Source organism: Streptomyces sp. NPDC006655 (assembly GCF_040703965.1).
Classification (GTDB): domain Bacteria; phylum Actinomycetota; class Actinomycetes; order Streptomycetales; family Streptomycetaceae; genus Streptomyces.
In genome coordinates this window covers 1-46,984 of the sequence record NZ_JBEYJU010000071.1, presented here as the reverse complement: position 1 = coordinate 46,984, position 46,984 = coordinate 1, and the positions used below count along the sequence as shown (strand labels likewise).

General features: G+C 68.5%; 39 protein-coding genes and 5 pseudogenes. 29 read left to right on the top strand and 15 right to left on the bottom strand.

Going from position 1 to position 46,984, the window contains the following annotated elements; genetic code table 11:
* A pseudogene (locus tag AB0958_RS31810) lies at positions 1 to 222 on the top strand (hypothetical protein); the annotation flags it as partial.
* Positions 223 to 544: 322 nt separating this feature from the next.
* Here AB0958_RS31810 and AB0958_RS31805 read toward each other — a convergent pair.
* The 3 genes from AB0958_RS31805 to AB0958_RS31795 form a co-directional block, all read right to left on the bottom strand.
* Positions 545 to 757, bottom strand: coding sequence for a transposase family protein (locus AB0958_RS31805; RefSeq protein ID WP_366893933.1), 213 nt, complete (start codon positions 755 to 757; stop codon positions 545 to 547).
* Positions 758 to 955: 198 nt separating this feature from the next.
* The gene (locus AB0958_RS31800; RefSeq protein ID WP_366893932.1) at positions 956 to 2,437 is read right to left on the bottom strand and encodes an NAD(P)/FAD-dependent oxidoreductase; all 1,482 of its coding nucleotides are present in this window, start codon (positions 2,435 to 2,437) and stop codon (positions 956 to 958) included.
* On the bottom strand, positions 2,434 to 3,384 hold the full coding sequence (locus tag AB0958_RS31795; RefSeq protein ID WP_366893931.1) for a patatin-like phospholipase family protein: 951 nt from the start codon (positions 3,382 to 3,384) through the stop codon (positions 2,434 to 2,436). The genes AB0958_RS31800 and AB0958_RS31795 overlap by 4 nt, the downstream gene beginning before the upstream one ends.
* 58 nt (positions 3,385 to 3,442) lie before the next feature.
* Between AB0958_RS31795 and AB0958_RS31790 the strand changes: the two genes are divergently transcribed.
* From AB0958_RS31790 to AB0958_RS31775, 4 genes and pseudogenes are all read left to right on the top strand, one after another.
* Positions 3,443 to 4,036 (top strand): TetR/AcrR family transcriptional regulator, encoded by a 594-nt coding sequence (locus AB0958_RS31790; RefSeq protein WP_366893930.1) that lies wholly within the window; start codon positions 3,443 to 3,445, stop codon positions 4,034 to 4,036.
* 328 nt (positions 4,037 to 4,364) lie between these two features.
* Positions 4,365 to 4,609: pseudogene (locus AB0958_RS31785) on the top strand (two-component sensor histidine kinase); the annotation flags it as partial.
* A gap of 762 nt (positions 4,610 to 5,371) precedes the next feature.
* The gene (locus AB0958_RS31780) at positions 5,372 to 5,983 is read left to right on the top strand and encodes an alpha/beta hydrolase fold domain-containing protein (protein ID WP_366893929.1); all 612 of its coding nucleotides are present in this window, start codon (positions 5,372 to 5,374) and stop codon (positions 5,981 to 5,983) included.
* Positions 5,984 to 6,039: 56 nt separating this feature from the next.
* Positions 6,040 to 6,270: a hypothetical protein gene (locus AB0958_RS31775; protein WP_366893928.1), complete on the top strand. Its 231-nt coding sequence runs from the start codon at positions 6,040 to 6,042 to the stop codon at positions 6,268 to 6,270.
* A 279-nt stretch (positions 6,271 to 6,549) separates the two neighbouring features.
* Here the strand turns inward: AB0958_RS31775 and AB0958_RS31770 are convergent, their stop codons facing one another.
* Both AB0958_RS31770 and AB0958_RS31765 read right to left on the bottom strand, forming a co-directional pair.
* Positions 6,550 to 7,185 (bottom strand): alpha/beta hydrolase fold domain-containing protein, encoded by a 636-nt coding sequence (locus AB0958_RS31770; protein WP_366893927.1) that lies wholly within the window; start codon positions 7,183 to 7,185, stop codon positions 6,550 to 6,552.
* Between the two features lie 16 nt (positions 7,186 to 7,201).
* Positions 7,202 to 9,475 (bottom strand): MMPL family transporter, encoded by a 2,274-nt coding sequence (locus tag AB0958_RS31765; protein WP_366893926.1) that lies wholly within the window; start codon positions 9,473 to 9,475, stop codon positions 7,202 to 7,204.
* A gap of 192 nt (positions 9,476 to 9,667) precedes the next feature.
* On the opposite strand from AB0958_RS31765, the gene AB0958_RS31760 reads away from it, so the two are divergent.
* The 8 genes from AB0958_RS31760 to AB0958_RS31725 all read left to right on the top strand — a co-directional run bounded on the left by AB0958_RS31760 (position 9,668) and on the right by AB0958_RS31725 (position 17,684).
* Positions 9,668 to 10,396: a response regulator transcription factor gene (locus AB0958_RS31760; protein ID WP_366893925.1), complete on the top strand. Its 729-nt coding sequence runs from the start codon at positions 9,668 to 9,670 to the stop codon at positions 10,394 to 10,396.
* A complete protein-coding gene (locus tag AB0958_RS31755; RefSeq protein WP_366893924.1) occupies positions 10,390 to 11,433 on the top strand; it encodes an ATP-binding protein in 1,044 nt (347 codons plus the stop codon). The genes AB0958_RS31760 and AB0958_RS31755 overlap by 7 nt, the downstream gene beginning before the upstream one ends.
* A 721-nt stretch (positions 11,434 to 12,154) precedes the next feature.
* Positions 12,155 to 12,547, top strand: coding sequence for a VOC family protein (locus AB0958_RS31750; protein ID WP_272121154.1), 393 nt, complete (start codon positions 12,155 to 12,157; stop codon positions 12,545 to 12,547).
* A 90-nt stretch (positions 12,548 to 12,637) separates the two neighbouring features.
* Positions 12,638 to 13,384, top strand: a complete 747-nt coding sequence (locus tag AB0958_RS31745; RefSeq protein ID WP_366893923.1) for an SDR family oxidoreductase — start codon at positions 12,638 to 12,640, stop codon at positions 13,382 to 13,384.
* Between the two features lie 77 nt (positions 13,385 to 13,461).
* A complete protein-coding gene (locus tag AB0958_RS31740) occupies positions 13,462 to 14,163 on the top strand; it encodes a GntR family transcriptional regulator (RefSeq protein WP_366893922.1) in 702 nt (233 codons plus the stop codon).
* Positions 14,164 to 14,257: 94 nt separating this feature from the next.
* Entirely contained in the window at positions 14,258 to 15,412 is a 1,155-nt protein-coding gene (locus AB0958_RS31735; protein WP_366893921.1) for an acyl-CoA dehydrogenase family protein, read from the top strand.
* Positions 15,409 to 16,473 carry an acyl-CoA dehydrogenase family protein gene (locus tag AB0958_RS31730; protein WP_366893920.1) on the top strand — a complete coding sequence of 355 codons (1,065 nt, stop codon included), beginning with the start codon at positions 15,409 to 15,411 and terminating at the stop codon, positions 16,471 to 16,473. Before AB0958_RS31735 ends, AB0958_RS31730 begins: the two co-directional genes overlap by 4 nt.
* Positions 16,470 to 17,684, top strand: coding sequence for a CaiB/BaiF CoA-transferase family protein (locus AB0958_RS31725; RefSeq protein WP_366893919.1), 1,215 nt, complete (start codon positions 16,470 to 16,472; stop codon positions 17,682 to 17,684). Before AB0958_RS31730 ends, AB0958_RS31725 begins: the two co-directional genes overlap by 4 nt.
* A gap of 43 nt (positions 17,685 to 17,727) precedes the next feature.
* Here AB0958_RS31725 and AB0958_RS31720 read toward each other — a convergent pair whose 3' ends face one another.
* Complete coding sequence (locus tag AB0958_RS31720) at positions 17,728 to 18,354, bottom strand: TetR/AcrR family transcriptional regulator (protein WP_366893918.1); 627 nt, start codon at positions 18,352 to 18,354, stop codon at positions 17,728 to 17,730.
* 230 nt (positions 18,355 to 18,584) lie between these two features.
* Here AB0958_RS31720 and AB0958_RS31715 point away from each other — a divergent pair, with 230 nt between their 5' ends.
* Together AB0958_RS31715 and AB0958_RS31710 are read left to right on the top strand one after the other, a co-directional pair.
* The gene (locus tag AB0958_RS31715; RefSeq protein WP_366893917.1) at positions 18,585 to 19,370 is read left to right on the top strand and encodes a helix-turn-helix domain-containing protein; all 786 of its coding nucleotides are present in this window, start codon (positions 18,585 to 18,587) and stop codon (positions 19,368 to 19,370) included.
* An 88-nt stretch (positions 19,371 to 19,458) separates the two neighbouring features.
* Positions 19,459 to 21,429, top strand: coding sequence for an NAD(P)/FAD-dependent oxidoreductase (locus AB0958_RS31710; protein WP_366893916.1), 1,971 nt, complete (start codon positions 19,459 to 19,461; stop codon positions 21,427 to 21,429).
* A 44-nt stretch (positions 21,430 to 21,473) separates the two neighbouring features.
* Here the strand turns inward: AB0958_RS31710 and AB0958_RS31705 are convergent, their stop codons facing one another.
* Positions 21,474 to 22,280 (bottom strand): enoyl-CoA hydratase/isomerase family protein, encoded by an 807-nt coding sequence (locus AB0958_RS31705; RefSeq protein WP_366893915.1) that lies wholly within the window; start codon positions 22,278 to 22,280, stop codon positions 21,474 to 21,476.
* 202 nt (positions 22,281 to 22,482) lie between these two features.
* Here AB0958_RS31705 and AB0958_RS31700 point away from each other — a divergent pair, with 202 nt between their 5' ends.
* From AB0958_RS31700 to AB0958_RS31650, 11 genes and pseudogenes are all read left to right on the top strand, one after another.
* Positions 22,483 to 22,899: a nuclear transport factor 2 family protein gene (locus AB0958_RS31700; RefSeq protein WP_366893914.1), complete on the top strand. Its 417-nt coding sequence runs from the start codon at positions 22,483 to 22,485 to the stop codon at positions 22,897 to 22,899.
* A 139-nt stretch (positions 22,900 to 23,038) separates the two neighbouring features.
* Entirely contained in the window at positions 23,039 to 24,196 is a 1,158-nt protein-coding gene (locus AB0958_RS31695) for a serine hydrolase domain-containing protein (protein ID WP_366893913.1), read from the top strand.
* Positions 24,193 to 25,056: an SDR family NAD(P)-dependent oxidoreductase gene (locus AB0958_RS31690; RefSeq protein WP_366893912.1), complete on the top strand. Its 864-nt coding sequence runs from the start codon at positions 24,193 to 24,195 to the stop codon at positions 25,054 to 25,056. The genes AB0958_RS31695 and AB0958_RS31690 overlap by 4 nt, the downstream gene beginning before the upstream one ends.
* 25 nt (positions 25,057 to 25,081) lie before the next feature.
* Complete coding sequence (locus AB0958_RS31685; protein WP_366893911.1) at positions 25,082 to 26,032, top strand: alpha/beta hydrolase; 951 nt, start codon at positions 25,082 to 25,084, stop codon at positions 26,030 to 26,032.
* 65 nt (positions 26,033 to 26,097) lie between these two features.
* Entirely contained in the window at positions 26,098 to 27,024 is a 927-nt protein-coding gene (locus tag AB0958_RS31680; protein WP_272121181.1) for an SMP-30/gluconolactonase/LRE family protein, read from the top strand.
* Positions 27,025 to 27,088: 64 nt separating this feature from the next.
* Positions 27,089 to 27,994: an SDR family NAD(P)-dependent oxidoreductase gene (locus AB0958_RS31675; protein WP_366893910.1), complete on the top strand. Its 906-nt coding sequence runs from the start codon at positions 27,089 to 27,091 to the stop codon at positions 27,992 to 27,994.
* A gap of 31 nt (positions 27,995 to 28,025) precedes the next feature.
* Positions 28,026 to 29,252: a cytochrome P450 gene (locus AB0958_RS31670; protein WP_366893909.1), complete on the top strand. Its 1,227-nt coding sequence runs from the start codon at positions 28,026 to 28,028 to the stop codon at positions 29,250 to 29,252.
* 14 nt (positions 29,253 to 29,266) lie between these two features.
* On the top strand, positions 29,267 to 29,587 hold the full coding sequence (locus AB0958_RS31665) for a 2Fe-2S iron-sulfur cluster-binding protein (protein WP_366893908.1): 321 nt from the start codon (positions 29,267 to 29,269) through the stop codon (positions 29,585 to 29,587).
* Positions 29,584 to 30,858 (top strand): FAD-dependent oxidoreductase, encoded by a 1,275-nt coding sequence (locus AB0958_RS31660; protein WP_366893907.1) that lies wholly within the window; start codon positions 29,584 to 29,586, stop codon positions 30,856 to 30,858. Before AB0958_RS31665 ends, AB0958_RS31660 begins: the two co-directional genes overlap by 4 nt.
* A gap of 612 nt (positions 30,859 to 31,470) precedes the next feature.
* Positions 31,471 to 32,085: pseudogene (locus AB0958_RS31655) on the top strand (IS30 family transposase); the annotation flags it as partial.
* Positions 32,086 to 32,089: 4 nt separating this feature from the next.
* A pseudogene (locus AB0958_RS31650) lies at positions 32,090 to 32,402 on the top strand (integrase core domain-containing protein); the annotation flags it as partial.
* Between the two features lie 497 nt (positions 32,403 to 32,899).
* On the opposite strand, the gene AB0958_RS31645 reads toward AB0958_RS31650, so the two are convergent.
* A complete protein-coding gene (locus tag AB0958_RS31645) occupies positions 32,900 to 34,522 on the bottom strand; it encodes a serine/threonine-protein kinase (RefSeq protein WP_366893906.1) in 1,623 nt (540 codons plus the stop codon).
* A gap of 378 nt (positions 34,523 to 34,900) precedes the next feature.
* On the opposite strand from AB0958_RS31645, the gene AB0958_RS31640 reads away from it, so the two are divergent.
* Both AB0958_RS31640 and AB0958_RS31635 read left to right on the top strand, forming a co-directional pair.
* Complete coding sequence (locus AB0958_RS31640) at positions 34,901 to 36,925, top strand: ATP-dependent endonuclease (protein WP_366893905.1); 2,025 nt, start codon at positions 34,901 to 34,903, stop codon at positions 36,923 to 36,925.
* A complete protein-coding gene (locus AB0958_RS31635) occupies positions 36,922 to 38,553 on the top strand; it encodes an ATP-dependent helicase (protein WP_366893904.1) in 1,632 nt (543 codons plus the stop codon). The genes AB0958_RS31640 and AB0958_RS31635 overlap by 4 nt, the downstream gene beginning before the upstream one ends.
* A 237-nt stretch (positions 38,554 to 38,790) precedes the next feature.
* On the opposite strand, the gene AB0958_RS31630 is transcribed toward AB0958_RS31635, so the two are convergent.
* From AB0958_RS31630 to AB0958_RS31600, 7 genes and pseudogenes are all read right to left on the bottom strand, one after another.
* Positions 38,791 to 38,982 carry a hypothetical protein gene (locus AB0958_RS31630; RefSeq protein ID WP_366893903.1) on the bottom strand — a complete coding sequence of 64 codons (192 nt, stop codon included), beginning with the start codon at positions 38,980 to 38,982 and terminating at the stop codon, positions 38,791 to 38,793.
* Positions 38,979 to 39,776 carry a hypothetical protein gene (locus AB0958_RS31625; RefSeq protein WP_366893902.1) on the bottom strand — a complete coding sequence of 266 codons (798 nt, stop codon included), beginning with the start codon at positions 39,774 to 39,776 and terminating at the stop codon, positions 38,979 to 38,981. The genes AB0958_RS31630 and AB0958_RS31625 overlap by 4 nt, the downstream gene beginning before the upstream one ends.
* Positions 39,773 to 41,845 (bottom strand): hypothetical protein, encoded by a 2,073-nt coding sequence (locus AB0958_RS31620; RefSeq protein ID WP_366893901.1) that lies wholly within the window; start codon positions 41,843 to 41,845, stop codon positions 39,773 to 39,775. The genes AB0958_RS31625 and AB0958_RS31620 overlap by 4 nt, the downstream gene beginning before the upstream one ends.
* Positions 41,845 to 42,630, bottom strand: coding sequence for a hypothetical protein (locus tag AB0958_RS31615; RefSeq protein ID WP_366893900.1), 786 nt, complete (start codon positions 42,628 to 42,630; stop codon positions 41,845 to 41,847). Before AB0958_RS31615 ends, AB0958_RS31620 begins: the two co-directional genes overlap by 1 nt.
* A 110-nt stretch (positions 42,631 to 42,740) precedes the next feature.
* Positions 42,741 to 43,472: a Crp/Fnr family transcriptional regulator gene (locus AB0958_RS31610; protein WP_366893899.1), complete on the bottom strand. Its 732-nt coding sequence runs from the start codon at positions 43,470 to 43,472 to the stop codon at positions 42,741 to 42,743.
* On the bottom strand, positions 43,469 to 43,963 hold the full coding sequence (locus AB0958_RS31605) for a Pycsar system effector family protein (protein ID WP_366893898.1): 495 nt from the start codon (positions 43,961 to 43,963) through the stop codon (positions 43,469 to 43,471). Before AB0958_RS31605 ends, AB0958_RS31610 begins: the two co-directional genes overlap by 4 nt.
* Before the next feature lie 365 nt (positions 43,964 to 44,328).
* A pseudogene (locus AB0958_RS31600) lies at positions 44,329 to 44,503 on the bottom strand (pirin family protein); the annotation flags it as partial.
* Positions 44,504 to 44,686: 183 nt separating this feature from the next.
* Between AB0958_RS31600 and AB0958_RS31595 the strand changes: the two are divergent.
* Positions 44,687 to 46,777 carry a cellulosome protein gene (locus AB0958_RS31595; RefSeq protein ID WP_366893897.1) on the top strand — a complete coding sequence of 697 codons (2,091 nt, stop codon included), beginning with the start codon at positions 44,687 to 44,689 and terminating at the stop codon, positions 46,775 to 46,777.
* The last annotated feature ends 207 nt before the right edge of the window (positions 46,778 to 46,984 follow it).

The window sequence follows — 46,984 nt, the reverse complement described above, 5'->3', positions numbered from 1 at the left end:
ATCGCCCCCACGCGCGTCGGGGACGCCGTCGTCCGCGGCATCGAGAACCGCTCGGCCCGTGTCATGGTCCCCCGCAGGTGGGTACCGTTTTCGGCCCTGCGCGGCGTCCTTAACCCCGTCACCGATCTCATCCCCGCACGCCACCCCGAACTGCGCCGACTCGAGGAATCCGCCGGCCCCACAGGCAAGCCCCCGCAGACCGACTCAGGCTCACCGAGGTAGGGCTGTCATGACCCGTTACGACCCGGCCGGGCGCACCGTCGTCCTCACTGGCTCCACCGGCGGCCTGGGCGCCGCCCTCGCCCGGGCCCTGCGCGGGCGCGGAGCCAACCTCGCGCTGCTCGACCTCAGCCTCGCGGCCGCCACGGCCCAAGCCCAGGACCTGGGAGACGAAACGGTCGAACGTGGCTGGCACGCCGACGTACGCGACCTCACCGGCCTATGGAATAGGGCGGCAAGCCGGGCGCCTGTGCGGCCCGCAAGTGCCAGGCAATCGCCTGCACCAGGGTCACCAGCACCACAGTGCCACGACCGCAGCGGACGGTCAGGCCCCGCCCTGTCCGACCAAGGTACGACGCGCGCAATCAGTGACGTCGCAGAACAACCGCCGCACTGACAAATCGACCACCACCGGATGCCCGCCCACGGAAGCGTCCGCCAGGTGTCTGCGATATTGACTGTGGACCCAGTACGACCAGACACCGCACGAGGGACACGGAAGCGCACCTTCCAGGGTGCGGGCCTTGACCCGCACCATGTCGTCCTCGACCCACACGTATTCCACTTGCACCTTCTCCCGGTGTCGGTGCACGGCCAACGGGACAGGTCGCCGTAAAGGCCGCCGAACATGACGTGGGCACCCTGGGGGCGTACGCCCTCGCGGTGGCGAGTCCGATGCCGCGTGCGCCGCCGGTGGCCCGTGATGTCGGCGCCACGCTTGTCGATGGCGGGAACCTTATGCGCTGATTTCCTGCTGGTCGCTGGAGTGGATGACAGTGAAGTCTCGGGTGTCGAAGTGTGCCACCTGTGTGCGGAGCCGGCCGGTGGACCAGGGCCAGCTGAAGCTGTTGCGGCCGTTGGCGTCGAGGTAGTAGCTCCGGCATCCGCCGGTGTTGTAGACGGTGCCTGCGAGGGCCGCCTGCAGTTCGGTGTTATAGGCGCTCTGCACGTCGCGGCGCACCTCGAGCGACGCCCACCCCTCGGCGCGTGCTGAGCGGATCGCGGCGAAGGCGAGATCGAGCTGGGCTTCGAGGATGGTGAACGCGGAGCTGTGTCCGGTGCCCAGGCCGGGACCGAGGAGCAGAAACGCGTTGGGGAACCCGGTGGTGACGGTGCCGAGGTACGCCTCGGGGGAGCCCTGCCAGTGGTCGGCGAGGGAACGTCCGGCGCCGTCGTGGATGAGGTTCGACAGGGGCATGTCGAGGATGTGAAAGCCCGTACCGAGGATGATCGCGTCGACTTCGGCGCTGCTGCCGTCGGCGCCGAGCACGGTGGTGCCGTGGACCGTGCGGACGGCGCAGGCGTGCACGTCCACATTCGGGCGGGTCAGGGCCGGGTAGTAGTGGTTGGAGAACAGGATGCGCTTGCAGCCGATGGTGTAGTCGGGGGTCAGCTTGCGGCGCAGTTCACGGCCCCGCACGGTGGCGCGCAGGTGTGCGCGTGCCACGGCCTGTACGCCGCGCAGCAGCGAGGGCCTGCGGAATCCGTGGCCCAGCATCTCCATGGCCCGGTACTCCACCGCGGCCACCGCGGCCCGGGCGCCGGGCACGTGCCGCATCACCCACCGTTCGGCCTTCGGTATGCGGTGGTCCGGCTTGGGCAGCACCCACTGGGCAGTGCGCTGGAACAGGTGGAGCCGGTCGACCTGCGGGGCGATGGCCGGGACGAACTGCACGGCCGACGCTCCGGTGCCGAGGACCGCGACCCGCTTGCCGCGCAGGTCGTAGTCGTGGTTCCAGCGCGCGGAGTGGAACACCTCGCCGGGAAACTCCGCAAGGCCCGGGATGTCGGGGATGAGAGGCTCGTTCCACGGCCCGGCACCCGCGATCAGGAACCGGGCGGTGAACTCGCCTACATCGGTGCTGATCCGCCACCGTGCCACGTCGGGCTGCCAGCGCGCCTCGGTCATGCGCACGCCGAACCGGGTGTGCTCGGGAAGCCGGTGCCGGTCGGCGACCGCTTTGACGTACGCGAGGATCTCCGGCTGATGCGCGTACACCCTCGTCCATTCCGGGTTCGGCGCGAACGAGTAGCTGTAGAGCCGTGAGGGCACATCGCACTGGCAGCCCGGATAGGTGTTGGCCCGCCACGTGCCGCCGAAGTCGTCGGCGGCCTCGATGATCAGGAAGTCGTGGATACCGGCCTCGCGCAACCGGACCCCCGCGCCGACACCGGAGATGCCGGCGCCGATGACGATGACCTCGAAGTGGGTGCTCATGCCGTGGTGCTCCTGTCCAGGGCTCGCTTGACACGGTCGGGTGCGGTACGCAGCGAGACGTCCAGGGTGGCCGGGCGGCGGGCGACGTCCATGAAGTTGAAGCCCATAACGGCCAGTTCCTCGGCGCCGGGCTCGATCCGGACGACGAGGGTCCCCGCTGCCCGAAGCAGGAGTTCCTCTGCGTCGAGGGTCCGGGTCATCCAACGCCTGGCGACGCGCTCGAGGCGGCTCAGCCCGGCGGCGGGCGCGCCCCCGGACGTCGCCATCGGGGCGACGATCACCACCTCGTCCAGGCCGAGCGGGGCAACGAGGTCGGCCGACGTCGGCGACACCACCCCGCCGTCGAGGTAGGCGTGCCTGTCGATCCGTACGGGAGGGAACCACCCTGGGATCGCCCACGACGCGGCCAGCGCGCTGCCGATGTCGGCGACCGGGGCATCGGGCGAACCGAACGCCACCCGTCGGCCGGAGCGTGTCTCGGTCGCCACCAGCCACGTACGTGACGAGGCGAGCCACGTGTGGCCGTCCGCCAGCGCGGCGCCGAAGTCCCGCAGCCACCCCGCATCCCCACGGCCACGTGGCAGGAGGCCGAGCAGCCCCGAACCCAGCGGGACACGACCCCGGGCTGCCGCCGCCGTGAGCCCGGCTCCCGGCAGTCCCGGCCACGGAACCGGTGGCAGGGCGCCCGGGTGCACGCCGACGTGCCGCAGGAGCAGCGGGTCCGCGTCGGACCGGCCCTGCAGCGCAGCGAGCAGGTCGCAGACCGACCGGCCGGACCCGAGCACGGACACGACCTCTGCCCCCGCCGACGTCCCCACCAGCACCTCTGCCGTGCGGACATCCCAGCCGAGCTGCTCCTCGACCGCGGCCAGCGCCGCAACCGTCCATGCGAAGCCGAGGGTGCCGCCGCACCCGACGATCAGCCCGCGTCGTCGACAACCCGCCATGGATTCTCCCGGTATTGGAATTCCAAGGGAATCCGAAAGCTAGCGGTATCCTCCGGGAGTGGCAAGACTGACCCGGGCCGAGAGCCAGGCCCGCACCCGCGAACACGTCCTGGACACCGCGTACACGCTCTTCCTGGGCGAGGGCTTCACAGCGACGTCAATGGAGCGTGTCGCCGAGGCGGCGGGCTACTCGAAGGGGGCGGTGTACTCCAACTTCGCCACCAAGAACGAGCTGTGCATGGCCGTGCTCGACCGCATCGCCGCGGAACAGGTGACAGAGCTGGCCGCCGCGATGGGCGACGCGCCCCGCTTCGAGGACCGGATCGCGGGATTCGCCCGCTGGGCCGACGAGACCATCGGCGACAGCTCGTGGACCTCACTGGAAGTCGAGTTCGCCACCGCCAACCGCCGTGACAAGCAGGTGTGCGAGCAGCTCGCCCAGCGCCGGCGCACCGTCACGGACGCGCTCGCAGAGCTGATCCGGGCGCAAGCGGACGAACTCGGCATCACACTTGCCCTGCCCGCCGACACCGCCGCCCTGACCCTGCTCAGCCTCGGCATCGGGCTCGGCGTCCAGCGCGCCTTCGACCCGACCGTCCCGGTGCAGCCCATCGTCGACCTGCTGCGCACCGTCATGAGCGGGCGCCCCTGAAGGCGGCCATGCTGCTGCGCCGACGGTGCGCGCACCCGGACAGGAAGGGGCAAATCGGAGGCGAACGGCATGAAAGCGGCGCGAGGAAGCGATGGCGCGCTGCACCATTCACGCAGCCGTCACCAACCCGGGCCCCTGCGACGGCCCTGGGGTGCGCCGCACTTCTTAAGTGCTAAAAAGTCTCTTCGATGCCGCGCGGGCCCCGTCCACGCCGCACCGACGGGAGGCAGCGCAGACATCGGCTCGCTGCGTCGGTCCGATGTCCGCACCGCCGGTCCGGATTACCCGCCACTGAACTTCGCAGTCCCCCAGCCAGGTACTTGATGGGACCAACGTCCGCAAGCACGCCCCCGGCGCCACGGCCCGCGTCGAGCTGTGGCGGGACGGCGACGACGTCGGAGTGACCGTCACCAACACTTCGCCCACGCATCCCTCCCTCTCCCTCCCGGGTTCGCAGCAGGGCTTGCTCGGTCTGCGGGAACGGGCCGACATCCTGCACGGCACCTTGGAGGCGCGACCGACTGCGAAGGGCGCTACCGAGTCCGGCTGCGGATTCCCCTCAGCACGGACTGACCGACCCCTCCGCCTCGCCCGCAGGCGGACGTGAGGGTGCTTGAGTCCTCGATCGGCTGATCAGCGTCGATCTCGCCCCCTGCTCGCCGATGCCCGTGGTCTGCGTCAGCAGCCCGACGGAGACCAGCCAGGGCCGAGATGCGACTCAGCGACATCAGCCACGCCCTCCTCACCGGCCTCTACGACCAGTCACCGCGTCACGCCAGCAGGGTGCTGACCAAGGCGACGGCCGCCCCGAAGGGCGCGACGGTAGATCCGATGCCGACGGCTCTCCCACTCGTGCGGCCCGCGGCTCGGGAGGCGAGCAGGCCCCAGCCCAACAGCAGGACGGTGTTGGTTGCGAAGGCGAGTACTCGATGCCTTGGGAACGCACCAGCCAAAGCCCGCCCCACCCAGCAGCAATCTGGTCGGCTGCGCCGCCAGCAGCGTCCAATTGGCGAGTACGGCAGGTCCGCGGGAGGTGCTCGCCGCTCTGAAGCAGAGGTACGAGGGCGATCCGAAGCCGCTGTGACCCGTTGCCGCACGGGTCTCGGTCAGCGTCGGGCCGGACGCGGAACGCCTCGTCGACCGCTACGCGGATCCTGGCCCCGCCATCTGGCAGGGTGGGTGGGAACAGTTCCCGCCAGCTGCGGGTTCCTCCGCAGGAGCCCGCCCCCGAGAGTGGTGGCCATACGTTCCCGGTGCGTTCCCAAAGGAGAGAACGGTGGCCGATCAGACGACGGCAGGCTTTCTCGGCACTGCCACCACATCCACGGTGGCGGGATGATCTCCGGGAACCACACGTCGGGAGTGGATGTCGTTCATCCGTTCGTCGCCGAGGGCAGCGCGGTCGTGGTGCCGGTGGACTACCGCCCGGCTCCGGAGCACCCCGATCCCGCCCCCATCGAGGACTGCTGCACGGGGCTGGTGTGGACAGCGAAGAACGCGGCCGAGCTCGGCATCGGTCCGGAGCGTCTTCTCGTGGTGGGAAGCAGCGCCGGGGGCGGCCTGGCGGCAGGAACCGCACTGATGGCACGCGACCGGGCGTTTCCCACGCTCAGCCACCAGGTGCTGATCTGCCCCATGCTCGACGACCGCTTCGGCTGGACCGCCCTGCTGGGCGAGCGGCGTGGCGGACCGGACGTGTCCCCGTACGCCGCCCCGGCCCGCGCAGAAGACCTCAGCGGTCTGCCCCGCACCTACATCGACGCGGGCTCGGTCGAGTCGTTCCGCGACGAGGTCCTGGTCTACGCCCGCCGCCTGTCCGAGGCCGGTGTGAAGCGTCGACCTGCACATGTGGGGAGGCGGCTTCCACGGGTTCGACAGGGCGGCCCCCCACGCCGCGATCTCACGAGCCTCCAACGCGACCCGCGACGAGGGGCCCTCGAGATCTGACGGACCGCACTGGCCCTGGCACGGCGCCGGCGCGATAGTGGGCCTTGGAGGTTCCCGTGCGTGAACTCATCGGCAGGCTCGAAGTCGCCGACGACGCGACGGCCAGTGCGCTGCGCGTCATCGACCACTTCTACGTCCTTGAGCACGGGTACTGCCGTTCCCTGTACACCAGCGACCCGAACGGCCTCCTCCTCGAGTTCGCCCTGGACGCCCCCGGCCATCGAGGCCTCCGACGAGAAGCGCCGACGGACCGCGCACGCCGAACTCAAGTCGTGGCTCGACGGTGACCACGTCAGCAACAACACTTACCGCTGAGTCCCAGTGCCGCCACCCGTATCCACCGCCCATCCCTGTGTCCCGCGCGGGTGGGTACGGGCGGCCCCCGGGCACTCAGCGGCGACACCGCGTACCGCCCGCCAGACAGGCGATGAGGCGGGCCCGAACATCAAGGCCTTCGTCGGGTCCCCATAGCGAGGATCCGCCGGCCGACGAGGCCGCCCAGGTACAGGCCGACACGGTGGGCCGGGCGGGGGCGAGCCGTTCGATCAGCTCCACCACGGCGATGGTCAGAGGGTGCATACCGGGGAGCGCGTCGCTGGCGTGCTTACGGCTGGCCGACCTTGCCGAGATCCTTCAAGCCCGGGGCCGTGAACGATTGACCGGTTGGCGGGGAAGGGCCCGAGAACAGGTGTCCCGTATCGGGCGAGCTCGTTCTCGACGGTCGGCTTCCCGGGGTCACGGAAGCTCGTCCAGCCGCCCCGGTCCCGGGCCAGGACGATAGCGTGACCAGGCCCTGCATCCACCATCCGGCCGCAATCTGCTACGCCACCCAGGACAGATCGTTCCGGTGGATGCCGCCAGTGTGCGGTGACCGGACGGCTAACGCTGAGGCGATCACCGATCGCGGCCGAACGGCACAGCAGAACCGCCAACGCGACGTTGGCGCCCCCCGGCACGAGCGAGGCGGCATGGTCGAATGCCGTCAGGCAGTCGTCGAGCCCTGCGGGAAACGGGTCCTCCGGAGCCAGCCGGTACTCGGGCAGCAGCACGCTCACCTTCGTCGCCGGTGCCAGCTGGGCCGCGAGGCCGCGTAATCCTCCGGCCAGCCCGGAGCGGAAGCCGCCTCCGTGGATGTAGGGGATCACGATGTCGTCCGGGGCCGCGTCCAGAGGGCGCGCACAACATCGTCCGAGGTGCCCCATCCACTAATCCCGGATATCAGTAGGCTTTCGTCTGGCCCGCCTCGCCTCCCCCGGTACCCACCGCCACCCGGGCGCCATCCGTCTGCCGTGGCGGCGCGCCGGGCGCCGAGGCCGGGTGAGTCGTCCGGCGGGCCAGCCTCTCCCCCTCGATGTCCACGTCCGGCAGGGCCCGCTGCAGGAAGCGCGGCAGCCACCAGGCTCTGCCGCCGAGGATCGCCATCACCGCCGGCACAAGCGTCATACGGACGACGAACGCGTCCAGGAGCACACCGATCCCGAGGGAGAATCCCATGCCCTTGATGACCTGCATATCGGCGAAGACGAAGGACCCGAAGACGGCGATCATGATTAGGGCGGCCGCGGTCACGACCTTCGAACCGTGGGCGAACCCCCGGATCATGGCCTCGGCGGGCGGGCGGCCGTGGGCGTGCTCCTCGCGCATCCGGGAGACGAGGAAGACCTCGTAGTCCATCGCCAGGCCGAACAGGATGCCGACGAGCAGCATCGGCAGGAAACTCAGCACCGGGCCTGTGTCCTTGATACCGAGGAGCCCGGAGAGCCATCCCCACTGGAAGACGGCGACCAGTGCGCCGAGCGAAGCCCCCAGCGAGAGCAGGAAGCCGACGGCAGCCTTCACCGGTACGGCGATCGCGCGGAAGACGACAACCAGCAGCAGTAGCGCCAGGCTCATGACCAGCAGGCAGTAGACGGGCAGGGCCGCCGAGAGCTTGTCCGCCACGTCGATGTTGACGGCGGTAGTGCCGGTGACCGCGATGTCCGTGTCCGTGCGCTCCTCGACAGCGTCGCGCGCGTGCCGGATTTCGGCGAGAACCCCCTTGGTGGCCTCCGTCTCCGGACCGCTCGACGGCGTGACGCTGATCAGGGCGGCGTCGCCGGATGCCGCGGTCACCACCGGGGACACGGCGCGGACGCCGGGCAGGTCCCGGACCGTCGAGGAGAATTCCTCGGCAGTGGCGACCACGGTCCTGGTGGCGCCCTGGACCAGAACGACCAGGGTGCCGCTGTAGCCGGGACCGAAGCCGTCGTCGACGAGTCGCTGCGCGCGCGCCGCGGAGGTGTCGGGGTCCTGGGTACCGCCGAGGCCGAGCTGCAGGTCGGCCGCCGGGACGGCAAGGATTCCCAGGCCCAGAAGGGACACGACGAGCACGGTCCACCGGCGCCGTGACACGAGGGTCGCCCAACGCCGCCCCGCGCCGTTTCGCTCCGTACGGCGTGCGGCACGCTCCGTGGAGCGGCGCAGCACCGGGACGGTGCTAGTGGCGATACGGGCACCCATCAGACCGAGCACGGCTGGGAGAAGTGTGACGGCGACCAGCACAGAGACCACCACCGTCGCGGCGGCTCCCAGCCCCATCACGGTGAGGAACGGGATGTTCACCACGGACAGCGCGGCCAGCGCGATCACGACCGTGGCACCGGCGAACACCACCGCGCCGCCGGCCGTGCCGTTCGCGAGGCCGGCCGACTCCTCGGGGTCCATGCCCTCCCTGACCTGGGTCTGGTGGCGGGAGACGATGAACAGGGCGTAGTCGATGCCGACCGCGAGGCCGAGCATCACGGCGAGGATGACCGAGGTGCTGTCCATCGTGACGACGCTGGTCAAGGACAGCAGTGCGAGGACGCCTACGGCGACCCCGACCAGCGCGGTGGCCACCGGGATGACCGCGGCGCGCAGGGATCGGAAGACGAAGACCAGCACGCCCAGGGCGATCAGCACGCCGACCGCTTCCCCAGGCCCCAGCACCTCGACCTTGACCTGGGAGAACGCGTCACCGCCGAGTTCCACGGTCAGCCCCGCCCGACGTGCGTCGGCGGCGGCCTCCTCGACGGCCGCCTTCGTGGTCGCCGGCAGCGTTGCGCCCTTCTTGATGGAGAAGACCAGCTCGGCGATCCCCGTCCTGCCGTCGGCGGACACGGTTCCGGCCTTCGCTGACGGAGCGGCGGCCGACGTCACGCCTCGTACGTCGGCGACCGCTTCGACGCTTCGACGAACGGCCGCTCCAGCCTCCCCGGCGCTCACAGTCGCCCCACTCCGCGCCCGGAAGACGATCTTCCCGGTGATGTGGGCGTCGTCAGTGGGGAATTCCTCCCGCACGACGTCGAGCGTGCGCTGGGCCTCGGTGCCCGGAATGGTCGTGGCCGAGGCGAACGGCTTCATCAGCCCCAGTGCGGCAACGACCGCCACCAGCAACAGCACGGACCAAGCGCCGATGACGGACCATTTGCGCCGGTAGGCGAAACGGCCCAGGCGGTACAAGAGCGTGGACACGCGAAAACTCCCGGATACCTAGCGAGGACAGGCGACACCTGCGTGATCCACGCTAGGAACACCGTGCGGCCCTTCCTGCCGAAAGAGCCTCCGGCGGCCGCTCTTCACACACAACTCCCATGGAACACGTCCACGTGGCCGCGAAATGATCGAATGGAGTCGCCGAGAAGCAGCGAACAGAAGAGGGTCCGCATGTCCGATCAGCCCGCCAGGACCGACGCCACGGCACCGAAGCCGCTCGGTCGACTGCTGGTGGTCGACGACGAACCCGCGATCCTCGACACGGTCGGCCGCTTTCTGCGATTCATCGGATACGAGGTCCGTGCGGCCACCACGGCCAAGGACGCCCTGATCGCGGCGCGCGAGTTCCTTCCCGAACTCATCCTGCTGGATGTGATGCTCCCGGACGGCGACGGTTTCGAGGTGATGCGCAGGCTGCGCTCGGACGGCCTGCCGCACGCCGTCGTCTTCCTGACCGCGCGCGACACCCGCAGGGACTTGGTCCGCGGTCTGAGCGAGGGCGGCGACGACTACATCACCAAGCCCTTCGGTCTCGACGAGGTCGCCGCCCGCGTCGGAGCCGTCCTGCGCCGAACCCGCCGCCACGAGCGCCCAGACCGCGTCCTGCGCGTCTGCGACCTCGAACTCGACCCCGACACCCACACCGTCCGCCGCGCCGGAAGTCCGGTGGACCTCTCCCCTACCGAGTTCCGCCTCCTGCGCTACCTCATGCTGCACAGCGGCCGGGTCGTGCCACGCGCCCGGCTGCTGGAGCACGTCTGGTCGTACGACTTCAACGGCGACGACACCGTGGTGGCCACGTACATCAGTTATCTGCGCCGCAAGCTGGACGCCCTGGGCCCGCCACTCATCCACACCCAGCGTGGCGTCGGCTACAGGATCGGGGAGCCCCGATGCTGAGCCGGGCCACCCGCCGCCCCCTGCGCACCCGGCTCAGCGTGCTGGTCACCGCCCTGTGCGCCTGCGCGATGGCGGCAACCGCACTCACGTGGATCCTCAGCGGGGATCCGGCCGTCATCGTGATCGTCGAGCTGGCCGGCCTGGCCGGAGTAGCGCTGGTCAGCACCGCGGTGGTCCGACGGGAGCTGCGCCCTCTGGAACAGGCTGCGGACACCGCCGATGCCATCGCCACAGGCGACTTCGGCCGACGGATCGTCGCGGCCGACGACCCCCCGACCACCGAGGTCGGCCGCCTCACCGACGCGCTGAACCGCATGCTCGGGCAGATCCAGGCCTCCCTCGCGGCCCGCGAGCAGTCCGAGGACCGCATGCGCCAGTTCGTGGCGGATGCCTCGCACGAACTGCGCACCCCGCTCCAGTCGCTGCGCGGGTACGCCGAGCTCTACCAGCAGGGCGCGCTCCCGGACACGGCAGCGGTCGACGACGCCGTCGCCCGCATGCTCTCCGAAATCCACCGGATGACACGACTGGTCGAATCAATGCTGATGCTGGCCCGCTTCGACGAGCAGGACGACGCCGAACTCGAACAGGTCGACCTCTCCCGCGTCGTGGCCGATTCCTGCCGCGACGCCACCGCCGTCGAACCAGCACGCCCGCTGCACTCACACATCGAGCCCGGAGTGAACGTCCTGGGCGACGAGGCACAGTTGCGCGGCCTGCTCGGCAACCTTCTCGGCAACGTCCGCATGCACTCCGGCCCAGGCACCCCCTGCCGCGTCGATCTGGTGAGGGCCGGGAGCGATGTGCTCCTGCGCGTCGAGGACGAGGGACCCGGCATTCCCGAACACGCGATGGCCCACGTCTTCGACCGCTTCTATCGTGCTGACAGGGGTCGAAGCCGCGCGAGCGGAGGCAGCGGGCTCGGACTGTCCATCGTCGCCGCCATCGCGGAACTGCACGGCGGCCGAGTACGACTGGACAGCGCGCCCGGCCGCGGCACCCGCGTCGAGGTGATCCTCCCCGGACGGGCGGCTTGAGGTTCACCGAACGGACGCGAGGGACTGGGTGGAGCACCTGGTTCTCCCTCTGCCAGCCACGCCGCGGCGATCCGTAAAGCGCCTGATTGCGCGACCAGGACGGACTCCCCACGCGGGCGTGGTCAAAGGGCAGGCAGGGTGATGGAGGTGCGGATGGCATCTCAGGGGTGGTCAGGCAGGATCCCTTGGGATGGTGGGAGGCGGTCGCAAAAAGGCGTGAGCGCGGTCCTCAGGCTGCGCACTCAGGGTTACTTGGTCAGCAGACGACGTACCCGAGCACAGCGATCTCGTTGGGACTCCCAGCGGCGGATCTTCACCGAGACACTGATCCGGCCAGCCAGACCCGATACCCGGGGACGCGAGCATCCGCAGCATCGCCGCCGTGCACCCAGGAGGTGACAAGTTTCTCGCCGACCTGGAAGAGCAGTTCACCGCGCCCAGTCAGGCCGGTGAGGCGGAGTGAGGTATCGCGGGAGCCGGGATCGCCGACTCCGAACCCCCGCATCCGGGCTGCGCGGCCTCGGCCATCCCGCGGACAGGACCCCCGCGCAACCGAACCCGTGCTGCTCACAGGGGAGCAGCAGGCGCTGTCTCCCGCTCACTGGAACACCTGCTCCGCCAGGACCCCCGAACCGCTGTACTGCCCATGTGCCGGGATCGCACCGCAGGCCGAGCGGTCCGCTCTACCGGCGTCGCAATCCACCGCGTTCCTGGAGGCACCGTGGCCGATGACCCTCGTTTCGCGTTCACCAAGATTCTGGTGGACGACCTGGAGACCGAATCCACGTTCTACAACACGGTCCTCGGCCTCGTCGAGAAGCACCGGGTGGCCGGAGGGGAGGGCGGCGGCGCGTACACGCAGAGCGTCATGTGCTGCGTGGGCAGCGACGAGCCGTCGCTGTTGCTGCTCAAGCCTCTCCACCGCAAGGCGCCCACGCCCGGCGAGGCTGTGCTGGGCTTCGCCGTTGCCGACGTGGACGAGGCCGTACGAGCGACGGAGCGCGCCGGCGGCTCAGTGAGAACGGGGCCCAGGTCGCTTCCGGAGCACGGCTTGCGCATCGCCCAGGTCACGGATCCCGAAGGGCATTTGCTGGAGCTCATGCAGCGCCTGTGAAATCCCTCGCCGGTGAGCGCGGTGGCTCACGAGGAGCGGGACCGCGCCAGCGCGAATCTCCGACAACCACTGTGCAGGGAAAGGAACACGATGTTCGATCTTTCGGGCCGCACCGCCCTGGTGACCGGGGCCGGTCAGAACGCCGGAGCGGGGATCGCTCGGGCACTGGCCACGCAGGGCGCCGCGGTGGCGGTCAACGATCTCGTGGCCGAGCGGGCCGAGGCGGTCGCCAAGGAGATCACGGCCGCGGGCGGGACAGCCGTCCCGGTCGCCTTCGACGTAACGGACCTCGACGGGGTGCACGACGGGGTCGGCAGGGCTCGCGCCCTGCTCGGGCGCCATCTGGACATCCTGGTGCACAACGCGGGCATCGCGGCCGACTTCGGTCAGGGACACTTCCGTACGCTCGACCCGAGTCGGTGGCGGGCCCCTGTGGAGATCAATCTGTTCGGCGCCATGAACTGTGTGTCGGCGGTCATCGACGAGATGTGCGAGGCGGGCTGGGGACGGATCGTCCAGATCTCCTCGGGGTCCGCACGCACCGGATCCGCACACGGTCTGTCGCTGTACGGGGCGGCCAAGAGCGGGGTCGAGGGCTTCGTCCGGCACATCTCCCAGGAGGTCGCCCCCCTCGGCGTCACGGCCAACACACTCGCGCTCGGGCTCCAGGCGAACGCCGCCGGGGACAGCAACGCGGACATCGCCGCCAGGATCCCCACGCGCCGGCTCGGCACCCCTGAGGACGTCGGTGCCGCCGTCGTCTACCTCGCCTCCGCAGAGGCCGCCTGGATGACCGGCCAGACCCTCAACCTCAACGGCGGCAGCGTCACGTACTGAGGTCGACGGGTTCACCTGGCCATGAGTGCGGCCAGGGTCCGCAACCCCTACGGTGGAGCGGATCGCAAGGAGTGCCCATGCCGCCCAGAAACTCGTCCGCCACCGACACGAGGGCCCCAGCCAGCCAGGCGGTGGCGCGCGTGATCGACGGGATCAAACAAATGATCACGGCGGGGGATCTCCTGCCCGGCCAGCAGCTCCGCCAGGAGCACATGGCGGCCGCCCTGGGGGTGAGCCGCCTGCCGGTACGCGAGGCACTGCGCCAACTCGTTGCGGACGGGTTGGTCGTTCACGTGCACCACGTCGGTTTCGCCGTCGCCCGCCTGAGCCGGTCGGAGTTCGACCAGGTGTACCTCATGCGGCGGCTGCTGGAGACCGAGGTGATCCGTAGTCTGCCGCGGCCCACACCCGCTCAACTCGCGGAGATCGAGGCCCTGGCCGAGGAGGTCGAGCGGGCTGCCGCCGATCTCGACCTGCCGCGCATGCGCACGCTCAACAGCCGGTTTCACATGGCGATCTTCGGCCTGAGCGACCTGAGCCTCGTCGTGGGCGAGATCAAGCGCATCTGGACCTGGGCGCTGCCGTACCACTCGGTCTATCTCTACGACGGCGCCGGGCGGGCACGCATCCTCGCCGAGCACAAGGAGATGGTCATCGCGTTGGGGGCCGGTGACACGCAGCGCCTGGCCGACCTCATGGACGCCCACCGCGCGGGCTCCGAGGCCCAGTTGAACCTGATGCTCGAAGCAGGAGCGGTGGCGCGACCACCCGTGAGCTGACCTGCAAGCCGGTGTTCCGTCCACTCAACGGAACACCGGCTACTTTTTTGGATCCAATCTCATAGCGTGGACCGGACCTGAAGGAGGAGTCCGGTTGAGCGCGACAATCCATCTCTCCCCGCACCAGCTCGGCCCCGCAGCGCGTGAACTCCGTAAAGAAGTACGAGGCTTCCTGGACAGCGAGCGCGAGGCAGGAACCTTCACCCCGCGCTGCGACGCCTGGATGTCCGCCCCGGATCCGGCGTTCAGCCGTCGCCTCGGGGCGCGTGGCTGGATCGGCATGACACTCCCCACCGCCTACGGAGGCCATGGCCGGTCTGCTCTCGACCGCTTCGTCGTCACCGAGGAACTGCTGGCCGCCGGCGCGCCCGTGGCCGCCCACTGGATCGCCGACCGGCAGATGGCACCCTCCCTTCTGCGTCACGGCACCGAGGCGCAGCGGCACCGCTACCTGCCCGCGATCGCCCGCGGCGAGTGCTACTTCGCCATCGGCATGAGCGAGCCCGATGCGGGCTCGGACCTGGCGTCGGTGCGCACCCGGGCACGGAAGGTGCCCGACGGCTGGGAGGTCTCCGGGACGAAGGTCTGGACGACCGGGGCGCACTACGCCCATGCGATGGTCGTCCTCGTCCGCACCGACGGTTCACCGGACGACCGGCGCTCCGGCCTGTCCCAGTTCGTCGTGGATCTGCCGGCACCGGGTATCGAGATCCGGCCCATCCTCACCATCGACGGAGAGCACCACTTCAACGAGGTCGTGTTCGATTCGGTCGTCGTCCCGGAGGACAGTCTGCTGGGCGAACGCGGAGCCGGCTGGGGTCAGGTCACCGCCGAGCTGGCGCACGAACGGTCCGGCCCCGAGCGGCTGATGAGCACGGTGCCGTTGCTGCATGCCTGGACGGAGCAGCTGCCCCACGGCCCGGGCGACGCAGTGGCGGACCGGGCGCTCGGCAGGCTCACGGCTCGTGCCTGGACGCTGCGCCAGCTGTCGCTGTCGGTGGCCGCCGCTCTCGCCGAGGGACGGTCGACCGAAATCGCCGCAGCGCTGGTGAAGGATCTCGGCTCTCGGTTCGAGGGGGACGTGGTGGAGACCGTACGGCAGCTGACGGACGCCGAGCCCCGAAGAGGCGCGGACGGACTGGAAGGGCTGCTGGCCGAGGCGGTCCTTCACTCTCCGGCGTTCACCCTGCGGGGCGGCACCAACGAGATCCTGCGCTCGGTCGTGGCGCGTGGGCTGGGGGTTCGATGAACGCCGATCTGCACAAGGAGATTCGCTCAGCAGTCGCCACGATCCTGCGCGCCCACAGCACAGAGGGAACGCCCTCGGCGGACTTCGACCATCGCGTGTGGAAGGACCTGAGCCAAGGAGGGTTCCATCTGCTGGGCGTGCCTGCGGAGGCCGGCGGCAGCGGGGGCGGGCTGAGCGCTCTCGCCGTGGTGGTCGATCTGACCGCCTTTCACGCCGTCAGGGTGCCGGTGGCCGAGGCCGCGTTCCTCGCCGGATGGATGCTGGCCCGCACGGATCTGTCCCTGCCCGAAGGGCTCGTGGTCGCGTCCCTCGACGAAGCTCACGGTGAGCGGCGAAGCGGTGCACTCCGGCTGTCGGGAAGCATTCGAGTGCCGTGGGGGCGGCATGCGAATCACGTCGTCACGCCCGTGCGTTGCGGTGGCGAGACCCTGATCGCCGTCCTGCCCGTGCCGCAACAGGGCTCGGAGGCCATACGCCTGGTGACGGCCGAGAACCTTGCCGGTGAGCCGCGTGACACGCTGATCCTCGACGGTGTGGAACTGGCCGACCCTGTCGCCGTCGTGGCGCCGCCCAGCGTCGACTCGGCTGCGCTGATGCGGCGAGGGGCGCTGGCCAGGTCCCTTCAACTCGGCGCAGCGGCCCGCTCCGTACTCGAATCGGCCGGCCGGTACATCACCGAGCGGGAGCAGTTCGGTCGCCCGCTCGCCCACTTCCAGGCGGTGCAGCACCAGTTGGCCGTGCTCGCCGCGGAGGTCACCGCTCTCCAGGTGAGTGCGGACGCCGCTCTGCTGGCTGTGGAGACTGACGATCCAGGCGCGGCTGTGGCGGTGGCCGCGGCGAAGGCCACCGCCTCCGCGGGCGCACAGTTGGTCGCCTCCATCGGCCACCAACTGCACGGCGCGATCGGCTACTCGGCCGAGCATCGTCTCGGGCAGGCGACGACCCGGTTGTGGGCCTGGCGGGAGGAGTTCGGCAACGAGAGTCACTGGCACGACCAGCTCGCCGCCATGGTGCGTCAGGACGGTCCATGGTGGCCCCTGGTGGCAGGTGGCACGCGATGAGCGCGGCCGGAGCCATCCAGGGCGTGCGCGTACTCGATCTGAGCCGGGTCCTCGCCGGCCCGTTCTGCGCGCAGATGCTCGCCGACCACGGCGCTGAGGTGATCAAGGTCGAGTTCCCCTCGGGCGACGAGACGCGGCGCTGGGGACCGCCGTTCGTCGACGAGGCCGCGACCATGAGCGCCTACTACCAGGGGCTCAACCGCAGTAAGGCCAATATGGCACTGGATCTCCGGGTGCAAAGGGCCCGGGACGTGCTGCACGACCTCATCGCCCAGGCGGATGTGGTCGTGGAGAACTTCAAGCCCGGCACCATGGAACGCTGGGGCTTCGGTTACGAGGCCCGCCTCTCGAAGGAGTTCCCCCGGCTCGTCTACTGCCGGATTACCGGCTACGGCGCCGACGGCCCGCTCGGTGGGCTACCAGGGTACGACGCCGTACTCCAGGCCTACGGCGGGCTGATGAGCGTCAACGGAGAACCGGACCGTGAACCGCTGCGTGTCGGGGTACCGATCGTGGACATCACCGCCGCGCACCAGGCTTTCGCGGGTGTCCTGCTCGCTCTGCTGGAGCGGACACACAGCGGGCGCGGACAGCTCGTCGACGTGACGCTGTTCGACGCGGCCCTGTCGATCATGCATCCGCATACCGCGAGCTATCTGCAGTCGGGCCAGGTGGGCAGGCGCACCGGAGCGGCGCACCCTACAGTCGCCCCGTACCAGGTGTTCCGTACCGCGGGGCAGGGACGCCTGTTCGTCGCCGCCGCCAGCGACGCGCAGTTTGCGGCACTCACTGACGTCCTCGGGATCCCCCGGCTGGCAGAGGACCCCCGCTTCCGGCGCAACCGGGACCGGATGGTCCACCTACCGGAGCTGTTGGCGGAGTTGGAGCCGACGTTCCTGACACGGAAGGCGGAGGACCTCGCGCCGGCCCTCACGGCGCGTGGGGTCCCGGCCGGCCCGGTCCACGACGTCGAGGGCGCGTTGTCCGCACCGCACACGCGGCACCGTTCGATGGTCGTCCAGGACGGCGCCTACCGCGGCATCGGCGTACCCATAAAACTGAGTCGGTCCGCTCCCACGCCGCCCCGGGCACCGGCGGCCACAGGAGCGGACACCGACCTCGTACTCGCCGAACTCGGCTACAGCGCTGAGGAGATCACCGCGCTGCACCGATCCGGCGCTCTCGGACCAGAGGACACCCCCGCGGACTGATCCGCCCCTGAGGATTCCAGAGGGGCCCCAGAGGCCGCCTCGCTCACCCGCGCGCCAGCTGAGCAGGGCGGTTCGTCCGTACGCCGTCGAGCACCATCCGGAAGGCCTCGCGCAACAGGTCCGCGATGTCCTCTCCGGCCTCCGACGTGATCCAGTACATGAAGACCTGACGGGTCGCCTGCACAATCAGGAAGCCCGGCAATACGGACTCCAGGGTGCCCTCACCCTCTCCGATGCGTTCCCGCAGGAACTCGGCCATCGCCTCGCACAGTTCGTCGTCGACCTCCATCCACCGCAGGCGGTGCTGCGGGCTCGACGCCACCAGCGTCAGGAACTGTCGGCCGAAGGGGCTCAGGTTCGGCCCCGCGTCCAGTTCCGACGTCCAAGCGGCGACGAGCGCCTCCACCAGATCGCCGTCTTTGGGCGCGTTCCGCAGCGCTTGCATGACCATCCGCGAGCTGTGCCGGAACAAGGGCCGGACCACGTCCTCCTTGACGGGGAAGTGGCGGTAGAAAGTACGGGTCGACATGCCCACCTCGTCGGCGATGCGCTCGACGGTTGCCGAGGTGTCACCGTCGGCGACGAAGATCTCGGCCGCCTTCCGCGCAATGGTCATGTGCAGTTCCTCGGCCCGCCGCTCTGTCAGCGTCGGACGGCTGCTCTTCACCATGACTGCACCTTTCCATGCACTGCGCCAGTACCGTCGCATCGGCCGACGCACGGTCAACCCGTATGAGGAAATTGGATCCAATCCGTTTACGGGTTGGCAATCCAGCAGTAGACTCCGGCCTGTCAGTTTGCGACATGTTGTCGCAACGTGCAACCGGGCGACGATGCCGGGAGGCCACTATGACCACGGCTCCGACAAGCCAGGGCGCACCCATCACCATGATCGACAGGGTGGCCTCTCTGCTTCAGGTATTCGACGGCCGATCCAGACTCACGCTGGCCGAGATCTCACGGCAGGCCGATCTGCCGCGTTCGTCGACGCATCGCATCCTGCAGCGTCTGGTCGAACTGGGCTGGGTGGAACGCGAGGGGTATCAGTACAGCCTCGGCATCCGGATGTTCGAACTGGGTTCGCAGGTCGTCCGGCGCGACCGTATCCACCGGGCATCCCTGCCGTTCATGCACGCGCTGCACCGCTCAACCGGTCTGACCGTGCACCTGAGCACCCTCGTCGCCTCGGACGTGCTGCACCTCGAACGCACCGGCGACTGGCCGGAGAAGGGGGACAGTTGGTGTCTGGGGGCCCGGCAGCCTGCCGTGCACTCGGCCGCCGGCCGGGCCCTCCTCGCCCAGCTCGCCGAGACCGACTGGCCCACCCTGGCCTTCGCGCCACCTGCCACCGTGTACGGGATCCACACACTCCGAGATCTCCGGCGCGACCTCGAGCGCGTCCGCGACCGAGGCGGCGTCGCTGTCGACTTCCAGGGCTGCGGAACCGGGATCACCGTGGTGGCCGCCCCCGTCGGCCCATCCGGGAGCAACGTGCGCACAGCACTCTCACTGTGCGGGCCCGTGGACGCCCTGCCGACGCAGGAAGCCGGCGAGGCCGTACGCATGGCCGCGATGGACATCTGGTACGCCGCGTCCGGGATGCCTCGCCGAAGCCGAGGCACTGGCGGGGGCCTCTCCCGTCCTCTGCGGCGCTCCGACAGGACGCCAGTCCCGTCCCACGAGTGACCTCAGCCCGACGATTCCTCGCTCGTCTCGACTTCTCTCACGGCGTTGTTCGCCACGCTCACCCACTCGCCAAGGAACCGGTACCCCGATGACCTTGATATCCCCGAACCAGCCCACCTACGTCCTCTCCCCCGTCACCAACGCTGACCGGGAGGCGCTCGCAGCGGCCATAGATGTCGCCGAGCCGGGCGCGCTGCTGATGTCGCTGGTCCATGTGAGCGGAGACACGAGTCTCGTCGACGAGTTCAGGGACAAGCTCTCGGAGGCTCGCCGCCTCGCTGAGGACGAGGGACGCCCGCCGACCGTCATGGGCGAGTATCCGTCGGCGGTCGCCTCCGAGATCCGCGCCCGGGCTCGCAAACTCCTCGACGGCCCGCTGACGCCCCGTATATCGGTCCCCGGGAACTTGCTCTTCCGGCGGATGGCCGAGGTCTGCCTGAATGACACCGTCGGCGAGGAGTACGTGCCCCATCTGCGGGAGCAGGGAGGCTTTGAGGCGACGCGGCCGACCGTCACGCGGAACCGCACTCCCCCCGCGGACTTCAGCGTCGCGATCATCGGTGCCGGGATGATCGGCGTGAACGCCGCGATCAAGCTCGGCCAGGCCGGCTTCGGTTGCCGGGTCTTCGAGGAGCGCGAGGACCTCGGCGGCACGTGGTCACGCAACACCTACCCGGGGGCCGCTGTCGACACCCCGAGCCACTTCTACTCTTACTCGTTCGAGCTCAATCCCGGGTGGTCGAAGTACTACCCGACGGGACCCGAGTATCTCGCCTACCTGCGGGGCGTGGCCGACAAGTACGACCTGCTTCCGCGCATCACCTTCTCGACCAGGGTGCTCGGCTGTACGTGGCACGAGAACGACCAGATCTGGGAGATCACCGTCCAGCACAAGGACGGCACCGTCCGGACGCATCGCGCAAACGCCGTGGTCACGGCCACGGGCGTACTGAACGGACCGTCGATCCCCGACATCGACGGAGCGAGCTCGTTCGCGGGCGAGATGATGCACACGGCGGAGTGGCGCCCGGATGTCGACCTGTTCGGCAAGCGCGTGGTCGTCCTCGGCGCGGGCTGTACGGCCGTCCAGGTCGTCGCCGACATCGCCGACCAGGTGGAGTCTCTGGACGTCGTGGCACGCCAGCCGCACTGGGTGATCCCCGAGCGGAAGGTCTCCGCCGAAGTACCCGACGGGATGCGGTGGGCGCTGGAGAACATTCCCTACTTCCACCAGTGGTTCCGGACCAAGACGTACTGGTGGGCCGCGGACAAGGGCTGGCCTGTTCCCCGTATCGACGAGGAGTGGTACGCCACGCACGTCTCGGCCTCTCCGGCCAACGACGCGGTGATGCAGGTGTGCCTGCGGTACCTGGACGAGGCGTTCGCCGACCGTCCCGACCTGAAGGAGAAGCTGACGCCGGACTTCCCCCCGTTCGCCAAACGGATCGTGAAGGACCCCGGCTTCTTCCAAGCCGTCAAACGAGACAACGTATCGGTGCACCGAGCGTCCTTCCAGCAGATCCGCCCCGACGGTGTCGTCACGACGGAGGGGAGGTTCATCGCGGCGGACGTCATCATCTGGGCCACCGGTTTCAAGCTCGAATACCTCGGATTCCTGGATGTCGTGGGCCGCGGTGGCATCAGGCTCAGCGACGAGTGGGCCGACCAGAACCCGCGGGCGTACCTGGGCATCACCGTTCCCGGCTTCCCCAACCTCTTCGTCACGGCGGGCCCGAACGCCGCACCCAACCACGGGGGCGGCCACAACGTCACGAGCGAGGAACACGTCAACTACGTCGTCGAAAGCCTCCAGTACCTGATCGAGAACGACTTCACCTCGTTGGAGCCAACCCGGGAGGCCGCCGACACCTACAACCGCCGCGTCGACGACGAGCTCGACAAGACGGTCTGGAAGCACGGCGGCACGGCAAACGGCTACTACCGCAACAAGGCCGGGCGCGCGTGGGTCAGCTGCCCGTGGCGTCTGGTCGACTACTGGGCCATGCTGCGCGCGCCCGACCCGGCGGACTACGTCTTCTCCGCACGCGCCGAGAACTGATCGCCATCGCAGGCCGTCGGGACGGGCAGCGACGGCCCTCGTCGTCATTCCCCGCGGAACACCGGCGGTCGCCGCTCAAGACTCGCCGCGATGCCTTCGGCGCAGTCGCGGGTCGCCCACAGGCGGGCCTGCTCGGACAGCTCGTGTGCCAGCGCGTCACCGACCCTGCGCGAAAGGTCGCCGCGCAGCGTCGAGCGGATCGACCTGACGGCGAGGGGTGCCGCGGCAGCCAGCGATCGCGCCCACTCCAGAGCCGCCTCGCGCTGCGCGCCGGGGCCGGACAGCCGATCGACGAGCCCCATGGCGTGGGCCTCCTCACCCCTGACCGCCCGGCCGGTCAGCAGCATGTCCGTGGCGGCCTGTCGGCCGACGAGTTCCGGCAGCGTCACGCTCAGCCCGAAGCCCTGGTGGAAGCCCAACAGCGCGAAGTTGGCGACGAAGCGCGCGCCCGCGTCGGCGACGCGGAAGTCGGCCGCGCAGGCCAGGCCCAGACCGCCGCCCACAGCCGCGCCCTGCACGGCGGCGACGATCGGGACCCCGATCTCGAAGAGCTGCGCGGCGCGGCGGTAGAGGCGCTCCGACACTCCTACCCGGTCCTGGTCGAAACCGCCTCCGTCACCGAAGTTCGCGCCAGCGCAGAAGTGCTTGCCCTCGGCGGCGAGCACGATGGCTCGACACTGTGGGTCCTCGTCGAGTGCGCGGGCGGCGTCGACGATCCGGCCGATCAGGTGCTCGTCGAAGTAGTTGGCGGGCGGCCTGCGCATGACAAGAAGCCCGACGCCGTCCTCGAGCGTGACCGACAGGTCCCGTCCTTGCACTTCCTTGGTCTGAGTGTCGGCGTCTGGTGTCACGGAAGCGGCCTCCATGTCGGCGAGGACTACGGTCGGCTTCCAAAATCCCCCGGATGAAGGGCCCTCACGCAGAAGGTGTCCGGTGAGTGGACGTTCGCTCCGGTGGCTGGCCGCTCCGGGCGCACAGTCGGTTGCGGGGGCTCGGACCCCGCGCCGCATTTGACACCGGCTCGTTCCGCCATCCACCGAGGGCAGGAGAGACATGCAACTCCCCCAGACGGACCCGAAGGACACACCGGACGTCTTCAGCATCGTGAACGTCCTCAACGCGTTCGCCCGCATGGCCGACGAAGGCACCGTGGCTCAGATCGGCAGGTTGCTCGCCGACGACGTGGAATGGCACATGTCCGGTGTGGTCTGGCGGGGACATACGGCGGTCCTCGAAGGCCTGGCGGAGATGCGTGCCCTCGGGCGCGCCGGCCCCGACTCCGGCAACCGACACGTCGTCACCAACCAGGAGGTGTATGTCGAGGCTGAGCACGCCGGGGCGTTCTCCTCCTTCCTCCTGGTCTCCCGTGCCGCCCCGGCCTCGATCCTGGTCACGGGCTCCTATCGGGACGAATTGCGGCGCTGTGAGGACGGCCGATGGCTACTGGCCAAGCGGGAAGTGTCGGATTGACATTGCCGGCCGGAAAAGCCGTCCACTCACCGGAACAGCGCGCCGGAGCGTCCATACACCCGGCCTAGCGTCAACACCGAGCAACGAGGCCGCGGTTGCGGCGTTGCGCAAGGGCCCGCACATCGCCCAAGGAGAGCCGATGACCGCCTTGGCCACCCATGACCCACGCATCACGAAAGCCCTCGAACGTTCCCTGGAACTGGGCGAGACCGGCATCGCCGTGGCCGCCTATCACCGTGGCGAGCTGATCGTCGACGCCGTGGCGGGTCTCGCCGACGTCGAGCGCGGCACACCGGTCGACGAGCGCACTCTCTTCCCGGTGTTCTCCGTGACCAAAGGGGTCACGGCGACGGCGCTCCACCTGCAGGCCGAGCGCGGGTTGGTGGATCTGCGGGCTCCCATCGCGCGGTACTGGCCCGAGTTCGCCGCCCACGGCAAGGAGACGATCACGGTCGAGCAGGCGCTGTCGCACCGCGCGGGGATCCCACAGATGCCCGAGGGTGTCACGCCGGACCTGATGGCGGACTGGGAGTGGATGACGAGCCGCATCGCCGAGTTCAGGCCGGTCTTCGAGCCGGGCACCACCAGCGCGTACCACGTGCTCGTGTGGGGGTGGATCATCGGTGAGGTCGTGCTCCGCACGGACCCGGCGCACCGTCCCTTCGACGTCTTCGTCGCGGAGGAGATCTGTACGCCCCTGGGTGTCGAGAACTTCCATCTCGGCGTTCCCGACCCCGACTTGGGGCGTGTGGCCACGCTGTACGGCGGTAACGAGTTCGGGATCGTCGACGACCACAACGTCAGCCCGCCGGCGGTCTTCCCGGGATCTGACGCCCACAACCAGCGCACCGCGCAACAGGCCGTGGACCCCGGAGCGGGCGCGATCGCCACCGCCGGTTCCGTGGCCCGGATCTTCGCGATGCTCGCCGAGGGGGGTGAACTCGACGGTACCCGGCTGCTCTCAGCGCACCGGGTGGCCACCTTCACCCGGCCGCGCCAGGACCCGCACGCCCCGGACCGGATCCTGACCATCCCGGTCTGGTTCGGCGCGAACGGGTTCTGGCTCGGCGGCGAACCGGAGGCATCCGATCCGCTGGTCGGCGACCACCGCGACATCATCTACAGCCCCGGCGCGGGAGGCTCCGTCGCGTGGGCCGACCTCCGTGACCGGGTTGCCGTCGCGATCTGCCACAACAACATGGACACCCCGGCGATCCAGAGTCCCGAGCGGACGTTCGCACCCGTCGCACGAGCCGTCCGCGAGATCGTCGCCGAACATGAAGGGAACGGCCGATGACTTCCGCACAGGAGTTGTTCGGCGGGGGCATCGCCGTGATCACCGGGGCCGGTGCCGGCATCGGAGCGGGTCTGGCCCGTTACGCCGCACGCGAGCTCGGCATGTCCGTGGTGCTGGCCGACGTCGACACCCGTGCCATCGCCGAGCTGCGTGCCGAGCTGGAGGCCGTCGGCGCCCGCGTTCTCGACGTGACCTGCGACGTGCGTGACCCTCAGGCCCTGGAACGGCTGGCGGAACGCACGATCGCCGAGGCCGGTCCTGTCAGGCTGCTGGTCAACAACGCCGGAGTCGAGCAGTTCGGGTATCTGTGGGATACGCCGGAGCCGAACTGGGAGCGGCTTCTCGCCATCAACATCAGCGGTGTTTTCCACGGCATCAAGGCGTTTCTGCCCCGGATGACGGCCGAGCCGGGGCAGTCCTGGGTCTGGAACCTCTCCTCGGTGGGCGGGGTCAGCGCGAGTCCACTGCAGGCGCCGTACATCATGAGCAAGCACGCCGTCCTGGCCCTGACCGAATGCCTGCACCAGGAGGTCGAGCTCGCCGGCCACGCTCATCACGTGCATGTCCAGGCGGTCCTGCCGGGCGCGGTGGCGTCGGACATCTTCGAGTCCGCCGGTGCCGTCGAAGACGGCGACATCGCCGCTGCGGAAGACCACCGCGCCGCGATGCTGAGGATCAAGGCGCACGCGATGGACCCGGTGGACGCTGCGCGGGTGTTCTTCGACCAGGCGGCCGAGGGTGAGTTCTATCTGCGGTCCCAGCCCTTCGTCGCCGACGCCATGGCAGCGCGGGCCGACGTCCTGACGCATCGCCGTGCCCCGCTCCTCATCCGCGGCGACTACGCCGTTCCCGCGAACTGAGCCGCCACCGACGCCGGAGACCACCATGCGCCCTCAGCTTCCCCCGCTGGACCCGGACGCCGCGGCGATCGCCGCCGCTGTCGCCGACACGCCGCCGATGCGCAAGCGCGGCATCGCCGCCCTGCGCGAAGGCCTCGAAGCCATGCCCTTCCCGAAGGGCCTGCCGGTCATGGCCGAGACCAAGGATCTCCGGATCGACGGCCCCTGGGGAGAGATCCCGCTGCGAATCCACCGTCCCTCCCTCGGCGACCGGGCGCCGGTGCTGGTGTATTTGCACGGCGGCGGCATGTGCATGGGCTCCAACCACTCCTTCGAGCCACTCGCTCGTCATTTCGCCCACAGCAGTGGGGCCACGGTCGTGTCCGTGGAATACCACCTGGCCCCCGAATCTCCGCCCCCCGCACAGTTCGACGACGCCTACGCCGCCACGCTCTGGACCGCCGAACACGCCGACGACATCGGAAGCGACCCCGACCGGCTCGTCGTCATCGGCGACAGCGCCGGAGGCACGCTGGCCGCCGCCGTGGCCCTCGCGGCACGCGATCGAAGCGGCCCGGCGATCAGCTGCCAGGTCCTCGTCTGTCCCGGCCTCGACCGAGACCTGGGGGCCCGGTCGATCACCGAGTGCGCCGACGCGCCGATCCTGAGCCGGGACGACGTGTTGTTCCTCAACGAGACAGCCGACGGCGGCCAGGGCTACCCGGACAGCCCGTACCGCATCCCGGCCTACGCCGACGACCTCACCGGTCTGCCCCCGGCCATCGTGGTGACGGCGGAGTGCGATCCGCTCCGGGACTGGGCTGAGAGGTATGCCGAACGGCTGCGCGAGGCCCGCGTGCAGACCACTCTCACGCGTTACCCGGGCTCTTACCACGGCTTCCTCATGCAGTCCGACCACCTGGCCAGGGGGCGGCTCGCCGTCGCCGAGATCGGCGGGCTGCTGCGGGCCAAGTTCGCTCATCCGCTGCCCTTCTGACCAACGCCGCCGTCCCCCGTCACTCCGCATCCACCACCCGCTGCCAGCCCGTGCCAGGAGGAACCGTGACCGACACCGCCGTCGACCCGTTCGCCGACGCCCGCCCGCTCACACCCCACAAGCTGTCGAGCGGGTTCACCTGGGCCGAGTGCCCGCGGTGGCACGACGGGGCCTTCTGGTTCAGTGACATGTACGCCCACCGCATCCTGCGCCTCGACGCCGACGGGACGCCGCACACAGTGCTCGACCTCTCCCGGCGCGCCTCGGTGAACGGAGTCGAAGTCATCCCGGGCGGGTTCGGCTGGCTCCCCGACGGCACGCTGATCGTCACCTCCATGCACGAGCGGCTCGTCCTCGCCTACGACGGGGTGCGGCTGACGGAGTACGCCGACCTGCGCGACCTGGCGACCGGGTCGATCAACGACATGGTCGTCGACGGCGACGGCCGCGCCTACGTCACCCAGCTCGGCTTCGACCTGTTCGCCGGCGAGGCTCCGCGCGAGTCCGCGCTGCTCGTCGTGGAACCCGACGGCGCGTCCCGAGCCCTCACCGAGCTGGACGGCTTCATGGGCGCCAACGGCATCGCAGTCACCGCCGACGGCCGCCACGTGCTGACCGCGGAGGCCTTCGCCGACCGCATCACTGTCATGGACCGCGACGAGCAGGGTCGCCTGAGCGGGCGGCGGATCTTCGCCACGACACCGTCCCTGCCGGATGGCATCTGCCTGGACGACGACGGAGGCGTCTGGGCGGGGCTGCCCTCGGTGCCCGCCGTGGCACGGTTCACCGCCGGAGGTGCGATCACCGACGTCATCCGCTTCGACGTCACCGAGGCCCTGCCGCCCGCCTGCGTTCTTGGCGGCGAAGGCCGCCGGACCCTGTTCGTCTGCGCCGGCCTGGACGTTCTGGACTGGGAGGAATCCCGCAAGAACCGCAACGGGACCGTCTGGCAGGTCCCGGTCCAGGCGAGCGGCGGAGCCAACCGCCCCTGACAACAGCTCGCGCAAGGGGGCCGGCCAGCGGCGCGGCGCCCACCGATCAGTTGGGACCTGATACATGGACACTCTCTCGTTCGAAGACCGCGTTGTCGTGGTCACCGGTGCCGGACGCGGTATCGGCCGGGCGCATTCGCTGCTGCTGGCCGCGCGCGGCGCCGGTGTCGTCGTCGCCGACCTCGGGGCCCGCGTCGACGGCTCCGGCGTGGCCGGCGACGACCCCGCGATCGACGTCGTCGCCGAGATCCTTGCGGCGGGCGGGAAGGCCGTCGCGTGCCGGGCCGACGTGTCCACCGAGAGCGGGGCCGCGACGGTCGTCGACACTGCCGTCAAGGAGTTCGGCAGGCTCGACGCGGTCATCAACAACGCCGGCATCGTGCGCACCGCCCCCTTCGCGGACGTCCCGGCCGAGGAGTACCAGCGCCACCTCGACGTGCACTTCTTCGGCTCGCTGTTCGTGTGCCGTGCCGCATGGCCCCACCTGATCGCCTCGGGCTCCGGTCGAGTGGTCAACACCGTCTCCGCGGCGATGCTCGGCAACCCGCTGATGACGCACTACGGCAGCTCCAAGGGCGCGGTCTTCGCACTCACCCGCAACCTGGCCCTGGAGGGTGCCGAGCACGGCATCCTCGTCAACTCCCTGGCACCCGGCGCCGGTACCCGCATGGCCGAGAGCTCCGCCGACTCGCTGTCACCCGAAGTGATGGAGTACGTGCGGACCCAGCTCCTGCCCGAGCACGTGGCGCCTGTGGCCGCGTACCTGGTCCACCCCTCCTGCCGGGTGACCGGCGAGGTCTTCAACGCCGCGGGCGGAGGCGTCAGCCGCACGGCTGTCATCACCACCCAGGGCATCCACGAGACCGACCTGACCATCGAGACGGTGGCCGAACGGTTCGACGAGGTCATGGCCCTCACCCCCGAAGCACAACCGGAGTTGGTCGCCGCACCGCATCCCCACACCGCCTGAGCCACCCATCCCAGCCCAACCGGAGAAGCCGATGACCGCATCCACCGACGCCGGCACCGAGTACCCCTTCGGCCCACTGCCCGCCACCGAGGCCGTGGAGCACCTGCGTCGCCTCCTGGCCGACCGGCCCATGAGCAAGGTCACCATGCCGTACGGCGGCGACATCTGGATCGTGCACCGCAACCGCGCGGCACGGCAGGTGCTCGGCGACCCCCGGTTCGTCCGGGAGCCGTTCCGCACCGGTGAACGGGTCGTACCGTTCTTCGTGCCGTTCCCCGACTTCCTGCGCTCGACGCTGCAGTTCGAGGACCCGCCCCAGCACACGAAGCTTCGCAAGCTGGTGCAGAAGGCGATCTCGCCCCGGCGGGTCCGGGACATGCGCCATTCCGCCGTGGCCTTCGCGGGCGAGCTGATCGACGGAATGCTGGCCCGCGGCGGTGTCCGCGACCTCGTACCCGAGTACGCTCTGTCCCTGCCGATCGAGATGCTCAGCTCCCTGCTGGGCGTGCCTTCCTCGGACCGGGAGAAGTTCGAGCGGTGGAGCTCCTCCACGCTGTCGGTCGCGGGCAGGAGCGAGGAGGAGATCGCCGCCGATCTCGGAGAGCTCTCGGCCTACATGACGGATTTGATCGCGAAGCGCCGCGAGGAGCCACGCGATGATCTGCTCAGCGCTCTGGCGCATGCCCGCGAACGCGACGAGACGCTCACCGATGCCGAGATCCTTCCCATCGCATTCCTCCTCATCGTCGGCGGATTCGACAACACCGCCACTTTCCTTGCCACCGGGGTCCTGTCGCTGCTGCGCTCCGACGACCAGCGCGCGCTGCTGGTGTCCGACCCGGACGGTCTGGCCCCCACCGCCGCGGAGGAGATCCTGCGCCACAGTCAATGGGCGATCGGATATCCCGTGTTCGGGGGCGGAGGCCTGGTGCCGTTCGTCGCCACGGAGGACGTCGAGGTGGACGGGCAGCTGATCGCCGCGGGCGAGGCCGTCAGCTTCGACCCCGGTGCCGTGAACCACGACGCGGAAGTCGTCGAGAATCCCGCACGCTTCGACATCACCAGGACCGACAACCCGCACCTGATGCTCAGCCACGGCCTGCACCACTGCCTCGGCGCTCCCCTGGCCCGCATGGAGCTGCAGGTGGGCATCGCCGAGCTCTTCAAGCGCATCCCCGGCCTCCACCTGGCCGGCGAGCCGGTGTTCAACCGCGATGTCCTGACCCAGCCCATGACCAGCCTGCCCGTCACGTGGTGACGGAGGGGAGCAGCATGCCCAAAGTGTTCTACACCCAGCCCGACGGCACCGAGCGGGCCGTGGAGGGCGCGGTCGGCGACTCCGTGATGCAGACCGCCGTACGCAACGGTGTCCCGGGGGTGCTTGGACAGTGCGGGGGCGTGTTGTCCTGTGCGACCTGCCACGTCTTCCTGCACGAGCGGAACGCCGAGGACTTCCCTCCGATCAGCGAGGACGAGGACGAGATGCTGGACTGCACCGCCGTCGACCGGCAGGACACCTCACGGCTGTCCTGCCAACTGCCCCTCGCTGAGGGGCAGCACGTCCACGTCACCATCCCGAAGGCACAGCTGTGACCACCGACGGCCGTCTCCTGATCGTGGGCGCCGGGCAGGCGGGCGTCCAGACGGCGAGCAGCGCCAGGGAACTCGGCTGGCGAGGGCCCATCACCCTCCTCGGTGCCGAACCGCACGCACCGTACGCTCGTCCGCCCCTGTCCAAGGCCTTCCTCACCGGCACGGCAACCGTCGAATCCCTGGCCCTGCGTACGCCGGAGTTCTACGCCGGCCACCGCATCGACCTGGTTCTGGACGAGCGCGTGGAGCGCCTCGACCTGGCGGGCGACGGAACTGGCAGCGCCGTCACCGCCGTCGGCCGTCGGTGGGTCTTCGACCGTCTGGTCCTGGCCACCGGAGCGGCACCGCGGCGTTTGCCGCTGGAAGGCGCCGATCTTGACGGAGTGGTCGTGTTGAGAGACCTGCACGACGCGATGGCTCTCGCTCACCGTCTCGACGCCGCCTCGCACATGGTGGTGGTGGGCGGCGGCTTCGTGGGGTTGGAGGTGGCCGCCGCCGCCGTCGCTGCGGGCGTCCGCACGAGCGTGGTCGAGGCCGCCTCCAGCCTGATGAACCGCGTGGTCAGCCCCGTCACCTCGGAGGTCGTCGAGAGGGCGCACCGGGCCTGCGGGATCCACGTGCTGACCGGCGTCCGTCCCACCCGTTTCACCGACGACGGCCAGGGCGCCGTCGCGGCTGTGGAGTTGGACAACGGCGTTCGCCTGCCCGCCCGCCTCGTTCTCGTCGGTGTGGGCGCGGGCCCGCGCGACGACCTCGCCGCGGCCGCGGGCCTGCACTGCGACAACGGAATCATGGTCGACGACCGGTCACTGGCATCCGACGGTCACACCCTCGCGGTCGGCGACTGTGCGAACCTTCCCGACCCCTCCCCGACCCCCGGCCCCGCACTGCGCCTCCGCCTGGAAAGTGTGGACAACGCCGTCGAACAAGCCCGGGCCGCTGCCACCACTCTGGTCGGCCATCCTCAGGCCTACCGCAGTGTGCCGTGGTTCTGGTCCGACCAAGGCAGCCTGAAGCTTCAGATCGCGGGACTGGCCGCACCGGACGACGACGTCATCGTCCGCGCCGGCAAGCGCCCCGGACAGCACACGACGCTGCGCTACCGGGGCCCCGCCCTGGTCGCCGCCGAATGCGTCAACAGCCCCGCCGACTTTCTCGCGGTACGCAAGGCGCTCACCGCCGGTACCTCACTGTCGCGAGAAGCCGCTGCGGACACCCGTATTACGCTCAAACAGCACCTCAGCACCGCCCTGACCACCCTGCACCCCTGACGTCCCCAGTGGTCCCACTCAAGAAGCCTCGATGTCCTACGGTCCCTCATCGATCCTCGGCGAGGTACTCCGCACCGAACGAGCCGCAGCCGTGGTGCACAAACACCTCCCCGGTCTCGAGAACGCGCCGACCCGGGTGCAGTGCATGTACGGCACGCTGCAGCAGGTGGCCAGCCTCATGGAAGGCATCCGGAATGACCGAGCCGCCTGGAAGGCCTTCTTCGCCGAGCTGGCCACAGTTGCAGAGGACGCCCCGAACCCACCCTCTTCCATCACCTCGGCGGTCGTTCCGCCCTCGGACTACGAGTCATCGGAGGTGACGATCGGTAGCGCCAGGCTCGTCCAGCAGGACACCGCGACGCAATGGCGGAGGTTGGCGTTCGCATTCCCTGATGGGGACCAGGTGCACCTCGCCTGTCGCGTACGCGATGGAGGCGGTGTTGCCTGGGGCACGGAGGCCAGGTGTGAGCCGACGGTGGTGTCGGTGAGCAGGACGGTGCTCGTCGAAGCGCTGGAGGACGCCCTCGTCATCGCTGAACGCGAGTGGTCTGCCCGGCTCGCCGCCGGCAAGGCCCGTGGGACCTGCGACGGCGGGGACGTGTCAGCGAGCGGTGGGTGGCCGACTTCACCTATGTCGCCACCTGGTCCGAGATCGTCTACGTCGCGTTCGTCGTGGACGTGTTCTCCCGGGCGATCGTTGGCTGGTCCGCCTCCACCAGCAAGCGGGCCAAGCTCGTCCTCGACGCCCTCGATATTGCGTTATGGCGCCGGGATCGTGCCGGAACTCCCGCTGGTCCAGGGCTGGTTCATCAACCGCCCGTGAAGAACGGCCCGGCGTTGGGCGGTTACGGCGCCGTCGCGATGAACACTGCCCTGACGGTGTCGATGACGAAGCTACCTGAGCAGCTCCGCAAGACACTGACCTGGGACCGCGGGAAGGAACTCTCCGGGCATGCCCAGTTCGCTCTCGATACCGGGACGAAGGTGTTCTTCGCCGATCCGCACTCGCCCTGGCAGCGACCCAAGAACGAGAACACGAACGGGCTGCTGCGTCAGTACTTCCCGAAGGGCACCGACCTGTCCCGGTGGTCCGCCGAGGACCTCGAAGCCGTCGCCCTGGCGATCAATAACCAACCCCGCAAGATCCTCGGCTGGAAGACCCCGGCCGAGGTCTTCGAGGAACAGCTACGCTCACTACAGCAGCCCGGTGTTGCAACGACCGGTTGAACTCGCCCAGTACACGTCATTCGCGTTCACCGCTCATCTCCTCGAGGCCGGCATCGATGCTTCGATCGGCACCGTCGGCGACGCCCTGGACAACGCGCTCATGTTAGTCCCAGATCGGCCTCTACAAGACGGAGTTGATCAAGCCCCGTCGGCCCTGGCACGGCCTGGCCGACGTCGAACTCGCCACCGCGGAATGGGTCGACTGGTTCAACAACCAGCGCCTCCACACGGCGATCGGAGACATCCCACCCCAGGAACACGAGACCAACTACTACGCTCAACTCCAGCCCCAACCGGCGGCTGGAGTCAACGCATAGAGCCTCCACCAATCCCGGAGTGGTTCAATGTCCCCCTCCGACCATCCATGACCATGCAACAGACATCACCGGAATGGTAGATACCCACGAACGTCAGCCCACCTATCGTGGGTCTGCTGCCCCACTTTTCCGTGGAGAGTTGCGTAGTTCTACTGACGCTGTGCCGACTCACAGCGTCTACACCCCAACCGGAGTGAAACGGCGTACGTCGCCTGGCTGGCTGTACCAACGCCATCGCGAGCTGGACGAAGATTCTTCGTCGCGCCATCAGGCCGGACCGCACGGGACGCGCCGTGCAATATTTTCTCTTGTGTAAGAGGCGCGCGACCCGCTCCCCGACTCACGTCACAGCAACCGGTCGCCCGGTATGCCCAGGGCCCAACACCCTTTCCATGACAGCGAACCCACATAGATCCGCCACAGCCGGAGAACTCATCGGCACAGCAGTGGTGTCGGACTGACGGACCACCCGATGTGCAGACGGGACCGCCGGCGGGCTACTGGTAGACGGTGGCGATCGGCGTGGAGACACTGGCTCCGCTGCCGGGGGCTGCGTAGGAGATGGTCCACAGCGCGGCTGCCTTGTTCGGGTAGCCGTACAGGTAGCCGCCGTTGTCGCAGCCGTAGTTCAGGCGCTGTCCCGCCAGCGTCGCGGTGCCACCACCGGCGAACGAGCAGTGGGCACCGTTGGCCAGGACAAGGACGATCGGTTCGATGTCGGGTCCTCCCGGCATGTGGTTGTTGTTGCCGGGAAAGCCATCGGCGACCGACAGCTCGACCATGCGGTCGGGGGCTCCGTCCATGCACAGGGCACTGGTGTCTGCGGGGTTGGAGTCCGGCGAGAAACACGGGTCGAGGATCCGGTCGCCAGCGGTACAGCGCCAGGCGTCCGTGCGCATCGTGGATTCGGCGGGCCCGAAGCAGGAGCCGCTGGCCCGGTCGGCGATGGTGATCCCGGTTGCGGGGATACCGCCCGGTGACCACGGACTGAGAGTGACCACCTGGGTCTGCGTCGGCGCGAACGAGGCCGCGGCGGTCGGGGTCTGTGACTCGCTGGTGGCTGGATGAGCGAGGCGCGACGTGGTCGCTGTCGGTCCGGCGGCAGGCGTGGAACGGGCCGCAGTGGCCTGCGGGGAGTGGGTGGCGTGCGCTGGGGCGTGGCCGGAGGGCAACGCGAACCAGGTGCCCGTGGCGGCCGCGGCAAACACCGCGGCCGCGGCGATAATGAGCCAGACGCCCCTGCCGGGACGGCGTAGGTCGTGAGCGGGCCAGGCGGGGTCTTCCACGGTCGGAGGGCGCCACTGCTCGGCGATCAGGTTCGGGACCTCGGTCGGCCGGTCGTGGACATCTCCGAGGACCTGGGTCGCCTGCTCGCCGAGCAGTTCCCCGGCCTTCTGTGCCACGACCGCGGACGACGGCCGGTGTCCCGGGTCTTTGGCGAGGCACGCCGTCACCAGGCTGAGCATGTCATCGGGGACGCCGGCCAGGTCAGGCTCGGCGCTGAGGACGCGGAACGCGAGGGCCTCGGCGTTGCCGATGCCGAAGGGGTGTCGGCCGGTGGCCGCGAAAGCGAGCAGCGCACCCCAGGCGAAAACGTCTCCGGGCGGCCCGGTAGTGCCGTCCCGGTAATACTCAGGGCTCAGCCAGCCCGGGGTCCCAGTCAGCATGCCGGTGCGGGTGACCGCGGTACCGCCGGCGACGTGGGCGATGCCGAAGTCCAGCAACCGCGGCCCGTCCGGGGCCAGGATCACATTCGCGGGCTTCAGGTCGCGGTGGACCACCCCAGCGGCATGCACGGCCGCGAGCGCCCCGGCCGTACCTGCGGCAAACAGGTGCAGTTGAAACCCGGTCAGCGGCCCGTGTACCGCCGTGTGATCGCCGAGCGTCGAGCCGGGTACGTAGGCAGTGGCCAGCCACGGGATATCTGCTTCGGAATCGGCCTCCAGCAGCGGTACCAGGCACGGACCCGAAACCCGCCGCAGCACCGTGATCTCGCGCCGGAACCGGGCGCGGAACTGGTGATCCGCCACCTGCCCGGCGTGCACAGCCTTCACCGCTACCCGCTCGCCTCGCTCTCCCACCCCGGCGTACACCGTTCCCATCCCACCCGCACCCAGCACCCCGACCACCCGGAAACGCCCGATCCAGGCCGGGTCCGAAGCACGAGGAGCAGCAATCCGAGACACGAACAAGACCCCTGCCGAAAGCGACTATTGGACGAGATGTGAACCCTAGCGGGGGTCGCTGGCGCCGCACGCCAGTCGGCATCAGATGAGATTCGCCCATGCCTTGCTCGCCCGGTCGGCCGCATGACATCCGGCGCTCCCCACCACATTTGCCAGACGCCGCCCAGCGGTGGGCTCCCCAAGCGGTCCACCCCTTGACCAAAAACTCCCCCACAGCGGCTTTTCGTAACACATACTGCTTGTCGCCTCACGTGCCACAGGTTGTACGGCGTGGTGATGGCACGGATTCCGTCGGGCTGCTCCGGGAGCACCATGCACGTCACCCACGCCAAAGTGGCTAACTTCCGCGCCTTGCGTGACGCGGAGATCCAGATCGACGCGTCTACGACACTGGTCGTGGGCCGGAACAACAGCGGGAAGACATCATTCGTCAATCTGTTCGAGAAGTTCTTCAGCCCCAGCGACGATGTCAAGTTCGTCCTCGAGGACTTCACCACAAGTCGCATCGCCGACCTGGAGCACGCTCGCCGACAGTTCACTGACGCCGCGCAGCTGGACACCGCGGGCGACAGAGAGGCCGCGGAAGATCTGCGGAGCAAGGCGCTTGAGCTGGTGCCGGCCATTCGTCTCGCGATTGCGGTCGAATACGACGAGGAGGACGACCTCGCCCCCATCAGCGCCGCAATCCTCGATCTCGACGAGACCTGCCGCAGTGTCCGCATCGTTGCCACGCTGGCCGCCGGCGACCCGGTGAAGCTCCTCGCGGACTTCAGCGAAGCCGCTCGCCGTGCTGGGAGCCAGTTCGACAGCTACAAATGGCTGCGTCGGAAGTTCAACGAGTACTTCACGGCGACGTACCGTGCGGTGAGCCCCGTAGATGACTCGGTCAGCCGTGAACTCAAACCGACTGCCGCGCGGGCGATACTCGCCGTCCGCTTCATCTACGCGCAGAACAAGTTCGACGACACTCCCGCGGACAAGACCCGAACCCTGTCGAAGACGTTCGAGGCTTACTACCGGGCCTCAAGCAGTGATGACAACCGTGGGCAGAATGTCGACCGGATCGAAGAGGCGCTCGCGCTGGCGTCGAAGGAGCTGGACTCCAACTACGACGAACTCTTCGAGCCGTTCCTCGCTGACCTGAGTCGCTTTGGCCTGGAGCTGATGTCTCCACTGCACCCGCCCCGGATCGTCGCTCTGATCGAGGGCGCTGCCGTCCTGCGTGGCAGCACCCGGATCCAGTACCCCTCCGGGGACGATCAGTACCCGCTGCCTGAAGGCCACAACGGCCTCGGCTACAGCAAACTCATCTTCACCATTTTGCAGATCAGGGGCTTCATCGAGAGCTGCAGCAAGGCCAGCCCACAGCCTGCGCTGCAGATCCTTTTCATTGAGGAACCTGAGGCCCACCTGCATCCCCAGATGCAGGAGACGTTCATCAAAAACATCGAGGAGTACATCCGGAGCAAGACCGACCGGAAGGTGCAGGTCGTCATCACCACGCACTCTTCCCACATGGTCGCCAGGAGCGGTTTCTCGAAGATCCGCTACTTCGACGCCGCGGAGCACCACGTCACCATCAAGGACATGTCCACGTTCCAGGCAAGCGTCAAGAAAAGGAACGACGGCAGGGAAACTCTGCGGTTCCTGGAGCAGTACATGGAACTGCACCGCTGCGACATGTTCTTCGCAGACAAGATCATCCTCATCGAGGGGACGGCCGAACGTCTCCTGCTGCCGAAGATGATCGCCCGTTGCGCAGCGCGTCTCCAGCACCAGTACGTCTCGGTCATCGAAGTAGGCGACGCCTACGCGGTCCGCTTCCGCAGCCTGCTGGAGTTCCTCAACGTCAAGACCCTCATCATCACGGACATCGACTCCGTCGACCCGTCCCAGAAAAAGCGCCCCGGCTGTCATCCTGCGACCCCGGGTGCCTGCACCTCCAACTCCACCCTGAAGCACTGGCTTCCGGGCAAGGAAGTCATCACCGAACTGCTCTCCACACCAAACGAAGACAAGGTGAGCAAGAACGTTCGAGTCGCCTATCAGGTGCCCGAACAGCTAGGCGGGTCCTTCGGCCGCAGCTTCGAGGACGCCTTCATCATCGCCAACGCCCTCGTCCTCGCCGACAACATCTCCGGCCTCGCTCTGAAGGGGCACTTCGACCGCACTGTGGGCGAGCACCCCAGCGAGGCAGCAATCGCGACGCAGGCTTACCAGATCGCGGAGAATCTCCGTGACCACAAGACAGACTTCGCCTTCGACGCCATGCTTCTGGACGGCTGGAAGGTGCCCCAGTACATCGACGAGGGCCTGCAGTGGCTGACACTACCGTGAAGACGACGATCGACAAGGTCATCGGTGAACTGGAAGCACGCCGTAGCTTCCTGGTGGAGGCCGGTGCCGGCGCTGGCAAGACGACGACACTGGTCGAGGCTCTGGAGCACAGCCTCCGGAGCCAGGGTGCGGAATTGGCGAGCAAGGGCCGTCGCATCGCATGTATCACCTTCACCAACGTGGCCAAACGCAAAATCGCCGACCGGATTCACGACAACCCGCTCGTGACGGTTGCAACCATCCATGAGTTTCTCTGGGAGGTCATCAAGGGCTTCGGAGCCGAACTGTGGCAGCAGATCATTGAATATAACGATGCTCTGCCGACGCCCGAGGATCTCAGCGAGCTCACCAGCCCTCTGCCGCCTGTCCAGTACGTCGACCGGCGACGGCGCCTGGACCGGGGGGAGATATCCCACGACGAGGTCATCGACCTCGCGCTGCGTATGGTGACCCGGCATCCCAAACTCACGCGTCTGATCGCCGATTGCTACCCCGTCGTCTTCGTGGATGAGTACCAGGACACCTCCCCCAAGACAATCCGCCTGCTGCTCGACCACCTCGCCGGGGCCGGCCGACAGTCCTGCGTCGTTGGACTGTTCGGCGACTCCATGCAAAAGATCTACGCCACGGGGCAGGGCGCCGTTCTGCACTCCAAGCTGACCGTCATCACCAAGCACGAGAACTACCGCTGCTCTCCCCCGGTTGTCGCCGTTCTCAACAAGATCCGTCCCGAGCTGCAGCAGGAAGCGGTGGGCGAGCGCACAGACGGGGAAGTACACCTCTTCCTCAACTCCGCCCTGCCCACAGGCCAAGCACGCCTCGATGCGGCTCGTCGGCAACTCGCCGAACTGGGCTGGAGCGACGACACCACCAGCTACCTGATGCTCACCCACCGAGGGATCGCGGGAGCCCTGTCCTACGGTGCCCTTCTGCAGCAGTACCAGATCCTCGGCTCGCGAGGTCGCGACAAGCTTCTGGACAACGACGAGCCCTACATCGAATATTTCAGCCGGGTCGAAGCGCTCTGTCGTGCCTTCCACGCGCTCGACTACGCAGAGCTCACAAGCCTTTTGGTGGCAGGACGGACCACCATCACAAGTCACACTGACAAGCAGCGGATCGCAGCCGACATCAGACAACTGGCCACGGTGCGAGAGTCCGGAACAATCGGTGACGTACTCGACCACATGGCTCGGCAGCACCTTCTGTCAGTGCCTCGCAAGCTCAGCGACCTCGAACGCCGACGGAAGTCTGAAGACCTCGAAGGCTACGACGCAAAGCTGGCCGAATTCTCTAACGCCCTGCGGGAAGTCCCCTACAAGGAAGTCATCCGCTTCATCGAGTACCGCGAACAGCTCACCCCGTTCCACACCCAGCATGGAGTCAAGGGCGACGAGTTCGAGAACGTCATCGTGATCATCGACGACGGGTCGTGGACCCAGTACAACATGGGCAAGATGCTCACTGGCCGCGACCTCGAGAAACGACTGGAACGATCACGCAACCTCTTCTACGTCTCATGCTCCAGAGCCCGCCGTGGCCTCGCAGTCGTCTTCCTCACCGACATCCCCGACGAAGCCCTGCCCAACGCCTTCGACTGGTTCGCGTCGGGCACCGTGCACCCTTGACCCCAAGGAAGGGCGCAAGCGCCTCGACGGTCACCCTGGACTTGGGGGCTCCCCAACGGGCTCCTCTCCCCGAATCGTTGCTCCTTCTGCGATCGTCAAACTCGTTGCCCACCGTGCGGGCACGGCAGCGCAACGAGTTCGGGAACGTGGCATGCGCGCAGGTTCTCGACGTGGAATCCACAACTCCGCGTCCGGGAGCCAGCGTTATGTTAGAGCACAACCCTCATTGATCACTCACTACCTTTCCTCGCCGGAGTCCTCGGCGAGATGTCCGTGGTGCCGGTACACCATTTCGTCGGGGTGACGGGTCACCCGGGCCAGCCGCCAGGCCGCGTCGTAGGACATGCGGCCGCTTTCTTGAGCACGAAGCCGCAAGGCCAGCAGGCTGGTTGCCGGGTCGAGCAGCCAGCGCAGGGCGGATAACCTCATCGGGCCGTGCCCGCCTCGGAGGCAGGGCGCGGCTCTGCGCCATCATCGCGGACGCTCTCGGTCGAATCAGCCGCTAACGGGTCGCCCAGTGTCGGCCAGGCAAGCGCGTCGTTCCATCCCATCTGGTCCAGGACGGTGCGGACGGTGGTGGTGAAACGGGCGTGTTGTCCTGGGGCGCTGCCCAGTTTCTCCCAGACGTACAGGAGGGTGTGGGCTATGCGTTCGGCCTTGGACTGGACGTCGTCGGCCGCTCCGACGAGGGGGAGAATCTTCTCCTTGGAGAGGTCCCAGTCGAGGGATTCCAGGTCGTCCAAGTGGCGGTCGAGCCACCAGATACGCGTGGCGTCCGGGCTGTTGAAGACTGCTTGTCTGAACCGATCTCGGCGTTCGTGTTCCAGCGCGACCTGGAGTGTCATCTCGCGTAAGGCGTCTTGGTATCTCTGGGCCCGGTCCGCGTCTTGCTCGGTGATCAGTAGGGTGATGTGTGCTTTCAGCCAGAGGCCTGGTGTGTCCTTGGGGGTGTGCCAGTGCGCCGCGGCGAGTGTGAGGTCTTCTTGTGCAGTGATGAGCTGTTCGGGCATGTGGTTCTGGGTGATGCCGCGGCCTAGTTCGTCCAGGGCGAGTCGTGCGGCGGCTCGGGCGGTGGCTGTTCCGTCGGCCTTGATGTTGGCGTGTGTCCGGTAGGTGAGGGTGCCGCGGGCGCAGAAGCGGATGCCGGGCAGGCGTGTGGGCCACTGGGCCCGGATCCGACTGCGCCGGCGGCTCCACCACGGGCCGGGTCCGTCGGTCGTCAAGGGGTCGATGCCTCCTTGGACGCCTGGTAGCGGTTGGCGGCCAGCACCAGGACCTCGCGCCAGAAGGGGAGGATGGCTGCTTCCTCCGTGACCATGAGCCGGTCGAGACCGGGGCGGAGGCTGGGCGGGGCAAAGATGTCTGCGAGGACGTCCACCACGGCTTCCCGGCGGTCGGGGTCCTCTTGGAATCGCTCATGCCATCGCGACAGTTGCGTGACGACCGCGTCCACGGCGTCGTCGGTGGACAGCAGCTGCTGCCACGCGTGGATGATGCGCTGCCGGGCTTCGGTGTCTCGTGTGTTGTGCAGGATCAGGTCTGTTCCCTCGTCGCTGGAGACGAGGGCGAGGAAGGATCCGAGAGTCTGGCGGCGCAGGGTCTCGTCGGCGGCCCGGCTTTCAACGTCGGTGAGCCATTGGTCGACGGCCTTGCGCACATCGTCAGGTCGTTGCAACGTGAGCTGCTGGAAGGCGTTGATGACAGTTGCGGAGCCGAATGGCTTGTGGCCTGCGGCTTTGCCGAGCCGTGTGAGTGCGAGTGCCGGTTGTTGGATTCCCCAGCTGCCTGCGCAGATCTCGATGACGAGGTCAACCTTGTCGTCCGAAGGGTTCTTGGCGTCCATCCACTGGCGCAGGCGGTCCCTGACGTAGCGGCCGAACTCGGCATCCCCGGCTGCTTTGGTGAGTGCTTCCACGGCCAGGACCCTCCGGGGTCCCTTGAGGTCGCTCGCCAGTCCGTCAAGGATGGCCCGGTCGTGGCGGTGCGCCGCCAGTTTCCACAGTGCGGTGGTGATCAGTCGGGCGTCCTCTTCCGGGACGGTCCGGTCTGCGGCGATGCCGATGGCCCACCTGCGCAGGAGCTCGTGCTGGGTGGGGAACTCGTCCCACAGGTGACGCAGGATGGCGGTGGGCAGGCCTTCTTTCTGCGTGTCGTGGAAGGCCCGGTCTCCGTCACGAGTGATCTTCGCGGCGTCCAGTTGGCTCGATGTAGTGGCGTCGGTCAGAACGTTGACAGGGTTGCGTTCGAGGCCGAGTCGGGTCAGGAGGTCATCGGCTGCCTTGATGACCGACCTGCGTTGTCCTCCGTGCAGCAGGGCGCCGGCCCAGACTGTGACCCGGGTGGACAGCAGCTGCGCGTCGCCCCCCGTTGCCCGATTCCTGTTGAGGAGTTTCTCGACTTCCGTGTGCCAGTCGCCGAACTCATTGACGATCGCCTGGATCTGCTCCGGGCCGGAGGCCCGGAGCAGACGGCCGGCCAGGCGCCACGCGGCGCGCGCGGACGGGTTGGCCTTCCAGATGTCGGCGAACTCGGTCCTGTCCAACCAGGCCACACGATCGCCGCGGTAGTTCGCCTGGAATTCCGCTGTGACGAGGGCCCGTGCGTCGGGCGACTCCAGCCGGACGGTGAAGGGCAGCGTGGGCTCGGCCCAATGGCCGTACCAGTCGGCGGGCGTGGCCAGGATGACGAGGAAGGAGTTGTTCTTGCGCAGCTCCGCCCCATAGCTGATCAGGTCGGTGCCGAGCCGCTCGCCAGGTTTCTCCGCGAGGTCGGAGAGATCGAGGATGCATCCCATCCCCGCCTCTTTCGGCAGCGGGCGGACCGATGGCCTAGACCATTCCGGGTCAAGGTCGAAGAGGGCCGGCGGAGGACTGGTCACGGTACGCAGCAGGCGTATGGCAGCCGTGCGGCGGCCGGTGCCCTGTGCCGCGCAGAGCACGATGACTCCGTATTCGTCCAGCAGTTTGGAAGCGGCCTCCCACTGGTCGGTGTTGCGCGGTGGGACGAACCGGCCGTCCTGGCTCGCCTTGCAGTCGGCGTCGCTCTCGGTGATGGGCACGGGGATCGCCTGATCACCATTCAGGTGCAGGTTGTATGCCTGGATGCCATGCTCGCCGGTGTGACTGAAGCTCACTGACCTGGACTGCGGCTGGCCGTTCGGCTCACCGCCCGCTGGCGGTGGAGGGGAGCCTGCGGGCGCAGTCGGCTCGACGGGCTCCACCGGCGTTGGCTCCGCCGCCGACGGCGACGTGATCTCCGTGCCTTCTCGCTGGCCCAGCTCGTTGTCGATCATCACTGCCCCCGCCCGGCGCCGAAGTGGTTGTAGGCCTGGATGCCGTGCTCGCCCGTGTGACTGAAGCTCACCGTGCCCGGGGCCGTGGAAGCCGGCTGAGGGGATGCGCTGGGCGCAGGGACCGGCTGTTCGGTGGCGGCATCCGTAGTATCGAGGGGTTCGAAGATGTCCGGGTCCGCGAGCCGCCAGTCGAAGCCGGGGATGTGGACATACGCCGGCTGCTGGAACTTCTTCACCTTCACCAGGTGCCGCATGAATTGGTCGGGCAGGACATCGCCGTTGACGCAGCCGCTCTCGAAAACATCCTCGTAGACGCGTTGCGAAATGATCACCGCCGTGTTGGTGATCTCCGGGTTTGCACGGTTCAGCAGGGTGCGCAGTGCGTCGTCGTCCAGGAGCCGGTGGGTGTGCACCATCGGTACGCCCAGCCCGGTGTGTGGCAGCGGGCCGACGTGAATGCTGACCCTGAGCTGCAACGGCGTACTGGCGGGGCTATCCGCGCGTCGACGCCCCAGAGCCTGCCTCAGGGCACCGGGGAAGCAACCCACCAGCGCGGGCAACACCTCCGGGTCCATGCCGGCGACGTAGCTGTCTCCGGCATGCTGGCCGAACACCCGCAGCTGCCACTGGGCACTCACGTTGCTGGCGCTGAGCGCCTCGGACAGCAACGGCAGGATGTCGGCGTTCACTTGCTGCATGCCCTTGCTGTCCAGCGCACTGAAGTTGCGGACGTCCACCGCCAGTACGGCCCGGTAAGGCCACAACGGCTCCCACGACGGCAACATGTGCCGCTCCTCTCATCGGGTGCTGTGCCGCGAAAACGCGGCGAACACGACCCTCGTGGAGCAGCGGGGAAGAGATGGTCCAGGACTGGACGGTACGGGCGTGCCCTGAGTCACATGCTGGCGTCGCCCTGGCAGCTGATGCCCCCCGGACGCTCCCGCTCGTCCCGGGCGGCTGCCCTGAGGTGGGCGACATCGTTGATAACCAGGTTCCGGCGGCCGAGTGTGAGGACCCCGGCCGCCTGAAGCTGGCTGAGAGCGTCAAGCGCTGATGAGCGGCTCATGGACGCCATGGTGGCCAACTCCGTGCGGACCATGCCCAACTCGGCGACCAGGCCGTCGTCGCCCTGCGGGTGGCCGATTTCATCAGCGATGTGACTGACGATTCGGGCCATGCGCGCCACGCGTGGCAGGTGCGCGAGGTCAGCTCGCAAACGCTCGTGGCTGTTGAGCCGTTCTACGGTCAGCTGGTAGACCACCGTCTCCAGGCGATGACGCTCTACGTAGCCGCGGAAGGCGTGAGCCGGCAGAACGAAGCCTGTACACGGCCGAACTGCGGTAACAGTGGCCGAGCGTGGGCGCCCGAGTAAGACGCCCATTTCCCCGAGCACTTCGCCTGGTCCGCGCAGCGTCAGCGTCAGTTCGTCCCCGCACTCATTGATCTGCGTCACCTTCACCAGGCCGTCCACCAGCGCGATGACGGAGTCCGGCGACTCCCCTTCTCGCAGCAGCACGGATCCACGCCGGAAAGTTCGCCGGCGCCCGCGTTCCACGAGGTCGCGCCATACGTCGGCGGATACCAGGGAGCAGAAGTTCATCAGCGGCCTGCCTTCCTGGTATGTCATCCGACCACGGTCGCGAGAGCGAAGGCGGTGCAGCCCGCGACCGCCAACATGAGCGACCACTGCACACGGCGGTGCTTGATCCAGGCGATCTCGCTCATCACCACCAATTGCCGCGCCAGCGGTGGCAACGGATCTTTGTCCCGGAGGATCTCTTCGAGCGCCGCCGGTTCCAAGTGTCGAACATGCCCGAAGTACAGAAAGTCGTCATCCCGTTCAGGCCCCCGCCGCTCCTTTCGGAGGTTCGGCGAAATGGCCCAGGCAGCGCAGCAGGCGCCGCCCACCATGAGCAAGACGCCGCACCACAGCAACAACCGTGATGCGCCCGAATCGAGGTCATCTGCGGACCGTTGAGAACTCGCCAGCAGTCCTAAGACAGCCAAAGACGTGGATTGCATGGTCAGCGCAATCGACGCCTTCGAATCAGCCTTGGCTGTCAAATCCGCAACAGCCGCCTGAATCCGCCACGCAGTCTCCGTCGACTCGACCGACACCTGTCCTTGTCAGCTCTCCACAAGACGACAGCGCGAGGCCCGTCCATCCGTACCAGCGCCTCCCTAACCACGCGTCGGGAGCAGCGTGCAGCGTCCCGCCATCAAACCCGCGACGCCCCGCGCTGGCGACTGGGCTTCGAAAGGAACCTCACCGCCTAGCCTGACGGAGTATCAGAAAAGTCAGCAAAAGTCAGCAAGAGCTCTGCCACAGCCGCCCACAGACGGCCACACCGTGGAACCGCCACCCGCCCGCGCCCGAGACGGCAACGCGGTCGACCGCCCTCCCGCAAGCGGTCGACCGCGGGAGGCATTGTCCGGCCGCGCCCCACTCGACAGGGTCACCGGCACGCGGGCATTCCTGCAGGTCAACGCACTCTGCCCCGCGGCTTCAACGGCACAGGCGGCAGTTCCGGAGCGGGCAGCGGGGCACCGTCGTACCCCTTGACCTCACCGAACCGTGTCCCTTCCATCCAGTCCCGGCGGGCCTGTACGATCTCCTCTTGGGACCGTCCGATCCAGTTCCAGAACAACATCGTCTTCGTGCCGTTCAACGAGCCCGAGGGCAACATGTTCGGCACCGGCGAGTGGAGCTACGACAAGGTCAGCTGGCTGACCGACCCCAAGGACTACTTCGCCGCCTGGGACTCCGCCTACAAGCTCATCAAGGGCAGGATGCCGGACGCCCGTATAGCGGGCCCCAACACCAGTGTCCTGTACGACCAGGTGAAGGGCTTCCTCACGCACGCCCTGGCCGCCGGCACGCTGCCCGACGTGATCACCTGGCACGAGCTGAGCCACCCGGAGGCGGTGCGCCAGAGCGTCGCCACGTACCGGGCGTGGGAGAAGGACCTGTTCAAGGGCACCGACCGGGAGGGCACCCGACTGCCCGTCAACATCAACGAGTACGCCTTCAACTACCACACGTCCGTGCCCGGCCAGATGATCCAGTGGGTGTCCGCGATCGAGGAGTCCAAGGTGGACGCCGACATCGCGTACTGGAACATCGACGGCAACCTCTCCGACTCCGCGGTGCAGTCCAACCGGGGCAACGGCCAGTGGTGGCTGCTGCACTCGTACGCCTCGATGAGCGGGCACACGGTGACGGTGGCCCCGCCCTTCCCGGGCCAGAACTACACCATGCAGGGCGTGGCCACGCTGGACGAGAAGAAGAAGCAGTCCCGGCTGCTCTTCGGCGGGTCCACCGGCAAGGGCCACATCACCTTCGACAACGTCCCCAGGAAGATCTTCGGGGACAGCGTGCACGCCTGGGTGAGCGAGATCGACTGGAGCGGTCAGATCGGCGACAACTCCGGCCCGAAGCTGCTGACCGAGACCGACCTGAAGGTCGGTGCCGACGGCAAGGTCGTCGTCGACTTCGGCGACGGCGCACTGCCGAGGCTCAAGGAGTCCTCGGCGTACGAGATCGTCCTCAGCCCGGCGGGGAAGGCGCAGGGCACCCGGTCGGCACCGGTGCGCTGGCAGGGGTCGTACGAGGCGGAGGACGCCGCCCACACCGGGTCCGGCTACTCGAAGAACGGCCCCGAGGGTTCGACGGGCGACGTGTCCAAGTTCTACACCTCCGGTGGTTACGACGTCGGCGGACTGCGCACCGGGTCGGACGTCACGCTCGACTTCGCCGTGGACGTGCCCGAGGACGGCACCTACGACCTGAGTGTCTTCGCCAACTCCCTCAACACCTTCGACGAGGTGAAGGACCAGGGCCCGACCAACGTGTTCCTGCGGGTGGACGGCCAGGCCGCCGGCGAGCAGGAGCTGTACCTGCCGCTCGGCTACAAGTGGGTGGTGTGGGACCACACCGACACCACAGTGCACCTCACCAAGGGCAGGCACACCCTGACGCTCGCCGCGAAGAGCCTCGACGGCAAGCGCGCCACCAAGGGCGACGCCATCGTCGACCGGCTCACGCTGTCCCTGCCGGACGCGTCGGCCGCCCCCCAGGTCTACGAGGGCGAGCTGGCCTGGACGAGCGGCGGGGCCCACCCCGTCTACGACCTGCCGAAGCACACCCCGGTCCCCGCCACCGGCTCCGGCGCGGTCCGGGTCGCGAAGCACCAGACGGCCACGTTCTGGGTCTACTCCCCCGCCGACCGCGAGGCCACCCTCGACGTCGACACCCTCGGCGCCGCGGACGCCCGGCTGTCCGTCAACGGGCACGACGTCCTGCACGTGACCAGGTCCCGGCACAAAGTCGCCGTCTCCCTCTCAGGCGGTGTCAACAAGGTGACGGTGACCGGTGGTCCGGACACCACGCTGGTCGACCGGCTGACGGTCACGCCCACCGACGGCACGCTCAGGACGCGTACGTACGAGGCGCAGGACGCCGAACTCGCGGGCACGGCCACGCTGACCCCGCTGCCGCTGGCGACGGACGGCACGGCGATCACCGGGATCGGCGGCGACCCGGGCAACGGCAACACGGCGACGTTCCCGGTGGCCGCGGACGAGGCCGGCCTGTACGCGCTGCGCATCCGCTACTCCAACCCGGAACAGTCCCAGGCGACGCACTACAACCCGGACCCGCTGGCCCGTCACGCGGACATCAGTGTCAACGGTGGCGAGACGCAGCGCGTCGGATTCCCTAACAGCTTCCACCAGGACAACTTCTGGGAGCTGACCGTCCCGGTCCAGTTGAGGAAGGGGCAGAACACGATCGCCTTCCGCTCCGAGGAACTGCCGAACTTCGACGGCACGACCTACGCCTCGGACACCTTCCCGGGAGTCCTGCTCCGCTCCCGCTACGCGCCGTTGATCGACCGGATCGCCGTCGCGCCGTACGCGCGGGTGGTGCGATGAGGTGATGACCACCGGCGGCGGACGCACCCGCCCCGCCGCCGGTACGCACCGAGAAGCGCCGAGGCCGTGCGGTCCCAGACCTTGTCCAGGCGCTGAGGGGGTCTTTCTGCTGCTAGAAGGTCGATGAAGATCTTGGTGAGGGGTTGTCCGGCCGTCAGGCCGGACAACCCCAGAGCTCAAGCACCCGTCCGGGCGATGTGCCAAGGG

Excerpts from the sequence above, each read along its gene's own strand:
- AB0958_RS31805 (WP_366893933.1), bottom strand. The coding sequence starts at position 757 with ATGGTGCGGGTCAAGGCCCGCACCCTGGAAGGTGCGCTTCCGTGTCCC.
- AB0958_RS31800 (WP_366893932.1), bottom strand. The coding sequence starts at position 2,437 with ATGAGCACCCACTTCGAGGTCATCGTCATCGGCGCCGGCATCTCCGGT.
- AB0958_RS31795 (WP_366893931.1), bottom strand. The coding sequence starts at position 3,384 with ATGGCGGGTTGTCGACGACGCGGGCTGATCGTCGGGTGCGGCGGCACC.
- AB0958_RS31780 (WP_366893929.1), top strand. The coding sequence starts at position 5,372 with ATGATCTCCGGGAACCACACGTCGGGAGTGGATGTCGTTCATCCGTTC.
- AB0958_RS31770 (WP_366893927.1), bottom strand. The coding sequence starts at position 7,185 with ATGGGGCACCTCGGACGATGTTGTGCGCGCCCTCTGGACGCGGCCCCG.
- AB0958_RS31760 (WP_366893925.1), top strand. The coding sequence starts at position 9,668 with ATGTCCGATCAGCCCGCCAGGACCGACGCCACGGCACCGAAGCCGCTC.
- AB0958_RS31755 (WP_366893924.1), top strand. The coding sequence starts at position 10,390 with ATGCTGAGCCGGGCCACCCGCCGCCCCCTGCGCACCCGGCTCAGCGTG.
- AB0958_RS31745 (WP_366893923.1), top strand. The coding sequence starts at position 12,638 with ATGTTCGATCTTTCGGGCCGCACCGCCCTGGTGACCGGGGCCGGTCAG.
- AB0958_RS31740 (WP_366893922.1), top strand. The coding sequence starts at position 13,462 with ATGCCGCCCAGAAACTCGTCCGCCACCGACACGAGGGCCCCAGCCAGC.
- AB0958_RS31730 (WP_366893920.1), top strand. The coding sequence starts at position 15,409 with ATGAACGCCGATCTGCACAAGGAGATTCGCTCAGCAGTCGCCACGATC.
- AB0958_RS31725 (WP_366893919.1), top strand. The coding sequence starts at position 16,470 with ATGAGCGCGGCCGGAGCCATCCAGGGCGTGCGCGTACTCGATCTGAGC.
- AB0958_RS31720 (WP_366893918.1), bottom strand. The coding sequence starts at position 18,354 with ATGGTGAAGAGCAGCCGTCCGACGCTGACAGAGCGGCGGGCCGAGGAA.
- AB0958_RS31710 (WP_366893916.1), top strand. The coding sequence starts at position 19,459 with ATGACCTTGATATCCCCGAACCAGCCCACCTACGTCCTCTCCCCCGTC.
- AB0958_RS31700 (WP_366893914.1), top strand. The coding sequence starts at position 22,483 with ATGCAACTCCCCCAGACGGACCCGAAGGACACACCGGACGTCTTCAGC.
- AB0958_RS31695 (WP_366893913.1), top strand. The coding sequence starts at position 23,039 with ATGACCGCCTTGGCCACCCATGACCCACGCATCACGAAAGCCCTCGAA.
- AB0958_RS31690 (WP_366893912.1), top strand. The coding sequence starts at position 24,193 with ATGACTTCCGCACAGGAGTTGTTCGGCGGGGGCATCGCCGTGATCACC.
- AB0958_RS31685 (WP_366893911.1), top strand. The coding sequence starts at position 25,082 with ATGCGCCCTCAGCTTCCCCCGCTGGACCCGGACGCCGCGGCGATCGCC.
- AB0958_RS31675 (WP_366893910.1), top strand. The coding sequence starts at position 27,089 with ATGGACACTCTCTCGTTCGAAGACCGCGTTGTCGTGGTCACCGGTGCC.
- AB0958_RS31670 (WP_366893909.1), top strand. The coding sequence starts at position 28,026 with ATGACCGCATCCACCGACGCCGGCACCGAGTACCCCTTCGGCCCACTG.
- AB0958_RS31665 (WP_366893908.1), top strand. The coding sequence starts at position 29,267 with ATGCCCAAAGTGTTCTACACCCAGCCCGACGGCACCGAGCGGGCCGTG.
- AB0958_RS31640 (WP_366893905.1), top strand. The coding sequence starts at position 34,901 with ATGCACGTCACCCACGCCAAAGTGGCTAACTTCCGCGCCTTGCGTGAC.
- AB0958_RS31630 (WP_366893903.1), bottom strand. The coding sequence starts at position 38,982 with ATGAGGTTATCCGCCCTGCGCTGGCTGCTCGACCCGGCAACCAGCCTG.
- AB0958_RS31620 (WP_366893901.1), bottom strand. The coding sequence starts at position 41,845 with ATGATCGACAACGAGCTGGGCCAGCGAGAAGGCACGGAGATCACGTCG.
- AB0958_RS31615 (WP_366893900.1), bottom strand. The coding sequence starts at position 42,630 with ATGTTGCCGTCGTGGGAGCCGTTGTGGCCTTACCGGGCCGTACTGGCG.
- AB0958_RS31610 (WP_366893899.1), bottom strand. The coding sequence starts at position 43,472 with ATGACATACCAGGAAGGCAGGCCGCTGATGAACTTCTGCTCCCTGGTA.